Source organism: Brevibacterium sp. 2SA, from assembly GCF_005502845.1.
Lineage (GTDB): Bacteria > Actinomycetota > Actinomycetes > Actinomycetales > Brevibacteriaceae > Brevibacterium.
Genome location: NZ_SCMW01000014.1, coordinates 1 through 57337 on the forward strand (window position 1 = coordinate 1; position 57337 = coordinate 57337).

General features: G+C 65.6%; 50 protein-coding genes and 1 pseudogene (1 of these 51 cut by a window edge). 13 read left to right on the forward strand and 38 right to left on the reverse strand.

Annotation, left to right across the window (positions count from 1 at the left end):
- Positions 1-152: 152 nt before the first annotated feature.
- Both FFS20_RS07345 and FFS20_RS07350 read right to left on the reverse strand, forming a co-directional pair.
- Positions 153-1505 carry a TRAP transporter large permease subunit gene (locus FFS20_RS07345; protein WP_137825216.1) on the reverse strand — a complete coding sequence of 451 codons (1353 nt, stop codon included), beginning with the start codon at positions 1503-1505 and terminating at the stop codon, positions 153-155.
- Between the two features lie 39 nt (positions 1506-1544).
- Positions 1545-2894: an NAD(P)-binding domain-containing protein gene (locus tag FFS20_RS07350; protein ID WP_137825217.1), complete on the reverse strand. Its 1350-nt coding sequence runs from the start codon at positions 2892-2894 to the stop codon at positions 1545-1547.
- A gap of 184 nt (positions 2895-3078) precedes the next feature.
- Between FFS20_RS07350 and FFS20_RS07355 the strand changes: the two genes are divergently transcribed.
- Both FFS20_RS07355 and FFS20_RS07360 read left to right on the forward strand, forming a co-directional pair.
- A complete protein-coding gene (locus FFS20_RS07355; protein WP_137825218.1) occupies positions 3079-3828 on the forward strand; it encodes an IclR family transcriptional regulator in 750 nt (249 codons plus the stop codon).
- 149 nt (positions 3829-3977) lie between these two features.
- Entirely contained in the window at positions 3978-4820 is an 843-nt protein-coding gene (locus tag FFS20_RS07360) for a formate/nitrite transporter family protein (protein ID WP_137825219.1), read from the forward strand.
- Here FFS20_RS07360 and FFS20_RS07365 read toward each other — a convergent pair.
- The 10 genes from FFS20_RS07365 to argC all read right to left on the reverse strand — a co-directional run bounded on the left by FFS20_RS07365 (position 4817) and on the right by argC (position 15262).
- On the reverse strand, positions 4817-5224 hold the full coding sequence (locus FFS20_RS07365) for a YccF domain-containing protein (RefSeq protein ID WP_137825220.1): 408 nt from the start codon (positions 5222-5224) through the stop codon (positions 4817-4819). The two genes, FFS20_RS07360 and FFS20_RS07365, sit on opposite strands and share 4 nt — an antisense overlap.
- 161 nt (positions 5225-5385) lie before the next feature.
- Positions 5386-5934 (reverse strand): hypothetical protein, encoded by a 549-nt coding sequence (locus FFS20_RS07370; protein ID WP_137825221.1) that lies wholly within the window; start codon positions 5932-5934, stop codon positions 5386-5388.
- A gap of 240 nt (positions 5935-6174) precedes the next feature.
- Positions 6175-7461 carry a tyrosine--tRNA ligase gene (gene tyrS, locus FFS20_RS07375; protein WP_137825222.1) on the reverse strand — a complete coding sequence of 429 codons (1287 nt, stop codon included), beginning with the start codon at positions 7459-7461 and terminating at the stop codon, positions 6175-6177.
- A 143-nt stretch (positions 7462-7604) separates the two neighbouring features.
- Positions 7605-9026 (reverse strand): argininosuccinate lyase, encoded by a 1422-nt coding sequence (argH, locus tag FFS20_RS07380; RefSeq protein ID WP_249356716.1) that lies wholly within the window; start codon positions 9024-9026, stop codon positions 7605-7607.
- Positions 9027-9153: 127 nt separating this feature from the next.
- The gene (locus tag FFS20_RS07385) at positions 9154-9672 is read right to left on the reverse strand and encodes an arginine repressor (RefSeq protein WP_137825224.1); all 519 of its coding nucleotides are present in this window, start codon (positions 9670-9672) and stop codon (positions 9154-9156) included.
- A complete protein-coding gene (gene argF, locus FFS20_RS07390) occupies positions 9669-10604 on the reverse strand; it encodes an ornithine carbamoyltransferase (RefSeq protein ID WP_137825225.1) in 936 nt (311 codons plus the stop codon). Before argF ends, FFS20_RS07385 begins: the two co-directional genes overlap by 4 nt.
- An 80-nt stretch (positions 10605-10684) precedes the next feature.
- Positions 10685-11920, reverse strand: coding sequence for an acetylornithine transaminase (locus tag FFS20_RS07395; RefSeq protein ID WP_137825226.1), 1236 nt, complete (start codon positions 11918-11920; stop codon positions 10685-10687).
- The gene (gene argB / locus FFS20_RS07400; RefSeq protein ID WP_249356717.1) at positions 11917-12984 is read right to left on the reverse strand and encodes an acetylglutamate kinase; all 1068 of its coding nucleotides are present in this window, start codon (positions 12982-12984) and stop codon (positions 11917-11919) included. The genes FFS20_RS07395 and argB overlap by 4 nt, the downstream gene beginning before the upstream one ends.
- Entirely contained in the window at positions 12981-14156 is a 1176-nt protein-coding gene (gene argJ / locus FFS20_RS07405; protein WP_137825227.1) for a bifunctional glutamate N-acetyltransferase/amino-acid acetyltransferase ArgJ, read from the reverse strand. The genes argB and argJ overlap by 4 nt, the downstream gene beginning before the upstream one ends.
- The gene (argC, locus tag FFS20_RS07410) at positions 14153-15262 is read right to left on the reverse strand and encodes an N-acetyl-gamma-glutamyl-phosphate reductase (RefSeq protein WP_137825228.1); all 1110 of its coding nucleotides are present in this window, start codon (positions 15260-15262) and stop codon (positions 14153-14155) included. Before argC ends, argJ begins: the two co-directional genes overlap by 4 nt.
- A gap of 44 nt (positions 15263-15306) precedes the next feature.
- Here argC and FFS20_RS07415 point away from each other — a divergent pair, with 44 nt between their 5' ends.
- Entirely contained in the window at positions 15307-16281 is a 975-nt protein-coding gene (locus FFS20_RS07415) for a quinone oxidoreductase (RefSeq protein ID WP_137825229.1), read from the forward strand.
- A 1236-nt stretch (positions 16282-17517) separates the two neighbouring features.
- Here FFS20_RS07415 and FFS20_RS07425 read toward each other — a convergent pair.
- From FFS20_RS07425 to FFS20_RS07440, 4 genes are all read right to left on the reverse strand, one after another.
- Complete coding sequence (locus tag FFS20_RS07425) at positions 17518-18183, reverse strand: MAE_28990/MAE_18760 family HEPN-like nuclease (RefSeq protein WP_137825231.1); 666 nt, start codon at positions 18181-18183, stop codon at positions 17518-17520.
- A complete protein-coding gene (locus tag FFS20_RS07430; RefSeq protein ID WP_137825232.1) occupies positions 18180-19280 on the reverse strand; it encodes a DUF262 domain-containing protein in 1101 nt (366 codons plus the stop codon). The genes FFS20_RS07425 and FFS20_RS07430 overlap by 4 nt, the downstream gene beginning before the upstream one ends.
- A 295-nt stretch (positions 19281-19575) precedes the next feature.
- Positions 19576-21591: an AarF/UbiB family protein gene (locus tag FFS20_RS07435; RefSeq protein ID WP_137825233.1), complete on the reverse strand. Its 2016-nt coding sequence runs from the start codon at positions 21589-21591 to the stop codon at positions 19576-19578.
- A gap of 56 nt (positions 21592-21647) precedes the next feature.
- On the reverse strand, positions 21648-22607 hold the full coding sequence (locus FFS20_RS07440) for a LysR family transcriptional regulator (RefSeq protein ID WP_137825234.1): 960 nt from the start codon (positions 22605-22607) through the stop codon (positions 21648-21650).
- Between the two features lie 149 nt (positions 22608-22756).
- On the opposite strand from FFS20_RS07440, the gene FFS20_RS07445 reads away from it, so the two are divergent.
- Positions 22757-23464 carry an amino acid racemase gene (locus tag FFS20_RS07445; protein WP_137825235.1) on the forward strand — a complete coding sequence of 236 codons (708 nt, stop codon included), beginning with the start codon at positions 22757-22759 and terminating at the stop codon, positions 23462-23464.
- Between the two features lie 178 nt (positions 23465-23642).
- Positions 23643-25193 carry a sodium:solute symporter gene (locus FFS20_RS07450; protein ID WP_137825236.1) on the forward strand — a complete coding sequence of 517 codons (1551 nt, stop codon included), beginning with the start codon at positions 23643-23645 and terminating at the stop codon, positions 25191-25193.
- Between the two features lie 1062 nt (positions 25194-26255).
- On the opposite strand, the gene pabB is transcribed toward FFS20_RS07450, so the two are convergent.
- The 4 genes from pabB to pheS form a co-directional block, all read right to left on the reverse strand.
- On the reverse strand, positions 26256-28493 hold the full coding sequence (gene pabB / locus FFS20_RS07455) for an aminodeoxychorismate synthase component I (protein WP_249356718.1): 2238 nt from the start codon (positions 28491-28493) through the stop codon (positions 26256-26258).
- Positions 28494-28620: 127 nt separating this feature from the next.
- Positions 28621-29502: an SDR family oxidoreductase gene (locus FFS20_RS07460; RefSeq protein ID WP_137825238.1), complete on the reverse strand. Its 882-nt coding sequence runs from the start codon at positions 29500-29502 to the stop codon at positions 28621-28623.
- Between the two features lie 63 nt (positions 29503-29565).
- Complete coding sequence (gene pheT, locus FFS20_RS07465) at positions 29566-32142, reverse strand: phenylalanine--tRNA ligase subunit beta (RefSeq protein WP_137825239.1); 2577 nt, start codon at positions 32140-32142, stop codon at positions 29566-29568.
- Between the two features lie 3 nt (positions 32143-32145).
- Positions 32146-33189: a phenylalanine--tRNA ligase subunit alpha gene (pheS, locus tag FFS20_RS07470; protein WP_137825240.1), complete on the reverse strand. Its 1044-nt coding sequence runs from the start codon at positions 33187-33189 to the stop codon at positions 32146-32148.
- Between the two features lie 170 nt (positions 33190-33359).
- Between pheS and FFS20_RS07475 the strand changes: the two genes are divergently transcribed.
- Positions 33360-34997, forward strand: a complete 1638-nt coding sequence (locus FFS20_RS07475) for an acetolactate synthase large subunit (RefSeq protein WP_137825241.1) — start codon at positions 33360-33362, stop codon at positions 34995-34997.
- A 119-nt stretch (positions 34998-35116) separates the two neighbouring features.
- On the opposite strand, the gene FFS20_RS07480 is transcribed toward FFS20_RS07475, so the two are convergent.
- Complete coding sequence (locus FFS20_RS07480; RefSeq protein ID WP_137825242.1) at positions 35117-35776, reverse strand: pentapeptide repeat-containing protein; 660 nt, start codon at positions 35774-35776, stop codon at positions 35117-35119.
- A 63-nt stretch (positions 35777-35839) separates the two neighbouring features.
- On the opposite strand from FFS20_RS07480, the gene FFS20_RS07485 reads away from it, so the two are divergent.
- The gene (locus tag FFS20_RS07485; protein WP_137825243.1) at positions 35840-36259 is read left to right on the forward strand and encodes a VOC family protein; all 420 of its coding nucleotides are present in this window, start codon (positions 35840-35842) and stop codon (positions 36257-36259) included.
- A 449-nt stretch (positions 36260-36708) separates the two neighbouring features.
- Here the strand turns inward: FFS20_RS07485 and FFS20_RS07490 are convergent, their stop codons facing one another.
- The 6 genes from FFS20_RS07490 to infC form a co-directional block, all read right to left on the reverse strand.
- Positions 36709-36840 carry a hypothetical protein gene (locus FFS20_RS07490; protein WP_349290515.1) on the reverse strand — a complete coding sequence of 44 codons (132 nt, stop codon included), beginning with the start codon at positions 36838-36840 and terminating at the stop codon, positions 36709-36711.
- 208 nt (positions 36841-37048) lie between these two features.
- On the reverse strand, positions 37049-37702 hold the full coding sequence (locus FFS20_RS07495) for a hypothetical protein (RefSeq protein WP_137825244.1): 654 nt from the start codon (positions 37700-37702) through the stop codon (positions 37049-37051).
- A gap of 263 nt (positions 37703-37965) precedes the next feature.
- Positions 37966-38787: an RNA methyltransferase gene (locus FFS20_RS07500; RefSeq protein ID WP_137825245.1), complete on the reverse strand. Its 822-nt coding sequence runs from the start codon at positions 38785-38787 to the stop codon at positions 37966-37968.
- A 144-nt stretch (positions 38788-38931) separates the two neighbouring features.
- Entirely contained in the window at positions 38932-39321 is a 390-nt protein-coding gene (rplT, locus tag FFS20_RS07505; protein ID WP_137825246.1) for a 50S ribosomal protein L20, read from the reverse strand.
- A gap of 102 nt (positions 39322-39423) precedes the next feature.
- Positions 39424-39630 (reverse strand): 50S ribosomal protein L35, encoded by a 207-nt coding sequence (gene rpmI / locus FFS20_RS07510; protein WP_063250542.1) that lies wholly within the window; start codon positions 39628-39630, stop codon positions 39424-39426.
- A 96-nt stretch (positions 39631-39726) separates the two neighbouring features.
- A complete protein-coding gene (gene infC, locus FFS20_RS07515) occupies positions 39727-40413 on the reverse strand; it encodes a translation initiation factor IF-3 (RefSeq protein ID WP_249121075.1) in 687 nt (228 codons plus the stop codon).
- Between the two features lie 263 nt (positions 40414-40676).
- On the opposite strand from infC, the gene FFS20_RS07520 reads away from it, so the two are divergent.
- The gene (locus FFS20_RS07520) at positions 40677-41048 is read left to right on the forward strand and encodes a DUF1844 domain-containing protein (protein WP_137825247.1); all 372 of its coding nucleotides are present in this window, start codon (positions 40677-40679) and stop codon (positions 41046-41048) included.
- Between the two features lie 124 nt (positions 41049-41172).
- Here FFS20_RS07520 and FFS20_RS07525 read toward each other — a convergent pair whose 3' ends face one another.
- Entirely contained in the window at positions 41173-41943 is a 771-nt protein-coding gene (locus FFS20_RS07525; protein WP_137825248.1) for a TetR/AcrR family transcriptional regulator, read from the reverse strand.
- 147 nt (positions 41944-42090) lie between these two features.
- On the opposite strand from FFS20_RS07525, the pseudogene FFS20_RS18520 reads away from it, so the two are divergent.
- Positions 42091-42582, forward strand: a pseudogene (locus FFS20_RS18520) (2-dehydropantoate 2-reductase N-terminal domain-containing protein); the annotation flags it as partial.
- Between the two features lie 641 nt (positions 42583-43223).
- On the opposite strand, the gene FFS20_RS07535 reads toward FFS20_RS18520, so the two are convergent.
- Positions 43224-44867, reverse strand: coding sequence for an AbgT family transporter (locus FFS20_RS07535; RefSeq protein ID WP_137825250.1), 1644 nt, complete (start codon positions 44865-44867; stop codon positions 43224-43226).
- A gap of 233 nt (positions 44868-45100) precedes the next feature.
- Positions 45101-46384 (reverse strand): M20 family metallopeptidase, encoded by a 1284-nt coding sequence (locus FFS20_RS07540; RefSeq protein ID WP_137825251.1) that lies wholly within the window; start codon positions 46382-46384, stop codon positions 45101-45103.
- A 178-nt stretch (positions 46385-46562) separates the two neighbouring features.
- Here FFS20_RS07540 and FFS20_RS07545 point away from each other — a divergent pair, with 178 nt between their 5' ends.
- From FFS20_RS07545 to FFS20_RS07555, 3 genes are all read left to right on the forward strand, one after another.
- A complete protein-coding gene (locus FFS20_RS07545) occupies positions 46563-47885 on the forward strand; it encodes an MFS transporter (protein WP_171007024.1) in 1323 nt (440 codons plus the stop codon).
- A 46-nt stretch (positions 47886-47931) separates the two neighbouring features.
- Positions 47932-49161 (forward strand): PucR family transcriptional regulator, encoded by a 1230-nt coding sequence (locus FFS20_RS07550; protein ID WP_137825253.1) that lies wholly within the window; start codon positions 47932-47934, stop codon positions 49159-49161.
- Positions 49162-49229: 68 nt separating this feature from the next.
- Positions 49230-50489 carry an amidohydrolase family protein gene (locus FFS20_RS07555; protein WP_137825254.1) on the forward strand — a complete coding sequence of 420 codons (1260 nt, stop codon included), beginning with the start codon at positions 49230-49232 and terminating at the stop codon, positions 50487-50489.
- Positions 50490-50561: 72 nt separating this feature from the next.
- Here FFS20_RS07555 and FFS20_RS07560 read toward each other — a convergent pair whose 3' ends face one another.
- From FFS20_RS07560 to FFS20_RS07595, 8 genes are all read right to left on the reverse strand, one after another.
- Complete coding sequence (locus tag FFS20_RS07560) at positions 50562-51908, reverse strand: amidohydrolase (RefSeq protein ID WP_137825255.1); 1347 nt, start codon at positions 51906-51908, stop codon at positions 50562-50564.
- A gap of 33 nt (positions 51909-51941) precedes the next feature.
- Complete coding sequence (locus FFS20_RS07565; RefSeq protein ID WP_137825256.1) at positions 51942-52688, reverse strand: SseB family protein; 747 nt, start codon at positions 52686-52688, stop codon at positions 51942-51944.
- 4 nt (positions 52689-52692) lie between these two features.
- Positions 52693-53421 carry a bifunctional 1-(5-phosphoribosyl)-5-((5-phosphoribosylamino)methylideneamino)imidazole-4-carboxamide isomerase/phosphoribosylanthranilate isomerase PriA gene (gene priA / locus FFS20_RS07570; protein ID WP_137825257.1) on the reverse strand — a complete coding sequence of 243 codons (729 nt, stop codon included), beginning with the start codon at positions 53419-53421 and terminating at the stop codon, positions 52693-52695.
- A 93-nt stretch (positions 53422-53514) separates the two neighbouring features.
- On the reverse strand, positions 53515-54135 hold the full coding sequence (hisH, locus tag FFS20_RS07575) for an imidazole glycerol phosphate synthase subunit HisH (protein WP_137825258.1): 621 nt from the start codon (positions 54133-54135) through the stop codon (positions 53515-53517).
- A complete protein-coding gene (locus FFS20_RS07580; RefSeq protein ID WP_137825259.1) occupies positions 54135-54734 on the reverse strand; it encodes a hypothetical protein in 600 nt (199 codons plus the stop codon). Before FFS20_RS07580 ends, hisH begins: the two co-directional genes overlap by 1 nt.
- A complete protein-coding gene (gene hisB, locus FFS20_RS07585) occupies positions 54731-55327 on the reverse strand; it encodes an imidazoleglycerol-phosphate dehydratase HisB (protein ID WP_137825260.1) in 597 nt (198 codons plus the stop codon). Before hisB ends, FFS20_RS07580 begins: the two co-directional genes overlap by 4 nt.
- A 237-nt stretch (positions 55328-55564) precedes the next feature.
- Positions 55565-56698 (reverse strand): histidinol-phosphate transaminase, encoded by a 1134-nt coding sequence (locus FFS20_RS07590; RefSeq protein WP_137825261.1) that lies wholly within the window; start codon positions 56696-56698, stop codon positions 55565-55567.
- Positions 56699-56707: 9 nt separating this feature from the next.
- The gene (locus FFS20_RS07595) at positions 56708-57019 is read right to left on the reverse strand and encodes a LysM peptidoglycan-binding domain-containing protein (RefSeq protein ID WP_249356719.1); all 312 of its coding nucleotides are present in this window, start codon (positions 57017-57019) and stop codon (positions 56708-56710) included.
- Positions 57020-57262: 243 nt separating this feature from the next.
- Between FFS20_RS07595 and lexA the strand changes: the two genes are divergently transcribed.
- On the forward strand, positions 57263-57337 hold the 5' portion of the coding sequence (lexA, locus tag FFS20_RS07600) for a transcriptional repressor LexA (RefSeq protein WP_009378532.1). The gene runs 681 nt beyond the window's last position; only the first 75 of its 756 coding nucleotides appear in the window; it begins with the start codon at positions 57263-57265; its stop codon lies beyond the right edge, outside the window.

Below are 57337 nucleotides of genomic sequence, written 5' to 3' on the forward strand. Positions count from 1 at the left end.
CCAACTGGACCGCGTCGGCTTTGAACTCCGGCGTGAACGTCCTGCGATTCGTAGACATGATTCCCTGTCGTGCCTTCCTGGTAACGACTGTCTACGAGAAGTGTCACACCCCAAAGAGCGGAAGGAGAATCGGTTTCAGTGCTGATCGCATGTCAGCCTCCTAAGGGGACGGGGATGATGCCCAACGCAATGAGCACACCGAGGACGAAGATGGGCAGAACATAGTAGACGACAAGCGGAATGAAGGTCTTCTCCGGCTGTGCTTCCGTGAGGCCCGCCGCAACGAAGATCGATCCCGAGGCCGGGGGTGAGGCACCTTCGGTCGAGGCGAAGACCAGGATCGCCACGACGGCGAGGAGCGGATCGATTCCGGCTGCCACCATCGAGAAGAGCGCGACCTGTCCGACGGCACTGAGCGTTGCCGACGACGACAGGGGGCCGGCGACCACGACGACGAGGACGCCGATGAGGGTGACGAGCAGCCACAGCGGAAGGTTCAGCATCTCGAGCAGCGCGGTGACATCAGAGTCGAGTCCTAAGGCTGCGAGCACCTCGGAGGCCATGATGGCGAAGAAGAGAATCGCTCCGATCGTGTAGAACCGCGGCACCGAACCGGCAAGGAAGTCCCACCACTGCCGTGGAGTCTTCGGCAGCTCCTTCCACGCGATCACAGCGCTGATGGCGATGATCAGGATGGGAATCCACATGATGAGTGAGATGTTCTCCAGGGATTGTCCGATCGAGGGGACGGATGAGAGAAGGTCTGCCAGTGGTCCGACGGTGATGAGGATCGGGATGATCGCGCCCGCGAAGACGAGCACCGAGGTCCAACCTCGGCGCAGTGATGATGCCAGGGGAACGTGGTCCGCTCCGGTCTCTGCGCGGATTCCGTCGCGATGCACGAACCACGCGGTGAGACCGATGCGCAGGAGCACTTGGTACGAACCAGCGACGAGCAGTGCCAGGTAGACCTGGGAGGTCGTGACCAGGGTCCCCGCGAAGCCGATCATGATGATCATCGATGCGCTGGGCGGCAGGGCGGCACCGAGGCCGGCGTTTCCGGCGATGACAGTGGCGGCTCGTTCGCGCCTCCACCCGGTGCGCACCATCCAAGGGCCGGTGATCGAACCCGAGGCGGCGGCATTGCCGGTGTTCGAACCGCCGGCCAGGGCACCCATGGCAGCTGAGGCGACAGTGTCGACGTAGGCCGGGCCTCCGGGCAGTCGCCCGAGGAGCGATGACAGGATGGCGATGAGCTTGTTCATCACCCCGGTCCGCTCGACGAAGTAGGTCATGAAGACGAACGCGACGGCGGCGAAGAGCACTTCGTTCTCAGAGGCCTCGACGAAGGCGTCGGCTGCGTACTGAGGAGCGTTCGCCCCTGCGAAGAGCAGTGTGACGATGAAGCCGAGCAGCATCGCTTCGGCCATATTGCGCTTGACGACGACGTTCCAGATGACAATGACGGTGATGAAGACTGCGAGAGCGATAAGGGCGAGAGGCATCGTTGTCCTCCCCTTTCTGATCAGATGACGGGACGCTGACTACGACCGGCTGACGGCCGACGAGCGGATGTCCGACTGCCGGCGCTGTTCATCGGCGATGACAGCCCTGCCGGCCGCAAGCACCTGTTCGGCCGAGTCGGCCGGCACGACGAGGACTCCATCAGCATCGGCGACGATGTAGTCACCGTGTCGACAAACGGCACCGGCGACGGCGATCGTCGTGCGCAGGCGACCGGGCCCCGATTTGAACGGGCCGGCCGGTGAGACGCCCTTCGCCCACACGGGGAAGCCGAGCTGCGCGATCTCGTTGACGTCGCGGATCGCTCCGTCGATGATCATGCCTGCGATGCCGCGCAGCAGCGCGCGCTCGGCGATGAGCTCACCGATGAGCGCTCGATTCGTCTCTCCCCCACCGGCAATGACGAGGATGTCCCCGGGACGCGTGAGCGGAAGCGCGCGATGGATGGCCTGGTTGTCCCCGGGGCGGGTAAGGACGGTGAAGGCGGGTCCTGCGATGGGTGCACTGGTCCACATCGGCTTGATATCGGAGTCGAGGAATCCCAGACGGTCTCCACCGTCTCCGAGCGCCGAGGTGGGCACGGCCGCGAGTGCGTCCGCCAGGTGTCCCGTTCCCTCCCGCGTCAGCTCGAGGTGGACCGAACGGGCCGCCTCCGCCATCGGCCACGGCCGTTCGCGATCAGCGAGGAGGTCGAGGCTGTCGCCCAGCTCGGCAGCGCGCCGAAGGGCATGGGTCCGAGTTCCCTTGAGCAATCGGTCGAGCGTGTCCTCTCCCTGGGCCAGCTCGCCTGCGATCTGGGCACGCACCCATTCGACCTCCCCCGTCTCTTCACCGGCGCGCATCGCTTCGGTGATGAGAGCGCCGAGGCCCTTCATGAAGACACTGCGGAGGAGCTTCCGCTGGGAGGCGTCTCCGATCCGTCCCTGAATCGGCTCTGCGTGGGCGCCGATCGTCCGCAGGAGATCGGCGGCCTCGTCGGAGTGCGGCCCGGAGAGGAGAACGTGAACCTGGGCACCGTAGCGCGGGACTGAGCCGATGACCGCACCATCGGCGAATCGAGCCCGGCTGCCGACTGCCTCGGCGACGTCCCGTTTCCTCAGCGGCGATGCCGCATTGAGATCGAGGTAGACCGCGCCGTCCCGAATCGCCTCGGCGGCTTCTTCGGCGACGGCCACCGATGGCTTCGCTGTCGTGAGACTGAGGATGAGATCGGACTCCGCGACCGCCTCGGCGACACTGCCAGCCGTCGTCACGCCCGCGGGGACGTCCACCGTGCGCGGATCGAACCCGACGACGTCATTCCCCTCCTGGGCGAAGGCCTTCGCGTACAGGGATCCGGCTTCGCCGAGACCGAGAACTGCAACACGCATCTTTGCGCTCCTATCATTTGGTGATAGTATCTATCATTGTGTAGTAGGTGATGATCATTCTGCTCGGCCTCACGCGCCACGTCAAGACCCTTGGGCCGATGCGAGTGTTCTGATTCCCTCTGCGAAGATGGATCCGGCAGGGCCGGTCATCCGAAGAACGTCATCGACAAGGGGAGGACGCACCATGGCAGCGACGAACAATCAGGGGCGCACGCTTGATCGTGCGCTCGATGTTCTCGAGTGCGTGACGAGCACGCATGAGCCGATCACCCTCACGGAGATCTCGCGTGCAACCGGCCTACATCTCGCGACTGCGCAGCGTGTGATCGGGCAGCTCGTCAAGCGCGACTATCTCCGGAACACGCCTCGCGGCTACACCCTCGGCCCGCAGGTGCTGCCGATGTCGCACTCCTTCGTGCTGCAGGACCGGCTTGCTCTCGTCAGTCCGAGCGTGCTGTCGGCGCTGACCGACCACACCTCGCTGACGTCGTCAGTGTTCGTCCGCGTCGCCGATCGGCGCGTGCTCGTATCTCGCGTTGAGGCGCCCAACCCGTTGAGTTATCAGTTTCCCGTCGGACAGGTGCTCGGCCTTTTCGTCGGCGGCGGGAAGGTGATGCTCGCCCATGCCGATGAGGACGACCGCGAACGGCTCCTCGGCAGCTACGAACCTTTGACCTTGGCGAACGGTCGCGTGCAGGATCTCGGTGCGCTGCGTGCCGATCTCGAACAGGTACGCGAGGCAGGGTACTTCCTCGCGGAGTCCGAGCGCAGTCGCGACAGCCTCAGCTCCACCGCCCCCATCTGGTCTCCCGACGACCGACTGCTGGGGACGATCAACGTCGTCGCCAACTCCGGCGACGTCGGACGGGCCGAACTCGAAGAGCACACGTCCACTCTTCTCCAAGCGAGCCGACGGATCACCGCGCAGATGTGACCGAGCCGGCCGCATCGGCATACAAACCGGCGGCCTTGCGCACACAAGGATCACCTGCCCTCGCAACCCGACTCAGCGTCGACGAGTCATCAATTCAACTTGCCGTCAAAATACCACTGTGCAGCGATCCCAACTCATAGACTTGAGCCATGACCCAGAAGGAACAGCGCGAGCGCCTCGGCGATAACGACCTCGATCTCGAAGACGGTCTGGTCGAAGAAGCGGCTGCCACCGTCACCGAAGGGGCCGCGCGACTCAATCGGAAACTGCCCGAGCTGATCGTCACCGGCCTCTTCGGTGGTATCGACGTGGGCTTGGGGATCATGGCGATGATCCTCGTCAAGCAGGCCACAGGGTCGGACATCCTCGCCGGCATGGCCTTCGGCATCGGCCTGCTCGCACTCAAGCTGGCGCATTCCGAACTGTTCACCGAGGAGTTCCTGCTGCCGCTCAACGCTGTCCTCGCCGGGCAGGCGACCTGGCTTCAGATGGTGCGACTGTGGGTGGTCAGCCTGGCGACCAACCTCGTGGGCGGCGTGGCTTTCGCCTGGCTGATCGTCACCGGCCTGCCCGACTACCACTCTGTGCTCGTCGACACGGCGCTCGGCTACATCAATCAGTCCTCGCTCGTCGTCATGATCGCACTCTCACTGCTCGCGGGAGCGACGATCACTCTGGCCACGCGCATGCAGCAGGGAGCGACGAACCAGGTGGTCACGGCGATCGTCTGCATGGTCACCGGTCTCCTCGTCATCGGTCTGGGCATGCTTCACGGAGCGATCAATGTCATCATCATCGTCGCGGCCATGCTCGCCGGCGCGGACATCTCGCTCCTGCAGTTGGTGCAGTGGTTCGTCATCGTCATCGTCTTCAACATGCTCGGCGGGCTGCTCGTCATCGCACTGCCGAGGGTCGTGCGGACGCATCGGGTGCTCAGGGCAGTCCGGCGGGGCGAGATCAGCCTCGAAGAGCTCCAGGAGCAGGCCGCTTAGGAATGTGCTCCCCGGTAGACGGGAACGAGCGAGTTGCTATCGACGATCTGCTTGCCCAAGGGCATGAGCGAGACGGGGATGAGCTTGAGGTTCGCCCACCCCAAGGGGATGCCGATGATCGAGAGGAACAGCGGGATCGAGGTGACGACGTGCCCGATGGCCAGCCAGATGCCGGCGACGACGAGCCAGATGATGTTGCCGATGGTCGCGGCGATGCCGGCCGTACCGGTGTCGACGACCTCACGACCGAACGGCCACAGCGCGTAGTTGCCGATCCGGAATGACGCGATGCCCCACGGGATCGTGACGATGAGGATGCAGCAGATGATGCCGGCGATGTAGTAGCCGATGGCCAGCCACAGTCCGCTGAAGATCAGCCAGATGATGTTGAGCAGGGTCTTCATGGTGCACGTCTCCTCGGTCGCGAGTCTCCATCGTCGTTCACCGGTGCACGGCCGCGCAATACGGTTAGCCCCAATGCTCCCCGCCGGGCACGAAACCCTTCAGAACGCCAGGCCGGCGAACCAGCACCTCGTCGCCGGAGCGCACGTCGCGCCGCGTCAGTTCACAGGCGTTCGTCGCCCAGGCCGGCGAGGTCCCGGAACGACGGGAGGATGACGATCAGTGCGCCGAGCATCCCGGCGAAGAGCACCACGCCACCCCACCCTCCTTCATCACCGTCGGCGTTGAGCGCCAGCCCGGTGAGCAGCAGCGGCACCACCGCACCGACGACCCCGAGAATGACGACGATCCGCGAGAAGGTCAGCAGCCGCGCGCTCGACTGTCCCGTCACCGCTGTGGGGAGGACGACGAGCAGGATGAGAGCGATGACGATCCCCAGACCGATGAACCCCACGAGGAGGACGACCTCGACACCGGATGGGTTCTCGACGGGACCCTCAGAGGTGAACGGGAGCGACATCGCGTAGCCGACGGTGGTGGCCACGGACCACGAGAGGTCGGGGCCGTTGGTCTGGTCGTCGCGGTACATCGGCACAAACGTTCCGACGATGAGCAGCACAGCGGTGATCAGGCAGTGGCCGGTGACGATGATGCGCTCGATGCGCTCGACGCGCAGGCGAAGTTCGAACACCTCGGCGGATGACGACGACATCACCGGTCGACCGCGCGCATCGATCGGGCCACCGGTCCCAGAACCCTCGGTCACAGTCACATCACCCCTGACGGCAGTGTCATCGTGGGCTCAGCATAACCCCACCCTCGCCGAGGCGACCGCCACCTGACCGCTCCGACGCCGAGGTGGCATCGCGCCTCCCTTCCCGGGGTACGACAGCGCCGCACCGCGAACGGATTCGCGGTGCGGCGCTGTCGCTCGGTCAGGGCTGCCGGTCGATCAGCCGACGATGTCGACGGCTCCCAGGGTCTTCTTGCCGCGGCGGAGCAGGACGACTCCCCCACCGGCGGTGTCGAGGACGTCGTCGGAGGTCAGCGTCTGATCCTCACCGGTCACCTTGACGTTGTTGACGTAGGCGCCGCCGTCCTTGATCGCGCGGCGGGCCTCGCCCTTCGACTTGACGATGCCGGCGGTGACGAAGGCATCGGCGACGGGCAGCCCGGCGCCCAGGGCCGCCTCGGGAACCTCGCCGCGCGGCAGCTCGGCCGTCGCCGCACCCAAGGTCGCCGGGTCGAGAGCGGTGAGCTCTCCCCCACCGAAGAGTGCGGCGGCTGCGGCGATCGCCTGGTCGTACTGTTCACGCCCGTGGACGAGGGTGGTGACATCCTCGGCGAGGACCTTCTGCGCCAGACGGGTGTGCGGGGCTGCTTCGAACTCGGCACCGATGGCTTCGAGCTCCTCGAGGGGACGGAACGAGAACACCTTGAGGTACTTCATGACGTCGCGGTCGTCGGCGTTGAGCCAGAACTGGCTGAACGCGTACGGGCTGGTCAGCGACGCATCGAGCCACACCGTGCCCGATTCGGTCTTCCCGAACTTCGTGCCGTCGGCCTTCGTGATGAGCGGGGTCGCCATCGCGTGGACGTTGGCGGCCTCGACTCGTCGGATGAGGTCGACGCCCGAGGTGAGGTTGCCCCACTGGTCCGACCCGCCGGTCTGCAGGGTGCAGCCGTAGCGGCGGTAGAGCTCGAGGTAGTCGTTGCCCTGGAGGACCTGGTAGGAGAACTCGGTGAACGACAGACCGCTCTCGTTCTTCAGGCGCGCGGACACGGACTCCTTGGCGAGCATCCGGTTGACCGGGAAGTGCTTGCCGATGTCGCGGAGGAAGTCGATCGCTGAGATCTCCGAGGTCCAGTCGTAGTTGTTGACGACTTGGGCGGCGTTCGGTCCGGTGAAGTCGAGGAAGCGCTCGACCTGGGCGCGGATCTTGCCGACCCATTCCTCGACGATCTCGCGCGGGTTGAGGGTGCGCTCCCCCGACATCCGCGGATCGCCGATGAGGCCGGTGGCCCCGCCGACGAGAGCGAGCGGATTGTGGCCGGCCTGCTGGAGCCTGGAGGCGGTGATGAGCTGGACGAGGTTGCCCATGTGCAGGCTCGGCGCGGTCGGATCGAACCCGACGTAATAGGTCAGCGACTCCTGGTCCAGAGCTGTCTGGAGCACGGTCTCGTCGGTCGATACCGCCACGAGCCCGCGGGCTTTGAGGTCACTGAATACGTCGGTCACTTCGGTCCTTTCGCAACTGTTTGGACTTGCCGGCATCGAACCGGCAGGGTTAATTCTACGGCGTGCGCGACCTCGTTCAGTTCCTGTCCGGATCGCGATGACCTCGCCGAGGCGGTCCGCCGTGCCGTACGAGCCCCGCCCCTTCACACGCTCCGGGGCGAGTCCGCGAAGGTCCGCAGTCGGGCCACCTCGGCGCGGGCGTTCTCGAGCTGCGCGGCCACGGCCGAGCGTGCGGTCCCGCCCTTCGCATCCCGTGAGTCGATCGACCCGAGTGTCGTGAGGACCTCGCGGACCTCGGCGGTGAGGTGTTCGGAGATGCCGGCGTAGTCCTCATCGGTGAGATCCCAGAGCTCGAGGTCCCGGGATTCGGCGAGCTGCACGCACGCACCGGAGAGCTCATGGGCGACGCGGAACGGCACGCCGCGGCGGACGAGCCATTCGGCGATGTCGGTGGCGAGCGCGAACCCGCGTGGAGCGAGGTGGGCCATCCGTTCGGTGTCGAACGTCAGCGTCGCGACCATCCCGGTGAACGCCGGCAGCAGGAGCTCGAGCGTGTCCGTGGCATCGAATACCGGCTCCTTGTCCTCCTGCAGATCCCGGTTGTACGCGAGCGGCAGCGCCTTGAGCGTGGCGAGCAGTCCCGTGAGGTCGCCGATGAGGCGCCCGGCCTTGCCGCGGGTGAGCTCGGCGACGTCGGGGTTCTTCTTCTGCGGCATGATCGACGACCCCGTCGAATACGCGTCGTGGAGGGTGACGAACGAGAACTCCTTCGTCGCCCACGCGATGACCTCCTCACTCAGCCGCGAGAGGTCGATGCCGATCATCGCGGTGATGAAGAGGTATTCGGCGAACACGTCACGCGAGGCGGTGCCGTCGATCGAGTTCTCCACCGAATCGGCGAACCCGAGGTCCGCGGCCACCGCCTGCGGGTCGAGCCCCAGCGACGACCCGGCCAAGGCACCCGACCCGTACGCGGAGACACCGGCCCGATCATCGAAGTCGACGAGTCGCTCGACATCGCGCAGCAGCGGCCACGCATGCGCGAGCAAGTGGTGGGCCAGGAGCACCGGCTGCGCATGCTGGAGATGCGTGCGCCCGGGCATCGGCGCCTCGGGGTGCTCCTCCGCCTGGGCGATGAGGACGTCGACGGTGTCGAGAACGAGGCCGGCGATCTCACGAGCGTGATCGCGCAGGTACATCCGCCCCATCGTCGCGATCTGGTCATTGCGCGACCGTCCGGCCCGCAGCTTCCCGCCGAGCTCGGGTCCAGCGATCTCGATGAGCCCCCGCTCGAGCGAGGAGTGGACGTCCTCATCGGACTCCGCGGCGACGTACTCGCCCGACTCGACGCGGCGACCGAGTTCGTCCAGCGCTGCCAGCATCCCGGACAGTTCGTCCTCGGTGAGCAGTCCCGCACGGTGGAGGACGGCCGCATGCGCCTTCGACCCGGCGATGTCGTACTTCGCCAGGCGCCAGTCGAAGTCCGTCGACTTGCTCAGCGCCGCCAGCGCATCGGCCGGTCCATCGGAGAACCGTCCGCCCCACAGGCTCAGTCGTTCACTCACTCGCAGTCCTTTCATGCCGTCGTCGCGGCAGCTCGTCCTGTGCCGTCCAACGGCGTTTCGTCCCGCACGTCCGCAGGACACATCTTCGTTGTCATTGTCTCACCGCCGCCGAGGCGGTCAGTCGGTTCTACTCCCCCGCGCTGCCGGCGGCGAGTTCGAGGAACGTCTCGGCCAGTGCCTGCCCGCCGACGGCGGCATCGGCGATGACGAGGACAGTGTCGTCCCCGGCGATCGTGCCGAAGATCCCCGTCATCGACGACCGGTCGATCGCCGAGGCGAGATACTGCGCGGCCCCGGGCGGGGTCCGCAGCACGACCGCATTGTCCTGCGCCGCAGCAGACACGAGCAGCTCCTCGAGCAGCCTCGGCAGCTTCGCGTCGAGGCTGTCGCCCGTTGACTGCTGGAGGCTGCGGTCACCGCCCTCACCGGGAACGGCGTACACGGATCCCGAGGTCGATCGGATCTTCACGGCCCCCACCTCGGCGAGGTCGCGCGACAGCGTCGCCTGGGTCACGGAGATGCCCTGCGTCGCGAGCTCATCGGCGAGCTCGATCTGCGAGTGCACGGACCGGCGGGTGATGAGATCGATGATCTTCTGCTGCCGGGCGGTCTTCGTCAGCGGCGCCGCGGTCGGGTTCTCGCTCATCGGGACTCCGAACCGGATTCCAGGAGGAACGTCAGCAGGGCCTTCTGCGCGTGAAGGCGGTTCTCCGCTTCGTCGAAGACTGCCGAGGCGGGGCCGTCGATGACCTCGGCCGTGACCTCCTTGCCCCGGTAGGCGGGCAGGCAGTGGAGGAACAGCGCGTCGTTGCCGGCGTTCATGAGCTCCTGCGTGACCTGGTACTTGACGAACGGGGAGTCCTCGTCGTCGCGGCCGGTAGCATCCTGGCCCATCGACACCCACGTGTCGGTGATGAGGACATCGGTGCCATGGGCGGCGGCGACGGGGTCGTCGGTGACGGTGATCGATCCGCCGGTCTGTGCGGCCAGGGCGGTCGCCTCGGCGATGATCGCCTCATCGGGCTGGTGGCCGGTGGGGGCGGCGATGCGCACGTGCATGCCGGCGCTGACCCCGCCGAGGGCGTACGAGTTCGCCATGTTGTTCGCGCCGTCGCCGAAGTAGGCCATGGTCAGACCGGCGAGCTGACCCCGCCGTTCGCGGATGGTGAGGAGGTCGGCGAGGATCTGGCACGGGTGGAAGTCGTCGGAGAGGGCGTTGATGACCGGCACGCTCGAGTGTTCGGCCATCTCTTCGAGCCCGGCCTGGGCGTACGTGCGCCAGATGATCGCCGAGACCATCCGCGCCATGACCTGCGCGGTGTCGGCGATCGACTCCTTGTGTCCGAGCTGCGCCTCACCGGGGTTGATGATGAGCGGCTGCCCACCGAGCGCTGCGATGCCGGCGGCGAACGACACTCGGGTCCGCGTCGAGGTCTTGTCGAAGATCACCGCGGCCGTCTGGGGGCCTTCCAGCGGGGTGCGCGAGTAAGGTGCGGCCTTGAGCTCGGCGGCGAGGTCGAGGACCTGCGTGAGCTCTGCCGGGCTGAGGTCGGTGTCCTTGAGGAAATGGCGGGTCATCGTGGTCCTAGTCAGAGTCGGTGGGAGTCAGAGTCGGTGGGACGGGCAGGTGGCAAGAGCGCCGAGGTGGTGTCGCCTGCTCAGTCCTCGGGTCGGAGGAGGCCGGGCAGGGCGGCGAGGAACGGGGCGATCTCCTCGTGCGTGATCGTCAGCGGCGGGGCCAGGCGCAGACGCTCGGGCGTGACGGGGTTGACGATGAACCCGGCCTCGAGCGCGCGGGCGGCGACGGCCTTCGCGTCGGGGTGCTCGCCGGCGAGTTCGACGCCGAGGAGGAGCCCGGCACCGGACACCGCGCTGACCCCGGGAATCTCCTCGAGTTCCGTGGCCAGCTCATCGCCGAGGCGGCGGGCATGGTCGAGCAGTCCCTCGGTCTCGATCGTGGTGAGAACGGCGAGCGCGGCGGCGCACGCGATAGGGTTGCCGCCGAACGTCGTCCCGTGCTGGCCAGCACTGAGCAGCGAGGTGTTGGCCTCGCCGACGGTGATCGTCGCGCCGATCGGCATGCCGCCTCCCAAGCCCTTCGCCGAGGTGATGATGTCGGGGACGACGCCCTCGCCGATCTCCGGATCCTGGTGGGCGAACCACGACCCGGTCCGGCCGACGCCCGTCTGGACTTCGTCGAGGACGAGGAGCGCCCCGGCTGCCGTCGTCAGGTCCCGGGCCGCGCGCAGGTATCCGGCGGGGTGTCGGCGCACCCCGACCTCACCCTGGATCGGTTCGATGAACACGGCGGCGGTCGTGTCGTTGACTGCGGCGGCGAGCGCGTCGACATCACCGTAGGGCACGTGGACGACACCGGGGACGCCGGGGGCGAAGGGTTCACGGTAGGCGGCCTTCGCGGTGAGGGCGAGCGCACCCATCGTCCGACCGTGGAAGGCACCGTCGACGGCGATGATGATCGGCCGCCCTCCGCCGCCGGCCCGGCGGGCCATCTTCAGGGCCGCTTCGTTCGCCTCGGCGCCGGAGTTCGAGAGGAACACCGCGGACCCTTCGGGCAGGTCGAGGATCTCGTGGATCTTCTCAGCGAGCGCGATCTGCGGGGGTGAGGTGAAGAAGTTCGAGATGTGGCCGAGCGTCGCCGCCTGCTTGCTCACGGCCTTGACCCACGCGGGGTGGCAGTGGCCGAGGGCGTTGACGGCGATGCCGGCGAGCAGGTCGAGGTACTGCTTGCCGGCGGCGTCCCAGACGTAGGAGCCCTGCCCGCGGACGAGGTCGAGTTGCGGGGTTCCGAAGACGGGTGAGAGGACGCGGGAGAAGTCCTCGCGCCACGTGGCGGCGGAGTCGCTGGTGCCGGCTGCGGTTGTCGGTTCGGTCATGCGTCCGCTCCTTCGTCATCAGCCACCTCGGCGGCATTAGCGGCCCCACCGTCACCGTCGCCGTCGCCGTCACCGGCACCATCACCGTCAGCGTCGCCGGCGAATCCGCGGTGCCCGTCGCCGAGCGGGGCGGGTTCGACGACGCCGTTTTCGACCATCGTCCCGATGCCTTCGGAGGTGAAGACCTCGAGGAGGAGAGAGTGCGCCATCCGCCCGTCGATGATGTGGGCCTGCTTGACGCCGTGCTCGATCGCCTCGAGGGCGGCGGTCATCTTCGGGATCATCCCCGCGTCGAGGCTCGGCAGCAGCTCCCGGAGCCGGTCGGGGCCGATCCGGGAGATCAGACTCGACGTGTCGGGCCAGTTCGCGTAGAGGCCGGGCACGTCGGTGAGCATGATGAGCTTCTCCGCCCCGAGGGCCTTGGCCACCGAGGAGGCGGCGAGGTCGGCGTTGATGTTGAGCGGCTTGCCGGCCTCTCCCCCGATCTCGGAGGCGATCGAGCAGATGACGGGCACCCGTCCGGCGTCGAGGAGTTCCCCGAGCACGATCGTGTTGACCTGGGCGATCTCGCCCACCCGGCCGAGGTCGATGGTCTGTCCGTCCACCTCGGCGACGGTCTTGTGCGCAAGCAGGAGGTCGGCGTCCTCACCGGAGAGGCCGATCGCGGCGTTGCCGTTCATGTTGATGCGGGAGACGATCTCCCGGTTGACCTGGCCGGCGAGCACCATGCGGATGACCTCGGCGGCCTCCTCGCTCGTCACCCGCTGCCCGGCCTTGAACTCGCTCTCGATGCCGAGGCGGGCGAGCATCGAGGTGATCTGCGGGCCGCCGCCGTGGACGACGACGGGGCGGATCCCGGCGAAGCGGAGGAAGGCGATGTCGTCGGCGAAGGACTGCTGGAGCTCCGGGGAGACCATCGCATTGCCGCCGTACTTGATGACGATCGTCGCCCCGGCGAAGGTCTTGATCCACGGCAGCGCCTCGGTGAGCGCCTCGGCCTTGACCTGGGCGGCGGCGAGCCGGGCGGCGGTGGATTTCGTGGAGAAGTCGGGGTGGGTGCTCATGTGGAGTAGGCGCTGTTCTCTTCGACGTAGTCATGGGTGAGGTCGGAGGTCCAGATGGTGGCCTCGCTGTCACCGGCGTGGAGGTCGATGACGACGTCGACCTCACGGCCGAAGGTCACCTCGGAGGGGTCGGCGTAGGGTCCGGAGGCGCGGCAGACTTCCGTGCCGTTGATCGCCACGTCGATGGCGGTGGGGTCGAAGTCCGCCGAGGTGGTCCCCACCTGAGCGACGACGCGACCCCAGTTGGGGTCCTCCCCGAAGATCGCGGCCTTGAAGAGGTTCGATCGGCCCACCGCCCGGGAGACGGTGACGGCGTCGTCGGTGGAGGCGGCACCCCGGGTGGTGATCGCGATGTCGTGGTGGGCGCCTTCGGCGTCGACGTGGAGCTGGCGCATGAGGTCGAGGCAGAGCTCGCCGAGGAGGCCCCCGAACTCGGCCGTGTCGACGGTCGTGTCCGCGGCACCGGAGCTCATGAGGATGACGGTGTCGTTCGTCGACATGCACCCGTCGGTGTCGAGGCGGTCGAAGCTGACGTGCGTGGCGGTGCGCAGGGCCGCATCGAGGGCGGGCTGGTCGAGCGGGGCGTCGGTGGTGAGGACGACGAGCATCGTCGCCAGGCCCGGGGCGAGCATGCCCGCACCCTTGGCCATCCCGCCGATCGTGTAGCCCGAGCCTTCCCGGGTCGCGGTCTTCGCGACGGTGTCGGTCGTCATGATCGCCTCGGCGGCGTCCTGTCCTCCGGTCACGGAGTCCTCGGCGGCGGCGACGAGCTGCGGGAGGTGGTCGAGGATGCCGGCGCGGAACTCCTCTCCCCCGACGCCGATGAGCCCGGTCGAGCAGACGAGGATCTCATCGGCCTGCGTCGGGGTGCCGGCGTCGGTGAGGAGGGTCGCGGTCTCCTCGGCGGTGAGCTGGGTGGTCGCGAAGCCGTAGTCGCCGGTGTAGCAGTTCGCGCCTCCGGAGTTGAGGACGACGGCACGGGCGTGACCGGTGGCGGAGACCTGCCGGGACCAGATGACGGGGTTGGCCTGGCAGCGGTTCGACGTGTAGACGGCGGCGACGGTGGTCGCGGGGCCGTTGTTGACGACGAGCGCGAGGTCCTTCGTTCCGCTGGGTTTGAGTCCGGCGGTGAGGCCTGCGGCGGTGAAGCCGAGCGGTGCGGTCACACTCATGGGGCGCCTCCTTCGAGGGGCAGGTGGGTGGTCTCCTCGAGGCCAAGGGCGAGGTGGATCGATTGGAGGGCTTGGCCGGCGGTGCCGCGGACGAGATTGTCGAGCGCCACGACGACGAGGATCTTCTCGGCCCGAGTGTCATAGGTGAACTGGACCTGGGCGACGTTCGATCCGGTGGTCGCCGAGGTGCGCGGCCATTGGCCCTCGGGCAGGACGCGGACGAAGGGTTCGTCAGCGTAGGCCTCGGCGAAGGAGGTCGTCAGCTGGGCGGTCAGCGCCTCTGCGTCGATGGTGCCGTCGGCGGTCCGCGGGGCGTCGGCTGTCGGGTCGGCGGTGAGCGTTGCGAGGATTCCGCGGGACATCGGCACGAGGGTCGGGGTGAAGGAGATCCGCACCGGGCCGTCGGCGGGATCAGCTCCGAGGACGCCGTTGAGGTTCTGTTCGATCTCGGGGACGTGCCGGTGGGTGCCCCCGGTGCCGTAGGGGCTGGCGTCGCCGAGGATCTCGGCGGCGGTGAGGTGCGGCTTGAGGGCTTTGCCGGCGCCGGAGACCCCGTTGGCAAGGACCGCGTTCAGGCCCTGAGGTGCGATGAGTCCGGTGGCGAGCAGCGGCGCGAGGCCGAGGGTGACGGCGGTGACGTTGCAGCCGGGGACGGCGATGCGGTTGGTCTCGGTGAGCTGGGTGCGCTGCTTCGCTCCGTCGGTGAGCAGGAGTTCGGGCAGGCCGTAGGTCCAGGTGCCCTGGTGGGCGGAGTGGTAGAAGGTCTCCCACGCTTCGGGACTGATCAGACGGTGGTCGGCGGCAAGGTCTACGATCAGGGTATCGGGGCTGGTCTCGGCCAGTTCCGCGGCGATCGCCCCGGACTTGCCGTGAGGCAGAGCGAGGACGACGACATCGTGGCCGGCGAGCACCTCGGCGGTCGAGTCTTCGATGACGAAGTCCGCGTACCGGGGAAGGTGGGGCTGGTGTCGGCCGAGCAGCTCCCCGACCGAGGAGTGACCGCACACGGTGGTCACGGTGAGGTGGGGGTGGGTGCTGAGCAGACGGAGGACTTCCCCGCCGGCGTAGCCGGTGGCGCCGGAGACGGCGACCGTGAGAGCGTTCATATGAATAACCATACAGCATCAGTAAATAATATGCAGGAGGCGTGATGACCCAGGCAGTACGTGCGATGCAGGCCGGTGGACCCGAGGTGCTCGAGGTCGGTGAGATCGAGACGCCGAGGCCGGGGCCGGGTGAGGTGCTCGTCGACGTCGAGGCGGCGGGGGTGAACTTCATCGACACGTATCGCCGGTCGGGGGTCTATCCGATGGACTACCCGCATGTCGTCGGGGTCGAGGGCACGGGTCGCATCGCCGAGGTGGGCGATGGGGTCGAGACGTACAAGGTCGGCGATCGGGTGGCGTGGCATGAGGGGCCGGGGTCGTATGCGTCGCAGGTGGTCGTGAAGGCGGACAATCTGCTGACCGTTCCGGAGAGCGTGAGCGCCGAGGTGGCTGCGGCGATGCCGCTGCAGGGTCTGACGGCGCAGTATCTGGCGACGACGTCGCATGCGATCAAGCCGGGTGATACGGCGCTCGTCCACGCCGGGGCCGGCGGCGTCGGGCTCATCCTCACGCAGATCATCAAGCACCTGGGCGGCAATGTCATCTCGACGGTGAGCACCGAGGAGAAGGCGGAGCTCTCCCGCAAGGCCGGTGCCGACGAGGTGTTCCTCTACGGCCCGAATGTCGATGTCGCGGCGAAGGTGCGTTCACTCACCGAGGGTGAGGGCGTCGAGGTGGCCTACGACGGAGTCGGCAAGGACACGTTCGACGGGTCGTTGGCGTCGCTCAAACCCTTGGGCTCGATGGTGCTCTTCGGCGGGGCGTCCGGTCAGGTGCCGCCGTTCGACATCCAGCGCCTCAACTCCTCGGGCGGCATCTTCCTCTCCCGCCCGTCGCTGGCGTGGATGGTTGCGACGCCGGAGGCGCTGGCGAAGCGGTGGGCCATGGTCTCCAGCGGAGTCGAGAAGGGCTGGCTTGACTTCCGCATCGGCGAGACGTTCCCGCTGGCCGAAGCCGCTGAGGCGCACCGAGCGCTGGAAGGGCGGAAGACGACGGGGAAGGTTGTGTTGAAGGCGTGACCAGGCAACAGACCGCAATTGCAACCTGTTGTGAAATCTTCGGGTCGGTGGCCACATACCGCAAAACAACTGCATATGAGACCTTCGTTAGCCGCTAACCTGCCGAGCCCCCGCTCGAGCTACATATCTACCCAGCCGTTCAATTTGCGCAATCGGAGGATACATTGAGTCAGCGTTAATGGTCGACCCGTCAGATACTCGTACGGGCGAGGCTAACCGTTTGCGTAATTCAGGTTTCCAAGCAGCATGAATACGCACTGACCATCCGCTCGCCTTCCAGGATTGAGAGAGCTTCTTTCCTTCAGTGTGTCGCGAAAAGTTAACGGCGACTGAGCTAATGTCGGGCCTCTCCGTGTTAGAAACAGAAGGCATATTAAGCCCAGCATGAGCGCGATGAACCCCACCGACCAAGAACTTTCCAGCTTGAGCTCGCATCCGAGGATCAAGTGGCTCTTCGTCGATGAGCGCGACGTCAGCTGACCAACTACCGTGAGACTGCTTCTTACCTCTGACGGAATCCGCCCACGGTAATCTTATGGTTTCATGATTTTCTCCAGAACCATCCGGGCGAGATAGTTTAATTTTATCGCGACTGCCCGGCAGATTACTTCCCACTTGATGTGGTGCAACCACAAAAAGGCGCCCATCAACACCATCCTCAGTCTCTACAGCGAAAAACAGAGCCTCTAACGGCCGCGTAGAAATGTCGATAAGCCGGGTTGGCACCGAATGGTGTTGGCAAACCATTAAAAGCTCCCCGTCAGTCATCCGCCTACCCATACCTTCTTGTCGAAGTGCACCGATCACTGCACTCTCAGCTCTTGAAAGGTGTGCCTCGTCAACTCGCCCTTGTCCTACCTCCGTTTTGCACAAGCGATACAGACTGGAGGTGAACCCGTACCAGGATTTGGACTGGCCGCGAAAATACTTTAAGGACCTTTTGAGAAGATCAGGGCCAGCCACATCTACCCCCTCCGAATTAGTAATCCATTTCCAGAATCGGTCCAGACCAGCTAAAGTATTATCAAAATTCAATCGCTTATTAAGTTCCCTCGAGGCATACCAGTCTTCCACGAACTGATACTCCGCGGGCGCATCGGATATTTCGCGAACATCCATCATCTCCGAAGATTGCCACATACTCGCAAATTCACACCTTCCACAACCCCCACGCCCTTAAACATTTTACTAAACTCGCATTTAAAATTCCGAAAGTTGGATCGCACAGAAACTCTACTATTTGAAAGCATGACCTGACACCAAATACCGTTGACCCGAAAGTAGATTAAGTTGAAGATCCCGCAGATTTTCAATCATCCCAATAACTCGGTCCGCGGACCGGATTACGCTTTCCGAATCGAAAACCGCATCCTTCCCATGCGCAACAACATTTCTGCGGTCGCACAACTGCGAATCGACAAAGGTTCGTGAAAGTTCAAAACCTTCAGCTGGCAGTCCAAAACCCACTAGAATATTTTCGAAGTACTCGAATCGAAGGTTATCATGCGTGCGCACAAGCTCATCGCGCCGAAGTCGCAATCTTTGATCACTTTGCCCGCGAGCAAATTTTAGTAAATCATCACGGGCCTGCAAGTCGCCAGAAGAAAGACGCTGAAACAAATGCTTCATGTGAGAAATAACAAACTCGTCGGCTGCCCTTTCCACCGAGGGCTTTCGTTTAATAATAATTTCAGCTAATTTGTCAAAAGTAGACTTCACATAGCCTTCCCAATGGGCGTAGGCCATAACAGATAGTGCGCGGGCGGTAGCACGCGCTCGCGGGGAGTACGGCTTCGAAGAAGCCTCACGCACATCAGATTTTAGAGTTTGCAGCTCAGTTCGACGCCAACCTATTTCCTCGTCTAAGTAGCTCTGGAACTCTGCATCGGTATTGATCCTCATGAGGATGCAAAGAACTTTCGAGCATTGACGACCAGTTGAGGAAAACGCTTACGGGAACTAACACCGGTGCCAGAGTTGGAGCTGAAATTTTTGTTTTTCCAAATTTTCTGAACGCGTTCGGTAAGTTCGTCAGAAGTCTGATTCTCCCAGAATTCGAGATTGCTCGCCACCCCTGACGTTATGAATTCGTAGCTTGATATCGAGAACGGTCCGACATGGCGTGACCCGTCAAACCGCCTAAAAGTGTCGGGCCCAGTCGCATCATTTAGTAAATCGAAGGTCCGTCGAAACTTGTCCCCAGAGAGGAATCCCGCATCGGATTCAGCGCTTTTCTTCATCCAGTCAGTCAGATATGAACCGAATTCTGTCGTAAGTTGCGCAGTGCCGCCCTCATAGGCACCTTCGCAGAAGAACCTCAAAACCAGCTCTGATTTATAGGCCGCGTTTTCCTTTTGCTCCGATACTGAAATGCAATTACTGAATTGCGGGTAGCGAGATAGCTCCGAAAGTCGATGGAACGCGTCTCTATTGATCATGATAAGAAGGCAGTTTCTTGCCTCTTGCAGAGAAAGAGTTGACCCCGCATTCAGGCGCTGAAAGAGATCGAACTTCGCATTAGGATCCGATTCTCTCTTGATGATCGAAAAGGAGAGTTTTGCTCGCTTAAAATCACGTTGCAAGCGTTCGTCGAGTGTTTCACGCGCGTCCGTTGCAGATTCATTCCATCCGACCCCCTCGAGCTCTTGGAGATACTCTCCTCCTCTTAGGACTGAAGGCGGCTGGCGCTCACCTTCTTCATTTTGATACTCCCCAACAAACTCCAAGATCGTAGAAAGTCTCTGAACGCCATCAATTACATCCCACACTCCGTCTTCACGCTGCGCCACGAATATTGTAGGGATGGGGATGCCGAGAAGAATAGATTCAATGAGTCGAGAACGCTGACTTACTTCCCATCGAAAAATTCTCTGAAATTCGGGGTGAATTTCTATGTCGCCGTCCCGATAAAGAGAAATTACTTCGCCAATCGACATACTATACGCATCGGTGCGTATTTCCCGTGCCCGGTCGACTACCCGGTCATAAAGTTCTGTCATCGTTTACCTATTACTTTCTAGTTGAGCATGCCAGAACCACGCAGTTGTCGTGCAGAACATGCATCTTCTGATTACGCTCTCAGGGTTCGTATTCCTATTGGCTAATACTATCATAGTTTTCACTTGCAAAGTAGTGAAAGATCCACCTAATTTTGCTCCGACTCCAGGTACCGTTCCGCCAGCGCAATGTAAAATATTGCCTCCCGTATCGAAACTGGGCGATACCTCGGTCACCGATCGACTTTACTGGGGCGGAGTGTCGCAACGACTCCTCAGTACCGATTGTCACAGAGACCTACCCCAACGAGTCCCAGGCCATCCGCTGGCGCAGCGCCGGCGCCAACACGAGCGCCGCGAGCACACTGCCGGCCAGCAGCACCCATGCTCCGAAGTACGTGAAGAGCTTGAGCTCCGGCGCCAACTGTGGCCCGAAATCGGCGGCCATGAGGATCACTCCGCCGAGGATGAGCGCCGTCGAGACGATCACCTGGATGAACTGCTCGACCGTCGACTTGAGGAGGTTCTTGATCATCGAGATGTTCAGCCCGCTCGTGCCGACATCCAGAGTTCCGTCCTGCAGGTGCCCGGCGATCCGAGCAACCTGTGCGGGCAGCTCCGCCATCTGCGGCACCGTCGCCGCGAAGTAGAGCGTCATCTCACTGCGATCGACTCCGAGGCCCCCGACTTCGCGGAGCAGATCCTTCCCGTTCCTCTTGACCAGCGTCAGCAGGTTCATCTGCGGATCGAGCTTCATCAGCGACCCCTCAAGCGTGCTGATCGCCCGGAACGCCGTCGCCACCGATGTCGGCATCGGGAACCCGTAATCGACGACGAAGTCGATGAGCTCACCGAAGAGCGCCGCCGAGGTTGACCCGGGCCGGCCGTCGCCGTACTTGAGCATGATCTGCCCGATCTCCCGCTGCAGCTCACGCAGGTCGACATCACTCGGTGTGCCGAGCAGCTCAAGGATCGCCGCCGTCGCCGCATGCGAATTCTGCGAATCGAACGCCATGAGCAGCAGCGCAATCGCCCGCCGGTCCCGCTTGTCGATGAGCCCGACGGCACCGAAGTCGACAAGCCCGGCCCGCCCGGCGGAGGAGACGACGATGTTGCCGGGGTGGAGGTCGGCGTGGAAGATCCCCTTGCCGAGCACCTGCCGGACGACCATGAGGAAGAGGTCCTGGGCGATCTCTGCCCGCGCGATCTGCGACAGCTCGGAGACCACCTCGGTGGCATGGGAGAGCGGCACGCCCTCGACGAGATCCATGACGATGACGTACTCCCCCGACAGCTCGGGGTAGACATTGGGAATGTGGACGACCGAGGGCCGTGACGAGTTCTGCCGCCCCGCCTCGTCGGCTTCCCGCAGCGCTTCGATGTGGGCGAGCTCGCCCCGGTAGTCGAGCTCCCCCATGAGCGAATCGACGAAGCTGTTGGCAAGCTTGACGACTCCGACCTTCTTCGCCCAGTCCGTCGACCGCTCGAGTCGCACGGCCAGGGTGAGGACGATGTCGGCATCGGCCTTGACCTGCTTGCGGATCTTCGGCCGCTGCACCTTGACCGCGACGACCTGACCCTCCCACGTCACGGCACGGTGGACCTGGGCGACCGACGCGGCCGCGAAGGGGACCTCGTCGAACTCAGCGAACACCTCGGCGACGGGACGGCCCCACAGGGTCTCCAGCTGTCCTTTCACCTCGGCGAAGGGAACCGGGGGCACACCGGCCTGGAGTTTGGAGAACTCCTCGACGAACTCGTGCGGGATCATGTCACCGCGGGTCGCGATGAACTGTCCGAGCTTGACGAACGTCACCCCGGCCGCTGCCAGGGCGTCACGGGTCGTCGCCGCGATCTCGCGCAGGGACACCCGCAACGTCGGGATGCGCGGTTTGAGGTACCGGCCGAGGCCAAAGCGGATGAGGATCTTCTGGACCTGGGCGAGCCGGTTGACGCGGCGATACCAGGTGGGCACCTTCGGCACGGAGCGCAGCACCGATGACATCGTGCCGGTCGGCATGACGAGTTCGATGGCGAGCAGGACGAACATCTGGATGACGATGAACCACGCGAAGAGGAGGAGGAAGACCATGATCGCGGGGAAGCTCATGTCGAGGCTGGGGTAGGTGTTGTCCTCGGAGATGCCGAGCAGGCGGTACGACTGCAGGGTGATCGGCCAGATCGAGAGGCCCATGACGAGGGAGACGACGATGTTGCGGGCGGCGCCGGTGCCGACCGGCATCATCCGCCTGACGAGGAATCCGACGATGACAGCGTTGATGAGACCCAATCCGATGGAGTAGAGGATCGTCATCCGCACTCCCCTTTCGTCGCCCTAATCCTCATTGCCGTCGCCACCAGCCTAATTGATCACCTCTGGTGAACCTGTGGATCGTCATTGAGAGTTCGCAGTGCATCGAGGAGGTCGGTGATCTCGCCGGCGGTGGCCAGTTCGGTGGGGACAAGGGCACTGATGCGGCGGGTGCCGACCTCGGGGATCGAGATCGCTGCGATGCCCTCGACCGCGGTGGTCCGCCGGGCGCTCTGCGGGAGCAGGGCCACGCCGAGGCTGTTCGACACGAGCGCTTGGATCGCTCCGGGATTGTCGGTGATGTGCCGGGTGCGGGGTTCGAAGCCGGCCCGACGGCACAGGCGTTCGGCAGTCGAGCGGCAGCGTTCGCACCCCATGATCCACGGCAGCTCGGCGACGTCGCTGAGCGCGTGGATCTGTCCGGCCCGGTTCCAGCGTTCCGGGACGAGGAGGTCGAGTCGATCCTCGCCGAGGTCGACGACCGTGGCGTTCTCAAGCTGAGGTGGCTCTTCGTCCTCGTGGTGGAAGACGAAGGCGACGTCGATCGCGCCGTTCTCGAGCAGGGTGAGCGCCTCGGGCGGTTCGGCTTCGACGACTTCGTAGGAGTGGCGGGTGACGTTGTCCGGGCGGGAGTCGTCGCTGGTCTCCAGCGTGCCGAGGGCGGCGGCCAGTGGTCCGATGACGAAGCTCGGGAAGCCGGCGAGGCGGACGTTGCGTCCGCCGAGGCCGAACGCCGTGGCGAGGTCGCGGCGCAGTCCCGTCACCGAGGCGGCGACCTCGGTGGCGCGGATGAGGGCGAGTTGGCCGGCCGTGGTGAGCACGATGCCGCGCGGGGTCCGGTCGAACAGGGAGACGCCGAGGTCCTTCTCGAGGGCGCTCATGTGCTGGGAGAGCGCCGGCTGCGACCACCCGATCTCCCGTGCCGCGGCACCGAGGCTGCCGGCCTGGGCGACAGCGCCGAAGAGGAGGAGGCGTTTGGGGTCGCCGGTGGCGAGCGCGTGGTCGAACTGCTGAGACATAAGTTCAGCTTATGCCAAGTCAGCGCGAACTGGGTCTACTCGGGATGTTCGTGGTGCGGGAGACTGGAAGACATAAGGAATGCGGATCATGCGGCTGGACAATTCGGGCCGAGATCGCGTGCGAGAACGGGTATCGAAGGAGACTGACGATGCGGAGAATCGGACTGCTCGGCGGAATGAGCTGGCACTCGAGCATTGAGTACTACACGAAGATCAATGCGGCGGTCGCCGAGCGCCTCGGCGGTCATCATTCGGCGCAGATCCTCCTCGACTCGTGCGATTTCTCCGGTATCCGCGACCTCCAGATCTCCGAGGACTGGGATGGCGCCTCAGCTGCTTTGGCTGCGACCGGTCAGCGTCTTGTCGACGGCGGCGCCGAGGCGGTGGCCATCGCGACGAACCTCATGCACAAGACGGCACCGACGGTCGAGGCGTCCGTCGACGTCCCGCTCATCCACATCGTCGATTCGATCGCGGCGATGGCGAAGGATCGCGGGTATGCGACGCTGGCGGTGCTCGGCACGAAGTGGACGATGCTCGACGGCTTCTACACCGAGCGCCTCGAGGCGCAGGGCATTGCCACGCTCATTCCCGAGGTGGAGACATGCCTCAAGGTCGATCAGATCATCTGGGACGAGCTCACTCAGGGCCGGTTCACCGAGGCCTCCCGTGCCCGTTACATCGAGATCATGCAGTCGCTGGCCGATCGCGGTGCCGATGCCGTGGCCCTCTCCTGCACGGAGATCGGTCTCCTCGTCCCGCCGGACGTCGCTCCCCTGCCGGCGATCGATTCCGTCGATGCCCATGTCGCGGCGATCGTCGAGTGGATGATGGCGGACGAACTCGTCTCGGCGTGAGATCGGCGCTGGTTCGCTGAGGGCTGCGGTCGTTGGGCGGCCGTTGCGCATAGAGCAATCCAGCTTGTATCCAAAGATTCATTCCGGTAGGTTTCCCGCGTAGGACATCCCACGTTTTATGTTCACTTCGGGACCCGAGGTTTGAGGCGTCCCGATCGACCTTCATCGGAGGAGGAGCATGGACGCTCCAGGTCTTGGCGGGCTCAATTGGGCCGTGATCATCATCTATCTCTTGGCGACGTTGGCCATCGGCGTGTGGTTCACTCGCAAGGCCGGGGAGAGCACGGATGCGTTCTTCAGAGCCGATGGGCGCATCCCCGCGTGGGCGGCCGGATTCAGCATCTATGCGACGACGCTGTCGGCGATCACGTTCATGTCGACTCCTGAGCAGTCGTTCCTCAATGACTGGTCGTATGCGGCGGGCAACATCGCGATCTTCCTCCTCGTTCCAGTGCTTGTCGCGTTCTACATTCCGTTCTTCCGCAAGCTCGACGTCACGACGGCGTACGAGTACCTTGAGGCGCGTTTCGGGCCGAGCATCCGAGTTCTCGGATCGGTGCTCTTCGTGCTCTTCCACATCGGGCGGGTGGCGATCGTCGTCTATCTGCCGACGTTGGCGATCAGTTCGGTCACCGATATCAGCCCGGCACTCATTGCCACGGCGGTCGGTGTGCTCTCGGTGATCTACACGTTCCTCGGCGGGATGGAGGGTGTCATCTGGTCCGACGTCGCTCAGGCCATCATCCTTCTCGTCGGAGCCGCGGTCATCCTCATCTTCGGCATCGCTGCCATCGACGGGGGTATGGCAACGGTTGCCTCGGATGCGGCGAATGACGGCAAGTTCATCACGGCCGACAATTGGACGATCGGTGGAGCGGCAGCGGCAATTCCGATCATCTTCCTCGGGTCGGTGTTCAACAACCTGCATCAGTACACGGCAAGCCAGGATGTCGTGCAGCGTTATCAGACCACGGATTCTCCGAAGGCGGCGGCGCGGTCGCTCATGGTCAACGGGTTCCTCGCGCTGCTGACGATTCCGCTCTTCTATGGGATCGGCACGGTTCTCTACAGCTACTACCGGCATGCAGGGTCGCTTCCCGAGGACTTCAACACCTCGGCGCTCGTCCCGTACTTTGCGGTCAACGTGTTGCCGGCGGGAATCTCGGGACTGCTCATCGCGGCGATCTTCGCGGCCGCGCAGTCGACGATCTCGTCGAGCCTCAACTCGATCTCGGCGTGCGTCACTGTCGATCTGCGCGATCGTTTCTTCCCGCCGCGAGATGGTGTTGCCCGCTCAGGTGTGGGGTTCTCTCGGATGGTCATCGTCGTGGTCGGTGCTGCGTCGGTCGCCGTGGCGCTCTACCTGGTCGCCACTGATCAGGCCGAGACGTGGGATCTGTTCCTCAGCATCACCGGGCTCTTCGGCGTTCCTCTTGCCGGAGTCTTCGCGCTCGGGATCTTCACCACGCGCGCCAACACGTTCGGGGTGCTCAGCGGCTTGCTGCTCGGAGCCGGGCTGGCCTGGTACGTCCAGAACATCGTCGGTCTCAACCCGTTCGCAATCTCGATCGTCGCGTTCGTGGCGTCGGTGGTGCTGGGGTATGTGATCTCGCTGTTGACGGGTTCGCTCGCAGGCCGCACGGATCGAGACGTCCTGCCGTTGACGATCTACGGGAAGCGGGAGGCTTATGTGCCGCGGACTAGCGAAGTCGTGGTTAGACAAGATTGACGCTGGGAAACATGTCGAGCCGTAAATATCAATGAACTCTAGATCGAGTATAAGCGCCACAATTATTTCGAGACAAAATAACACTGTTAACACAACAATCATTTGACCGGTCGTTTAGAATCAGGAAACGATCCAAAGCGTTCAGCAATGCTAAACCATCCGATATACTTCGTATGATAATACTCGTTGCTCAACGAGCCCGTACGCCAGCCAGGCAGAACCTTCCATAGATTTCAACGAGCGTCGAGTATACTCTCGATCTTGCGATATACTTCAAAGTATGATTATGGAATTGATGCCTTTATCAAGCTTAATCGTTTCAATCGTAGCATTGGTCGTCGCCGGACTAGCGCTCTTCCAGGAACGATCTTTTTCTCAGAACCCGACCATTGTTTCCGAGTTTCATGCGCTACACGGCGACCTGGAAGATTCTATTACGGAAAATATCAATCGATCAACACGCGGACCGCGTGACTATGTCGTAAAATTTAGAGTTGATGGCCCAGGCGCTGTCTATAATCCACGAATTGAAATAGAAGATACGAGAGAGAGCGATGTGCCGGTAAGATGGACGTATTGCCAAAAAGATCCCGTGCTTCGGGCTGACCACGGAGAGGTGAAAATTTTCATCAAAGGACGCATCGGGAAGCCAGGAATATCTGTCATATTGTCATACGATCAGCCTAGGCGATTTCGCAAAGGATCGGAAACTAAGCATTATCGCCACAGCGTCCCTCCTCACATCCCGCCTCAAGTCCGATCGAAGACTGAAGTGCTCCGAAGAGGAAAGTGGAGGCCGATACGGATGAAACAGATTACAACCCCCGCTAAAAACCCACTGCCACCCGATGGCAAACTTGCAGACGACTGCTAACACAAGAGGGTAAAGAATTTTATTCGAACCTCCAGAGAGTATTCAAAATTTCTCGAGTCGAAATCAGCTCGCGTAATATTGATACGGTTTCGCCAGTCAGGAATCACTCCAGTATATTCGAGCAACAGTAGATGCAGGAGACTGAAACTCGATCCGGAATTGCATTGCCTGAAGATCGCTTTTTTATACTATTTAATCAGCATTCCAGGACCGTCGAAATTAGTAAGAAGCCGATCCACTGGTTGCAGTTTGACGCGTGACTCAAGAAGTTCTTCGTAATCGACCGAAAGCGCCACTATGGCTCCTCCGACTCCATATGTCATTCCATTGTCAGCTATAGTCGCTGTGCGAATGGGGACGCTGAGGTCGACGGCGCCGTTGAGGGAGAAGTAACCGATGGCTCCGCTGTAGACGCCACGAGGCCCGCTCTCGAGGTCGTCGATGATCGACATCGTGCGATGCTTCGGTGCTCCCGTCATCGAGCCAGGCGGGAAGGCTGCTCGAACACAGTCGACAGGGGTCGATCCACGGCCCAGCTGCGAACGCACCGTGGACACCAACTGGTGGACTGTCGCATAGGTCTCGACGTCGAACAGCTTGGGTACCTCGACCGTGCCAAGTTCGGCAGTAATGCCGAGATCGTGACGGACCAGATCGACGATCATGAGATTCTCGGAGCGGTCCTTGACCGACGACCGCAGATCATCCTTGAGAGCCTCATCTTCCTCAGGGCTGCTCCCCCGCGGTCGAGTCCCCTTGATCGGCTTCGACTCCGCCTCGCCACCTGCCGAGATCCGCAGGAAGCGCTCCGGCGACGTGCTCAGGACGCTCACCTCGGGCGATCGCAGGAACGCACCGAACGGCGTCGGATTGTCCCGCCTCAGGTTGCCATACGTCTCCAACGAGTCACGCGTCCACGGCGTCTCGAGCATGTTCGTCAGACAGACCTCATATGTCTCCCCATCATTGATGAGTCGCTGCGCGTCGGCAATGAGCTCGAGATACTCCGCCTTCGAATGCCGCGCGCTGAGTCCAGGGACGCCGGCGAAGTCCTCCTCGGACACGTTTCGGTGCTCGTGTACTTGTGGAGCAGCGGCCTGCTTCTCGACGACGGCGTGTTCGACCGCTGATCTCACAGCAGTTACTGATTCATCATCGAGTAACGAGGTGCCGATCACTTCGGCAACCGCATCGAACCACGCATCGCATTCGCTGCCACCTACGCCGTCTCCGCTGAGAGCCAGCAGATAGACCGTGCTCGTCTCGTTGTCGATGACGAAGGCACGATCAAGGAACATCATGAGAGCGTCTGGGGTGTCGGCCTCATGCTTGAGCGGCGAACCGACTTCAGCCTTGAGCTCATACCCCAGATAACCAACCCACCCGAGGCGAAACGCGAACGGCAGATCACTTTCGTCACCGGAGTAGGTGAGGTCGACTGCGCCGAGATCGTTCTTGAGCCAATCGAAGAATCCCGATTCGATGGTTTCAGTGCCGCGTCCTGATCGCACCTCGAGCGTCCCCGTGGGGACGTCGGCTCTCACCGACCGGCTCAAAGGCCCGGCGGGGGCACCCATGATCGAGAACCTCGAGTCGGGATGACCCGGCATGTTGCCGTCGAGCCACACGGCCTCTGGCTCGTCGCCGAAGAGCGCGATGAACACGTTTAATGCGGTGCCGCGAAGTGGCAGCTGACGCACATGCACGGCGAGTTCCCGACGCGACACGTCCTCACTAGCGAGCTGATCACCTTCGACCGCTTCATTGCGGAGGAAACGCTCAGGCGACGTCCCTTCGCCGGCCACCGTGGTAGCCACCGGCCGAGACGCCTCACGCCCAGTCTGCGCCCACCATTCCTCCGTCATCCGCCGGAAGTTCCGCAACAGGTCAGCCGCGTGTTCCGTGACGATCGACTCCGGGTGGAACTGCACACCCCACTGCGGTCGCGTCGCGTGCGCCAACCCCATGAGCACACCGTCATCCGACCACGCCGTGGGCACCAGGCTCGACGGCAACTCGGTCACTGCGAGCGAGTGATATCGCGCCGCCTCAAACGGCGACGGCAACCCGGCAATCAGATCCGTGCCCGAATGCTGAATCTCGGACACTCGCCCATGCTGCGGCTCCGGCGCATGCTCCACCGTTCCACCGTGAATGTAGGCGATTCCCTGATGCCCGAGGCACACCCCGAGCAAGGGAATCTCCGCATGAGCAATGACATCCGCACAGATCCCGAAGTCAGCCTGCTCAACTGGCGTCCCCGGCCCCGGCGAGATGACGACATTGTCGAAACCTTCAAGCGCGGCCAGCGAATACTCGGCCCAATCATTGGGCACGACAACCGGCTCACAGCCGTTAACCTCGGCGAGGAGATGGAAGAGATTGAACGTGAACGAGTCGGCATTGTCGATGAGCAGCGTCCGCACCGAATCCGAGCCACCTGCCGGGCGCCGAGCTACATGGCGCTGGGTGGTCGAGCGACCGGAGGGTGGCTGAGACGCACCCCGAGAAGCCGGCCCTGACGCGGGCACTGCGGTCACGAATGGGGCCAGGTCACCCGAGCACCAGGCGACGCGCCGAGTCGGAGAGACCACCGGCCGCCTCGGCGAGCAGGGACTGCTCCGTATCGGCACCCGCACGGACATACCGCCCGGTGAACGCATCGAGCGAGCCCGAGGCCAGGGCCAGCGCGAGGTCGGTGACCTGCTGCGGCGTCGTCCAGTCACCGGCGGTGCGGCGATCGTGGACGGGCATCGACTTCGTCATCGACGTCTCGACGACACCGGGCGCCATCTCGAAGATCCGCAGACCCTTCTCATGCCCGAAGTGGACGACCGAATCGGCGATCCGGAACAGCGACGCCTTCGACGCCGAGTACACCGAATACGCCGGCGTCCCGTTGGCTCCTGATCCCGAGTTGAGGTCGATGATCGCACTCGTCCGACCGGTTGCCTCGGCGGCGGCGCTGAGCACCGGCGCGAACGCGTTGACCATGAGCGCGACCCCGAGGACGTTCGCCCCGACGACGCCGGCCAGGCTCTGCGGATCGGCATCCCAGAGCGGACCTTCCGTCGACTCGATGCGCCCGGCATTGTTGATGAGCACCTGCAGACGCTGACCGGTCTCCTTCTCCAGGCTCGTCACCTGGGACTTGAGCTCGGCGACCGAATCGACGTCGTCGACCGTGAGTCCGAAGCCGGTGACCTCTCCCCCGGTCACCAGCGCCACCTCGGCGGCAGCTTCCCGGGCCTTCGTCGCCGAGGTGGCCGTGAGGACGACACGGTAGCCGGCCCTCGCGAACGCCTCGGAGAGGTGACGTCCGATGCCGCGGGCACCCCCGGTGATGAGGGCGATCGTCTCACTCGGCACCGCGGTGGCCCCGCCGCCGGCCTGGTGGCCGGGCAGCTTCGTCCCGTACGGAAGGTTCTCACTCATCGGTCGGTCTCCTCACTCGTCGACTGGTGATCAGACGGATCTACTGCGCAGGTGCGCACCGCGTCAGCCGCGCACCTGCGCACCGTGGCGCTCGGTCGCGAGCGCCGTCGCGGCCTCCCGCATCGCCGAGGCCTCATCAGCTTTGAGCGTGCGATCCGGAGCCCGGAACGTCAGCCGGAACGCCAGCGACTTCTTGCCCTCGGGCAGCTGGTCACCGGTGTAGAGGTCGAAGATCTCGAGCGCCTCGAGGTCGTCGCCGGCCCCTTCGGTCAGCGTCGCCGCCAGTGTCTGCGCGGGCAGATCGGCATCGACGACGAGCGCGACGTCCTGCCGGGACACCGGGTACGTCGAGAGCGCACCGCCCCACGTCCGCAGGTCCGACTGCGCCAGCAGCGCATCGAGGTCGATCTCGAAGGCGACCGTGCGCGCCGGCAGGCCGAGGTTTTCGATGACCTTCGGATGGAGCTCACCGGCGTATCCGAGCACGCCGCCATCGGCGAGAGTGAACTTCGCGGCCCGGCCCGGGTGCCAGGGCGCTCCGCGTTCGGCCTCGACGCTGACCTCGTCACCGCTGACCGCGGCGATCCGGCGGACGATGTCGATGACATCGGCGGCGTCGGCCCGCCGGCCCTTCCCCCACACTCCGGGGAACTCTGCATGCCCGGCCACGACGCCCGCAAAGTGGTACGGCTGTGCCGGCACCGAGGCGTAGATCTCCTCGAGCTGCTCAGCCGTCGGGTGGTAGCCGGGCAGGTAGCGCGGTCCCGGCGTGGTCGGCAGGCCTTCTGCCGAGGAGACGAGTCCGGCTTCGAAGAGCGCGACGTCCTTGGCCCCGCGACCGAAGTTGCGGGCCGCGACGTCGAGCAGCGTCGAGAGCAGGGTGGTGCGCAGCAGCGGCAGGTCCTCGGACATCGGGTTGGCCAACCGGATGTGGAGACGTCGGGAATCGTCGGCCTCGAGCCGCATCTCGTCATCGCGCTTCGCCGAGGTGAACGGGTAGCTCAGCACCTCCGTGAATCCGTCCGCGGTGAGCAGATTGGAGATCCGGCGGCGTGCCCGCTGGGCGTCGGTCAGTCCCGCACCCGCGCGTGCGGCGGGCTGGACCGAGGGAATCCGGTCGTAGCCGCCGGTGCGCGCGACTTCCTCGACGAGGTCGATGTCGGCGGTGATGTCGGGACGCCAGCTCGGCACGGTCACCCGCAGCAGCCCGTCGCCGCGATCCTCGACACCGGCGCCGATGCCCTCGAGCAGGGAGATCGCCTCGGCGGCGGAGTAGTCGACGCCGACGACGGAGGAGACCCGGTCGACGACGAGGTCGATGACAGTCGGCTCCGGTGCCTCGCCGATCTGCGTCGTCGCGGCACTGAGCGTGCCCCCGGCGAGCTCGACGAGGAGGTCGGCGCAGCGACGCGCGGCCACCGGTCCCAGCCGCGGGTCGACGCCGCGTTCGAAGCGACGTGAGGCCTCGGAGGACAGCTTGTGCCGCCGCGAGGTTCGGGCGATCGAGATCGGGTCGAAGTGCGCGGCCTCGATGACGACGTCGGTCGTCGCGTCATTCACCTCAACGGCTGCGCCGCCCATGACCCCGGCGAGGCCGATGATCTTCGACGAACCGTCGGCGCTGCGGTCGGTGATGAGGAGATCCTCGGCATCGAGGGTGCGTTCGACGTCGTCGAGCGTCGTGAACTTCTCCCCCGCCTCGGCGCGCCGGACGACGATCTCCTCGCCGAGCAGCGCGGTGTCGTACGCGTGGAGGGGCTGCCCGAGTTCGAGCATGACGTAGTTCGTGATGTCGACGACGAGGCTGATCGGGCGCATGCCCGCCTCGATGAGGCGCCGGCGCATCCAGTACGGCGTCGTCTTCGTCGGGTCGATGCCCGTGACCTGCAGGGCGGTGAAGACATCGGATCCGGGCACGCCGTCGATCGGGCGGGCGTCGTCGATGACGACAGGGAAGCCGTCAGCGGTGGGGGCGTTGACCGCGGCGACCTCAGGGCTGCCGATGTCGGTGAACGACTGCCCCTTCATCTGCGCGTACTCCCTGGCGATGCCGCGCATCGACAGCTGGTACCCGCGGTCGGGGGTGACGTTGACGTCGAGGGTGACATCGTCGAGACCGAGGAGGGCGATCGCGTCATCACCCGGTTCGCCGGTGAGTCCGAGATCGGTGAGCACGATGATGCCGTCATGATCCTCGCCAAGGCCGAGCTCGGCGGCCGAGCAGATCATCCCGTCCGAGGTGTGACCATAGGTCTTGCGGGCCGCGATCTGGAAATCACCGGGAAGGACGACGCCGGGCAGGCTGACGACGACGAGGTCGCCGGGCACGAAGTTGTGGGCACCGCAGATGATGCCGCGGCTCGGACGCTCCGCGCCGGGCTGCGGGTCCTTCGGATCGTCGGCGGCCTCGTTGTGCTCGGGACCGACGTCGACACGGCACCAGTTCACGGTCTTGCCGTTCTTGTGCTCCTCTTTGACGAGGTCGAGGACACGTCCGACGACGAGGGGTCCGGTCACCTCGGCGCCGAAGTAGTCCTCTTCTTCGAGCCCGATCGCGGCGAAGTCCGCGGCGAGGGCGTGGGCATCAGTGTCGGCCGGGTAGTCGACGTAGTCGGCCAGCCAGGAAAGGGGGACGCGCATCTCTCAAGCCTTCATTCCGAAACGGGCCGAGAAGCGCACATCGCCTTCGACCATGTCGTGCATATCGTTGATTCCCTCGCGGAGCATGAGCGTGCGCTCGATGCCCATGCCGAACGCGAAGCCCTGGTAGACCTCGGGGTCGATGCCGGCGGCGCGGAGCACATTGGGGTGGACCATGCCGCAGCCGCCCCATTCGATCCAGCCGGGACCGCCGACTTTGTTGGGGAACCAGAAGTCCATCTCCGCGCTCGGTTCGGTGAACGGGAAGAAGCTCGGGCGCAGGCGGGTCGTCGACTCCGGGCCGAACATCTCCCGGGCGAAGCCGTCGAGGGTGCCCTTGAGGTTCGCCATCGTCAGACCCTTGTCGATCGCGATGCCCTCGATCTGGTGGAAGACCGGGGTGTGGGTGGCGTCGAGCTCATCGGTGCGGAACGTCTTGCCCGGGCACACGACGTAGAGCGGGACTCCGCGTTCGAGCAGGGACCGCGACTGCACCGGCGAGGTGTGGGTGCGCAGGACGAGACCGGCCTCGGGCGGGTCGACGAAGAACGTGTCCTGCATCTGGCGGGCCGGGTGGTCAGGGCCGAAGTTGAGGGCGTCGAAGTTGAGCCATTCCGCTTCGATCTCAGGGCCCTCGGCGACCTCCCAGCCGAGGCCGATGAAGTAGTCCGCAGCCTGTTCCTGGATGAGGGAGAGCGGATGGCGAGCGCCGAGTCCGCGCCGATCGCTCGGCAGAGTGACATCGATGGCCTCGTCGACGAGGACCGCGGCGTCGCGTTCGGCCTCGAGCTCGGCGAGGCGATCGTCGTGGGCCTTCTTCACCCGTCCGCGGGACTGGCCGACGACCTTGCCGGCGGTGGCCTTGTCGGCCTTGTCGAGTCCGCCGATCGCGCGGTTCGCCAGTGCCAAGGGAGACTTGTCGCCCATGAAGTCGATCTTCGCCTGCTTGAGGTCATCAAGGGTGGCGGCGTCAGCGAATGCGGTCAGTGCCGTGTCCACGGCAGCCTGCACGGCTGACTCGTCCAAGGGGTCCAAGTGGTCTGTCATCGATGTCCTTTGCGCGTGTGCCTATGCCGCAGAACAGTCTATCCCTTCGCACCCTCCCCCGACGGTCGGCGTCCGGGTGCTGACCACGTCATCCGGCGCCGAGGCGGTCCTCCGTGTCCGATTCGTCACCCACCCGTGCTCTGCGGGTTCAGTCGCGCTAGTGTCGAGTCATGACGACGAATCCAGTCAAAGCCTCCGATGTCATGGTCAAGGCCCTCGAGAACGAAGGCGTCGAGAGGATCTTCGGGATCCCCGGGGAGGAGAACCTCGACTTCGTCGAGTCCCTGCGCGAGTCCTCGATCGAACTCATCATCACCCGTCATGAGCAGGCTGCCGCCTTCATGGCCGCGACCTACGGCCGGCTCACCGGCAAGCCGGGCGTGTGTCTGACGACGCTCGGGCCCGGGGCACTCAACCTCGCGACCGGGGCCGCGTACGCCAACCTCGGCGGGATGCCCGTCGTCATGATCACCGGTCAGAAGGGCATCCGAACCGCGGAGCAGGCGCGCTTCCAGATCGTCAACACGGTCGCCGCGATGGGCCCGCTGACGAAGTCGACGCATCAGATCACCTCGGCGACGATGATCCCCACCATGGTCAGGGAGGCATTCCGGGTCGCGCAGGACGAACGTCCGGGGCCCGTCCATCTCGAACTGCCCGAGGACATCGCCGCGACCCCGGTCTACAACTTTGAGCTCATCCCGCCGCACCGGATGATCCAGCCGGTCGCCCCGGACGCCTCACTCGAAGCGGCCGCGAAGATCATCCGGGAAGCCGAGCGTCCCCTGCTCATGCTCGGTGCCGACGCCTCCCGCGCCGGCTGCCGACTCCCCCTGGCCGAGTTCGTGCCCCGCGTCGGGATCCCCTACTTCACGACGCAGATGGGCAAGGGATCGGTGTCGGGGTCGAGTGAGCTCTACATGGGCACGGCGGCGCTGACCGATCGCGACTACGTCCACGACGCGATCGAAAGCGCCGATGTCATCGTCACGATCGGCCACGACACGACGGAGAAGCCGCCGTTCACGATGGACGAGGACGGACCGACCGTCGTCCACCTCAACTTCCGCGCCGCCGTCGTCGAACAGGTGTACTTCCCGCAGCTCGAGGTCGTCGGGGACCTCGGTCCCACGCTCAACCGGCTCGCCGACCTGCTCGAGGGTCAGGTGCCCAATGCGCAGGCGCTGCTGCCGATGCGGGCGGGGATCCTCGCGAAGATCGAGGAGGGGGCAACCGAGCACCGGTTCACTCCGCAGCGGATCATCCACGATGTCCGCGCTGTCATGCCCGTCGACGGCATCGTCGCCCTCGACAACGGGATGTACAAGATCTGGTTCGCCCGCAACTACCGCACCACCAGGGCGAACACTCTGCTGCTCGACAATGCGCTGGCGACGATGGGAGCCGGGCTGCCCTCGGCGATCGCCGCGAAGCTCACGCATCCCGAGTGCCGGGTCATGGCGGTTGCCGGTGACGGTGGTTTCATGATGAACAGCCAGGAGATGGAGACTGCGGTGCGCCTCGGCCTCGATCTCGTCGTCCTCATCCTCGAGGACAGCGGCTACGGGATGATCCAGTGGAAGCAGGCCGTCGACGGGTTCCCGGACTTCGGGCTGCAGTTCGGCAACCCCGACTTCGTCACCTATGCCGAATCGTACGGGGCGAAGGGGCGTCGCCTCGACGACGTCGACGACCTCCAGGGGGCGCTCGAGACGGCGTTCGAGGAGGGCGGTGTCCAGCTCATCGTCATCCCCATCGACTACTCGGAGAACCAGCGGGTGCTCACCGAGGAGCTGCGGAACCGGTGATCACCGGCGGGTGAGCGGTGTGGGCTCGGGCACCGGGATGGGCTGGGGTGCTTAAGTAGTCGTGGGTGCCGGGGTGTTGATGTCCCTCGCCGAGGCGGTTCGTTCGTCGGCGTGCACGCTCACTCGACGATGATCCCGAGTTCGCGGGCGAAGAGCTCGGCGAAGACCATGAGCTGCTGGTCGTCGATCGTCGCTCCGCGCAGCGCCTGGATGCCGGTGATCTTATGTGGGGCGAGTCCCCGAAGGTCGACGCTGCGCAGGGTCGAGCCGGCGAGCTGGAGGCTGCCGACCGTCGAGCCCGGGAACGCGACCCGGGTCGCCGTCGCCATGTCGAGGTCGAGTTCGTCGATCGCGCAGCCGCGGAACTCGACGTCGGTGAGCTTCGCCGAGCGCAGGTTGAGGTAGGAGATCCGGCAGTTGTCGATGACGACCTTCTCCCACACGCTGTCGTAGCAGACACCGGCACCGATCCTGCATCCGGAGACCTCCGTATGGACGAGGTTCGCCCGCGGCATCATCAGAGTGTCCGCACGGGAATCCGTGAGCCGCACCCCGGACAACCGAGCGCCCGTGAGGTCGGCATGCCCGTCCGACCCGCCGAACGTCACCCGGGTCAGCGCGGAGTCGAGGAATGTCGCGCCCTTGGCGTCCGCCTCGGCGAGGTCGAGGTCGGTGAAGTCGAGCCCTTCGAGGAACTCGTCGGACCCGATATCGCCGAGGAGGCCCTCAGCGAGTTGTCCGTGGGTGATCGTCGGGGGTTTCGGTGCGGCAGTCGTCATGGGTGCAGACTATCGGCGGGCGGTGACACGGCTGCCCGTTGCCCAACCCACTAGACTGCAGGCATGAAGCCACTGACGACGATCCTGTCATTGCCCGTCGCCGACCCGCAGGCCACCGCGAACTTCTACGTCGATGGACTCGGACTCGAAACCGACGGAGTCGAGGACGGTATCGTCGCATTCGAACTGCCCAATCTTTCGATCTTCTTCATCGCCGCAGACGAATACGGCCAGTACCTCGAGCTCTCAGGCCAGCCCGGTTCGAAGAACCCCGTCCCGGGCGCCAGCATCATCTCCTGTGCTTTCGCCGCCCGAGCTGAGATCGATGAGGTGCTCGACCGTGCTGTCGCCGCTGGCGGGTCAGCCGATGGGGGTCAGGACGTCGATGGTTCGTACATGGGCTACTTCGCTGACATCGACGGCTACATCTGGGAACTCGTCGCCAACAATCAGACCGCCAAGGCCGCAGACGCGGCGGAATAGTTTCGTCACTGGCGACCGGTCTCGGAGGGCTTTCGACTCCCCCGTCCGAGCGCTGCAGGAGATCGCCGCCCCGCACAGGTGAGCCGCTCATTCAACAGTTGGCGTGAATATCGACGGTTCGCCGACGGCAGTGGCCGCTCGTTCAACACTTGGCGTGAAAAAGTCGTCTCCAAAGACCACATTCTCACGCTAAGTGTTGAACGAGTGAGAACTCGCCACGAGCGCGCGTGAGACACCAGCCCAGGACGCTGAAGTTGCGGACCAGAAGGCTGAGGCCGCGGCCTGCTCGCCCCGCCGCGGCCCGCTCGCCCGGCCGCGGTCGCCGAAGCGCCTCAGCCGCGGTCCAGTTGGCGGAAGCCATAGCCCGCCCGCTCAGCCGCGGTCCAGTAGGCGGAAGCCACTGACCACTCGCCCAGCCTCAGCCGCCGAAGCGCCCCGGCGGCCCCGCCTCACATCCGCTGGTTGCGGGCAGACTCGAAGATGCAGATGCCGGCGGCGGTCGCAAGGTTGAGGCTCTCGGCCTGACCGTAGATCGGCACGGCCACAGCGGCGTCGGTGACCGCGAGGTCCTCGGGCCTCATCCCCACGCCTCGTTGCCGAAAATACTTACGAACAAATTAGAGAAGTCGGAGAACGGTGACTCTTATGCGGCAGAAAAAAGGTCGGAACTATAGTTGCGCCAACTGGTGGTTCAGGGAGGGGTTGCCCAGAGTCAACGCTGCTCGTAGGTGAGGCTACCTTCCGGAACCGAACTCCCACCTGTCTCACCACCGCATCTTTGCCATTACCTTACGGCGCCTTGTCTCCTCTATCCTTCACGGATTGCACGTCAATATGCCTGAGCACGTTGCCCGCGTTAAACCAAATATCCTTTGGCAACACAAACCGTCCAAACTTATTCAATCCAGTACTTTCCTGAATCTCCTCCGGCTTGTAAGTCGGGTTCAATTTCGAAAGTAGAGTTGATCGGATTTGTCGAGTGTAATTATCAATCACTATGCCGAAGATCAACATCAATAATCCGAGAATCGCCAAAACGATTGCGTAATAGTACGATTCACCTCTGGGTTCTGCTGTGCTCGCATTAATCAGCGCGATCAGAGATCCTGTCACTAAAGTTCCGAAACCGACTGTCAGCAAAACTATTATGGTCACCATGTTGGACGGAATTAGCTGAAGCGCCAGCTTTCGATTCAGATCCGAACGCACAGCCGCACTAAAAGCTATCCTCATATTATTGCGCGCGTAGCTTTGACCGATTTTGTCGCCATCTAACGCAACTCGCTCCAACTCTTCAGCAATTTTCAGTTCATCTTTCCATGCTTGAAGTACCTGGGCTCTACGGTCGAAACGAAATCTATTTGCGACCAGCTGAATGATGGCTGTTACCACACTAGATCCCAGGACTGCCCCGGCAATTGCAATCAAAACTTCAGCGCTCATGGATTAAATGTATCACAACAGTTTTCGCACCAGCGGATTTAGTGAAGGCACGTCCTACTTCGCGCGAATCTACACGACTCATGAAGTCGCCTCCGCGATACAATGTTCCCATCTCCCTGCTCCTCCGTGGAGCGGGCGGCTATCTCAGGCGACGTCATACCCCAGATCAAGAAAATTGAAATCGGATCTTGCTTGCCGCTGTTGCCCGGTCGCCCAGCCGGGTCGCCGAAACCCCGAGCCTCAACCGCCCCGGCGGCCCAACCTCACATCCGCTGGTTGCGGGCGGACTCGAAGATGCAGATGCCGGCGGCGGTCGCGAGGTTGAGGCTCTCGGCCTGACCGTAGATCGGCACGGCCACGGCGGCGTCGGTGACCTCGAGGTCCTCGGGCCGCATCCCCCACGCCTCGTTGCCGAAGACCCACGCGGTGCGCGCTGAGAGGTCGAGACCCGACTCCCACGGGTGATGGAGGTCGTGCGCGGCATCGTTGCCGTCGGCGGCGAGGACCTGCAGGCCGCGGGCACGGGCGAGTTCGGTCACCTCGGGGAGACCGACACCCGTGACGACGGGAACATGGAAGATCGACCCGGCGGTGGCGCGGACGGTCTTGTCGTTGTAGACGTCGACGCTCGAGGACGTGAGCACGACGGCGTCGGCCCCGGCGGCATCGGCGAGCCGGATGATCGTGCCCGCATTGCCCGGGTCGCGCACCTGGGAGAGGACGACGATGAGCTGCGCATCCTTGTCGACGACGGAGGTGAGTTCGACGTCGAGTGCCCGGCACACGGCGACGACGCCCTGCGAGTTCACGGTCGAGGCGAGCTCAGTGAGGACCTCCTCGGTGACGGTGGAGAGGAAGATCCTCGACCCGGCCGCCGCCTCGACGAACTCCGGATGGCGCTCAGCGGCCGCCTCGGTGATGAAGAGCTCATCGACGGCACCCTCTGTGGCCAGGGCTTCGCGGACGGCCTGCGGACCTTCGGCGAGGAATCGGCCGGCGGCCTTGCGCCCACGGCGGCCGAGCAGCTTCGCGGCGTTCTTGATCCGCTTCGACTGCGGCGAGGAGATGACATCGGGCAGCTTCATGGCGCACCTTCGTGATCGGAGTGGGAGAACAGGGTGGGCGAACAGACCAACGGCCCCGAACGCAGCGGTTCGGGGCCGTTGGGACAGCGTCAGTGCGCATTCACTGCGTCAGCGGGCTGTCCAAGCGTCTGTCCGGGCGGGACGTCAGGCTGCCGGGGTCTTCGCGGCGTTGACGTCGGCCGGGAGGGCGTCCTTGGCCACCTTGACGAGGTGGGCGAAGGTCGGTGCGTCGTTGACGGCGAGCTCGGCGAGCATGCGGCGGTCGACCTCGACTCCAGCGGCCTTGAGGCCCTGGATGAAGCGGTTGTACGTCATGCCGTTGGCGCGGGCGCCGGCGTTGATGCGCTGGATCCAGAGGCGACGGAAGTCACCCTTGCGAGCGCGGCGGTCACGGTAGCTGTAGACCAGCGAGTGGATGACCTGTTCCTTGGCCTTGCGGTACAGGCGCGAGCGCTGTCCGCGGTAGCCGCTTGCCCGGTCGAGGATGACCCGGCGCTTCTTGTGGGCGTTGACTGCCCTCTTCACACGTGCCACGTGTTACTCCTTTGATTCGTTGCGTCCGGATCTCAGTCCGGAGTCTGGTTCAAGCTGTGGGGATCGGTCCGCAGCGGACCGGTCGGCCTCAGAGAGGCCGGGTCACTTGCCCTTGAGCTTGCCCAGAAGCTTGCGGGCCTTGGCGCGATCGCCGCCGGTGAGGACCTGGTCCGTACCGACACGGCGCTTGCGGCTCGAGGACTTGCCCTCGAACTTGTGCTGGTTGTTCACGCCTTCGCGCATGATCTTGCCACTGCCAGTCACGCGCATGCGCTTCTTGGCGCCGCTGTTCGTCTTCTGCTTCGGCATCGTGCCGTTCTCCTTTGCATTTCGTTGTGGGCACGGGGGTGCCCACAACTACTTCACCCACCGGACACAGGTGTCCGGCAATTCGTTACCTGTTGCTCACGCCTCGGGCGCTGCGTTCTTCTCCGCAGCGACCCGATCGCGTCGGGACTTGACCTCGGCGTTGCGGCCCTTGGCATCAGACGATGCCTTGCGGGCTTCGGCCTTGGCGTCGGATTTGGACTTGTGAGGAGCGATGACCATCACCATGTTGCGTCCGTCGACCCGCGGGGCGGATTCGACGGTGCCGAGTTCCGACACATCTTCGGCCAACCGGTTGAGCAGCTTGATGCCCATCTCGGGACGGGACTGCTCGCGCCCGCGGAACATGATCATGACCTTGACCTTGTCGCCGCCGGACAGGAACCGCGTCACGTGACCCTTCTTCGTCTCGTAATCGTGTTCGTCGATCTTGAGACGGAAGCGGATCTCCTTCAGCGCGGTGTTCGCCTGGTTCTTCCGGGCTTCCCTGGCCTTCTGGGCAGATTCGTACTTGTACTTCCCGTAGTCCATGAGTTTGGCCACGGGGGGCTTCGCCTGCGGGGCGACCTCGACGAGATCGAGATCTGCCTCTCGGGCGAGATCGAGTGCCTTGCGAATGGCAACGATACCGACCTGTTCACCATTGGGTCCGACCAACCGGACCTCGGGAACCCGAATCCGGTCATTGATGCGCGTCTCGCTGATGTGTTCACTCCTTTTTAGCTCAAATGGTGTCGTGGCAATGAAAAAGGCTCCCATCGACACGAATGCCAAGGGAGCCTGCACACACGATCACCGGGGCTTAAGACCACAGGATCTTTCCGTGAATACACCTCGACCCGCTGCCTTCATCCCCGATTTCCAACGAGGGGAAGAACATCAGATCTTCGGACCCGATCGCTCGTCGCGATCCAGGTGGGAGTCAGACTCCGCTTCGCACCGTATCCAGTGTACTACGGTTCATGACTCTTCGCACATCGTGACCCCTCCCGGCCACCCGGGTCAACGGAATGTGCCAAGCTTGTCCCATGACCTCTCAAGACCCCAATACCGCCGAGGCGGTCGGCGACGTCACCCGCGACATCGCCGAGGTTCCCGCCGTCGAGATCATCACGTCCACGGCCGTCCACCTCATGTCCGCTGCCGCCGTGAAGACCGGCCTGGCCGAGGACACCCCCGGCCAGTCCGCCGCCGACCTCATCGACCTCGACGAGGCGCGCAAGCTCATCACCGCACTCGCCGGTCTCGTCACCGGTGCCGCGACCGTCATCGGCGACCACCACGCTCGCCCGCTGCGCGACGGCCTGCGCAGCCTGCAGCTGGCCTTCCGCGAAGCCTCGACGATTCCCGACGAGCCCGGCCAGGGCCCCGGAGAGAAGTTCACCGGCCCCGTCCGCTGATCGCTTCGAGGCTCGCCCCTGTGCGCCGCACCCCTTCGCGGCTCGTCGACTGAGGCTTTCGCGCCCCTGACGGCCCCCGTTCACTGAGCGGGGGCCGTCAGTGCATCTCCACACCGAGGCGGTCTCACCACCCGAGGTCGGCGATGACCGAGATCATGAGGTCGTCTTCGACGTCATCGAAGCCGGGGCCGAACTGCCCGAAGCGCAGTGAGCTGATGAGTCCGACGATCGTCACCCACGTGCTGATCGCCCGCAGCACCGTAGCGGCATCGACGTCGATGCCGAGGGTCGCGAGTTCGGCAGCGACGCGCTCGACACCCGGGGTCGGCTGGGAACCCGCAATCTGCTCGCGCGTGATGCCCGCATCTGCGACGTCCGCGGCAGCTGCCTCGGCAACGCCCACATCGGCGACGTCCGCGGCACCCGTCCCTGGGGCGCCCGCCGTGCCCACCCCCACAGCATCTGCAACACCAGCCTCGGCGACGAGGGTGACCAACGTGGCCATGACGCGGGTGCCCGGCTCGACCGTCACCTCGCGCGGTGCCGCGTACGCCGCGATCGGCGTGCCGTAGATGAGCGCCCAGCGCCGGGGGAACCTCCGCGACCAGGCGAGCATCGCCAGCCCCAGCGCCGTCACCGACCTGTCGCGGTCGAGGGCGGCATCGACCGCCTCGGCGATCGAGGCGAAGGCGTCGGCGATGAGGATCGTCAGCAGTTCGTCGCGGGTCGTCACATAGCGGTAGACGGCACTCGAGACGATCCCGAGCTCACGCGCGATCGCCCGCAGCGAGAGCGCCTCCGCGCCTTCGGCGTCGAGCATCCGATTGCCGATCTCGACGATGCGCGCTTCGGTCTCCGCGCGCGCCTTCTCTCGCGGAGTCCGCTTCTTCTCCATCCCCTCACCCTACGGTGAGAGAGCACCGGATTTGAATGTGAGCACTGCTCTTGTTTTATCTCAGCGACGGGTCTACGCTCGGATCGTCACCAACAGAGAGCAGTGCTCACCTTTTGCGGCTGCTCGGCAGACGAAGGGAACACCGCCATGCGCTCAGCACTCGTCCTCGGCCTCGGCCAGATCGGCACCCAGATCGCCCGCGACCTCACCGCCGCCGGCACCGATGTCCGCGTCATGACCCGCTCGAGGCCGCCCGCCGAGGCGCTTGCCGCGACCGCCGGCGCGCCGGGGTCGATCACGTGGGCGCAGGGCGATGCGTCGAATTCCGCAGTCGTCCGTTCTGCCGCCGAGGAGGCGAATGCCGAAGCGATCTTCGCGTGTGTCCACGCCGCGTACGACTCGCGCGTATGGGCGACGACCCTGCCCGGCCTCGAGGCGGCGATCATGGATGCCGCAGCTGACCTCGGCATCCCCGTCGTCTTCCCCGAATCGGTCTACGCATTCGCCGGGCTGGACACCCCGATTACCGCCGACTCTCCGTTCTCCCCGGTCGATGACAAGGGCCGCATCCGCCGCCAGCTCATCGATGCTCGCGCGGCTCACCCGGCGCGGGTCGCGAGCGTGCTCGCCGGCGACCTCATCGGAGCGACGGCCACGCCGACGAGTTCGGTCGTGCGCCTGTGCATCACCGACCGCATCGCCGCCGGCCGTCGGGCAGTCGTGCTCGCGCACACCGACGTTTCCCACGGGATCACCGTCATCGGCGACATGACTCGGACGATGCTCGACGCGGCTGCCGATCTCGCCGACAGCGCCGCCGAGGTGGTCGCCGGCCAGATCGACGCGGTGGCTGAGATCGCCGATCCCGGGACCGCCGTTGCCAGTCCCACGACCACCGTCGCCGGTCCCGCCGATCAGGCAACCATCGCCGACACGGGCCGACAGCGCCCAGCCACCGCCGACGCGGGCCGCCAGCGCCCAGCCACAACAGGGGCAGACACACACCGTCTCGTCATCGCTCCGAGCGCCAATCCCACGCTCGCCGACATCGCCGCGTACACGCACGAGATTCTCGGCTCACACCCCAGGAAATCCGTCGCCGTCCCCCCACGCCGTCGTCCGGGCCGCGGGCTGGTTCGACCGGACGATGTTCGAACTCGCCGAACTCGCCCCGATCTGGCGCCGCCCCTGCCTCATCGAGGCGGGCACGGCCGCCGACTGGCGCCGCGGGATCGACGAGATGCTGCCCTGAGGACGCCCCACCTCGGCGAGGGTCGGCCTCAGCTCTGCCCGAGGAAGATCCCGTTGCCGGGGCCGAGCGGCAGGTCGAAGAAGTACCAGATCGCGAGCAGGCCCGCCCACGCGAGCCAGAACGGGATGACGAACGGGAACATCCGGGAGATCACGGTGCCGAGGCCCGCGTTCGGCTCGTAACGGCGGACGAGGCCGAGAAGGACGATCATGTACGGGTTGAGCGGGGTGATGACCTGCGTGGCGGAGTCGCCGACGCGGAACGCGGCCTGGATGAACGCGGGCTCGTAGCCGAGCAGGGCGAAGAGCGGGACGAAGACCGCGGCCATGAGCGTCCACATCGACGATCCGGAGACGATGAAGAGGTTGAGCAGGCTCGCCAGCAGCATGAACCCGATGATCGCGGCGAACCCGGTCAGGCCGATCGATTCGAGGCCGGACGCGCCGGCCACGGCGATCCACGACCCGATGCCCGACCAGTTGAAGAGGGCGATGAACTGGCCGAGGATGAACGCGAGGATGAGGAACGACATCATGTCGACGAACGACTGTCCCATCATCCTGACGATGTCGTTCATCGACCGGATCGTGCCGACGACGAGGCCGTAGACGACGCCCATGAGCATGAAGTACGCGAAGACGATGAAGACGATCGAGGACAGCAGCGGGGACTTCGGCAGGAAGCCGCCGTCCTCGTTGCGCCACGGGGAGTCGGGGATGAGGACCGCGAAGAGGATGACCGCGGTGAGGGCGAGCGCGGCGAGAACGGCCCAGCGCAGCCCCCGCTTCTCCGCCGGCTCGAGGGTCGGGCTCATCGCCGTCTGTGCGGCCTCCATCTCCTGCGCCGACACGGCGTTCTCCGCGTACTCCGAGCCCGTGGCCTGGTACTTCTTGTCGAGTCCCTGGCTCGTCGCGTCGACGTAGTCGCGCGGTACGCCCTTGCGGACCATGTTCGGTTCGATGAGCTTGTCGATGATGAGTCCGGCGATGAGGGCGAGGACGATCGAGGCGACGATGTTGAAGTAGTAGTTCGAGACCGGGTTGACCGCTTGGTACTCGACCCCGGGCAACGTCTCCATCACCGAGGTGGTGATGCCGGCGAAGAGCGCGTCGAGGCTCGTCGGGACGATCGACGTCGAATACCCGGCGCCGGTCGCGGCGAACCCGCCGATGAGACCGGCCATCGGATGCCGTCCCGCGGCCTTGAACACGAGCGCGGCGAGCGGCGGGATGATGATGAACGCCGAGTCGGCCATGATCGACCCGACGACGCCGACGAACCCGACGGCGTAAGGGAGCAACCAGCGCGGGCTCTTGCCGAAGGCGACGCGCACGGCCGCGGCGAGCATCCCCGACTTCTCGGCGACGCCGACGGCGAGCAGGATCGGCAGCACCGTCGCGAGCGGCGGGAACCCGATGTAGTTCTCGCCCATCGTCGTCGTCAGCCACGCCAGGCCCTCACCGGTGAAGAGGCCCCTGATCGCGACGACCTCGTCACTGCCGGGAATCGAGACCGACACCCCGGCGAGCGCCATCGCCGTCGAGATCGCCCCGGTGAGGAGGAAGAGTCCGAGGAAGAGGGTGAAGGGCTCGGGCAGTCTGTTGCCGATCCGCTCGATCCCGTCGAGCATCCGCTGCCCGATTCCGACTTTCCCTGACGCCTGCGTTGACATGGCTCTCTCCTATGAACGCGCTGAGTTCGGGAGGAAACCGGTGAAGGGCCCGAACCGCCGAGGTGGTGCTCACTGAACTCGCAACTGCCCTGGCCGCCCGCATTGTCCGACGATCGCAGTGCTGTCGTGGAACAGTCTGACACACCTCGGTGTCCGAGCTCACATAGGCCGATGCGGGTGCAGGGTAGTGCGCGGATGCGCGGGCTCCGCGCACGGCCCGCGCGCAGATCTGCTCAGGCGCGGTTGATCCGGCGCACCGCGAGTTCGGCGAGCAGCGCGGCCCCGTCGGGGAGGACGGAGTCGTCGAAGCGGGCGAGCGGCGAATGATTGCTCGGCGCCGTCGCCGGATCCCCCGTCGCACACGCACCGAGGAAGAGGTACGTGCCGGGCACTTCGTCGAGGACGAAGGAGAAGTCCTCGGCCCCGGCGTCGGGGGTGGGCTTGAGGGCGAAGCGGTCCTCACCGAAGAGCTCGGCCACGGTCTCGGCCATGAACGCGTGCTCATCGGGGTTGTTGACCGTGAGCGGGTAGACGTTCGTCATCGACACCTCGGATTCGAGTCCGTGCGCCGAGGCGATGCCCTCCATGAGCGGCACGACGAGTTCGGCGAGCAGGGCCCGGGACTCCCGGCTGAAGGACCGGATCGTCGCATTGAACTCCGCGGAGTCGGGGATGATGTTCTCCTTCGCACCACCGGCGATCCGCCCGACCGTGACGACGACGGGGTCCCAGATGTTGAAGCGCCTCGTCACCATCGTCTGCAGCGCGGTCACCGCTTCGCACAGCGCCGGAATCGGATCCATCGTCGTGTGCGGCGCCGACCCGTGGCCGCCGGCCCCGTTGAACCGCACCTTGAGCGAATCGGGGGCGGACATGAGCGTGCCGGGGCGGCCGGTGAAGACCCCGCGGGGAATCTCATGGGCGAGCACGTGGAGTCCGTAGGCGGCATCGGCGCGCTTGCCCGCAGCATCGAGAACACCCTCGGCGATCATCTGCTCGGCCCCGCCGTCCATCTCCTCCGCCGGCTGGAACATGAAGACGACATCGCCGTCGAGGTCCTCGCGCATCGCGTGGAGGATCCGCGCGGCCCCGACGAGCCCGGCGGTGTGGAGGTCGTGTCCGCACGCGTGCATCGTCTCCCCCGTCGTCGAGGCGAAGTCCTCTCCGCTCTCCTCGACGACGGGCAGCCCGTCCATGTCCCCGCGCAGGAGCACCACCGGCCGGTCCTCACCGGTGCGGCCACCGGGCTTCGTGCCGCGCAGCACCGCGGTGATGCTCGTCAGCTCCGTGCCCAGGGTGATCTCGAGGTCGAGGTCGGCGAGGGCATCGAGGACGCGCTGCTGGGTCTGCGGCAGCTGACGCCCGAGCTCGGGCTGCCGGTGCAGATCCCGGCGCAGGGCGACGAGGTCGTCGGCGAAGCGTCGGGCCAGCTCCCGGGTCCGAGACTCCGGGGCCTCGGCGGTCGGCTGTGCGGGGGTCGTCGACTGGGTGTCCGTGGGCGATTCTGTGGGTGTCATGGGCAATAACGTAGGGTCGGCCGGGCCGGCCGGGCAACGGTTCGCAGAGCCCGGGCGCAAGGTCTGGACAACTGTCGTCTCCGCGTCCGCCAACACGCGACAATCCGTCATTGTCGAGGTCAGCGGCGAGGCGCAAGGATTGAGACACTCATCACACATCAGGTCGCACAGGGAGGCAATGATGCAGACCAAGGCCACAGACTCACCGGATTCGCCGCCGAAGAAATCGTCGCCGGTCCCGCTCATCGCGGGCACGACGGTCGGCAACTTCGTCGAGTGGTTCGACTTCGCCCTCTACGGGTTCGCGGCGACGATCATCGCCGCGACGTTCTTCCCGCCCGACGGCGGTGCCGGGGCGCTGGCCGCGACCTTCGCCGTCTACGCCGCGGCGTTCGTCATCCGCCCCGTCGGCGGGTACGTCCTCGGTCGCATCGGCGACCGCTACGGCCGGCGCCGCGCCCTGTCGATCTCCGTCATCATGATGGGCCTGGCCACCGCCGCGATCGGACTCATCCCCGGTTTCGCAGCGATCGGCTGGTGGGCGCCGGCGCTGCTGCTGATCTTCCGCTGCCTCCAGGGCTTCTCCGCCGCCGGTGAGTTCGTCGGCGCGACGACGTTCCTCATGGAGCACGCCCCGCAGGGCCGCCGCGGACTGTGGTGCAGCTTCGTCACCACCTCGACGTGGCTGGGCACGGTGGGAGCCACGGTGCTCATCCTCGTCCTCCAGGCGAGCTTCGGCCCCGTCTACCAGGAATGGGTGTGGCGCGTCCCGTTCGTCTTCGGCGGGCTCATCGCCATGGTCGGCCTCTACGTCCGTCTCCGCCTGGCCGAGACCCCCGTGTTCATCAAGACCGAGGAGAAGATCGACAACGCCCCGCGCCTGCGCGACCTCTGGGCCAAGCACAAGGGCATCATCATGATCGTCTTCGTCTACAACGTCTTCCTCGGCATCCTCACCTCCTCGGTCGTCGGCTACCTGCCGAGCTATCTCATCTCCGAACTCAAGTTCGCTCCGCTGTCGGCGACGATCACCGTGACGATCATGCTCATCGTCGCCGCGATCACCAGCCCGATGATCGGGGCCCTGGCCGACCGGTACGGTCGCCGTCGGCTCCTCATCCCCAGCGTCGCGATCGCCGCCGTCGCCGTCGTCCCCGCCTACGGTCTCCTCGGCGTCGCCGCCCTGGCATGGCTCGGCATGATCGTCATGGTCATCGCGACGAACTTCGTCGGCGTCGTCGGCAACATCAGCGTCCCCGAGCTCCTGCCCCCGCAGTTCCGCTTCGTCGGCCTCGCCCTGCCCACCGCGATCGCCTACGCGATCTTCAGCGGCACCGCTCCCCTCGTCAACTCGAGCCTCATCTCCGCATTCGGCACCGCCCTGGCCCCGGGGTTCTACACGCTGGCCATCGGCGCCATCGCCTTCCTCGTCCTCGCCCGCTGGCTGCCGGAGACGAGGGACTCCTCGATCGCCCAGGGCGCGCAGCTGCGCACCCGCTGAACCGGCGATGGGCTGGGCCGCCACCGTGTCCTCTACCCTTGGAGGCATGCAAGATGAGGTCCAGTCCATCGTCGATGCCCTGAGCACGGCGCTGGGGCGCACCGTCTCGGTCAGCGACTACTCGATCCGCCACATCGCCCATTCCAAGCAGATGGGAGCGGTCGACCAGGCTCGCATCGATTCGGTGCTCCGGCGCCGCGTCTCACCCCAACTCCAGGAATTCATCTACTCCCAGGGCGCCCGCAGCGCGACCCGGCTCTTCGAGGTCGGGGCCAATGAGAGCCTCGATGCGTACATCGCCCGCTTCGGCTACCCCGTCACCGCCGAGGGCCGGACGATGGGCTTCATCTGGCTCCTGCAGACCGAGGGTCCCATCGGAGCCGACGAGGAGAAGACCGTCGCCGAGGCGGCCGCTTCCATCAGCCGGGAGCTGCGCCGTCAGGCCCACGCCGGACGAGCCCGGGACTCCGCCCTCAAACAGCACCTCGCCGATGCCCTCTCCCCCGACCCGGACCAGCGGACCAAAGGCGCCGAGGCCCTCGCCCAGGAGCGCCTCTTCGGCGCCCAGGCCTCGACCCTCCTCGTCCTCGAGTTCACCGGGACCACCGGCGCGAGCCCGGCGCAGCTCGGGATGAGCGCCTCCCTCCTGCTCGAGCGCTTCACCGACTGGTTCTCCCTGGCCCCGGGCCTCTTCCACGAATCCGCCGACCACAGCGTCGTCCTCCTCGGCGCGGACTTCCCCGACGACTCGGTGAGGCAGTGGTGGCAGGGCGAACTCGGCGATCAGGACGTGATCGACCGGGTCGGCATCGGCCTCGGCAGCGCCCTCGAGGACCTCAGGGACACCGAGACGACGATCGCCTCCTACCGGCACGCGCTCACCGCCGCCCGCATCGCCCTGACCACGGACACCGCCCCGGTCGCGCTCCGCCGCTGGAGCGAACTCGGGTACTACGGACTGTTGCCCGAGGCGAACGCGGAGACCCTGGCGACGCCGATCGCCACGGTCATCGCCTCACTCGTCACCGACCATCCCGACCTCGCGGAGACCCTCGAGCGCTACCTCGACGCGGCCGGCGACGTCCGGGCCACCGCCTCGGCGATGTACCTCCACCGGGGAAGCCTCTACAACCGGCTCAAGCGGATCGAACAGCTCACCGGCCTCGACCTCGGCAGCGGCGGAGACCGGCTCGCCGCGCACATGGGACTCAAACTGCTCCGCACGACTGGACAGCTGTCGTGGCCGGAGACCGTCGAACACGACAGTCAGCGATAGTCCGCGCGCCGCCGGACCGAGATAATCGGAAGACGACCACAGTTTCAACGACGAGATCAGAGGTAACAATGGCGATCTGGCTGGCCAACCCCACCGTGATTCCCTGCACCGGCGACGAGACCGACAAGGGCCCGGGCACCGCCCCCCGGGATGTCACGGGAATCCGCATCGACGATGGTCTCATCGATCGCATCGGCGGGGACGCCGAGGCGGGCGACGAGATCATCGACGCCCGTGGGCTGACGATCACCCCGGGTCTCATCGACGGCCACACCCATGCCGGCATGGCCAGCCCCGTCGATGCCAGCCTGCGCCACGACCTGCCCGTCGCCGTCCTCGCCGGCGACATCTTCTACGTCTGCGGGCAGGCCCTCGACGCCGGTTTCACGACGCTGCGCGACTGCGGCGGTCTCGATCTCGGGGTCCCGCAGGCGATCGCGAGCGGTCGGGTGCGCGGCCCGCGGATCGTCCAGTCCGGGCCCATCCAGGCCCAGACCGGCGGGCACGGGCACTACTCGAGCGAATGGGAGCCCACCGAGTACTTCGACACGCACGCGATCCCGGGGCTGCGGACGATCGCGCTGCTCGCCGACAGTCCCGATGAGATCCGCAGGAACGTCCGCGAGTCCTTCCGCCGCGGGGCCGACTTCATCAAGATGTGCGTGACCGGTGGCGTGCTCGGGTTCCGCAACAACGTCGAGGCCACCCAGTTCACGTTCGATGAGATCTCCGCGGCCGTCCACGAGGCGAACGCGAGGGGCACGTACGTCACCGTCCACGCCCACAATGCCACGGGCATCCGCACGGCCATCGAAGCCGGCGTCAAGTGCATCGAACACGGCACCGGCATCGACGGGGAGACCGCGCAGCTCATGGTCGAGAACGGCGTCTCCCTCGTCCCGACGTTCGCCACCGCCTACGTCTACCTCACCGGGTCGTCCGCCTCCGGCGTCGAACACGACTTCTCCGCCCAGATCGACGACGTCATCGCCGGGATGGAGTCCTCCCTGCGCGAAGCCCGGAAGGCCGGGGTGCGCATCGGTCTCGGCTCCGACCTCACGGGCCTCAATCAGGTCAATCGGGCCGAGGAGATGAAGCTGCGCTCGCAGCTCGAGTCCCCGGAGGCCGCGCTCATCGCCGCGACCCGGATCAATGCCGAGCTCTGCGACCTCGGCGAGGTCACCGGCACGATCGAGGAGGGCAAGCGCGCCGACCTCGTCGCTTGGACGGCCTCCCCGCTCGAGGATCCCACCCGCTTCACCGACCGGTCGACGATCGCGCATGTCTTCCTCGACGGCAAGCGCGTGGCGGGATCCGCCGCGGTGTGATCGCCGGCCGGCGGCCGTCGCACGTGCCGGCCGGCGGCCGTCGCACGTGCCGGCCGGCGGCGCTCAACCCGTTCAGTCGAAGTAGTGCTCGACGTCGATCGCGCCGCCGGCGCGGGTGAACTCGTCGTCCACCTCGGCGGCCAGGGCATCGTCGACGAGGTAGTCGAGCGCCGTGCACGCGAGCCCGTAGGCGGCGTCGCGGGCCGCGGTCTCGGCGGCCGGGGTGATCGCGGCGGCGGCGAACTCGCGGGTGTGCAGGGCCACCTCGGCGTCGGCGGTCCTGATGAGCGGATGGATGCCGGGGATCCGGTAGGAGACGTTGCCGAAGTCCGTCGACGCGGCGATCGACTCGTCGAGAACCCCGGCCGGCAGCGGTGAGCGTCCCCGCTCCTCCTCATGGAGGGCCCAGCGCGTCGTCAGGGCCGCATTGCCGCGCACCGGCAGCGACGGCGGGTGCTCATCCCACGTCACCTCGACCCCGGTGCCGGTCATCAGCGCCGCCCCCATCGCCGCGTCCTCGACCCGCTGCGAAAGCTCCTTGAGCGTCTCCGGATACTTCGAGCGGACGTAGCACTGGACAGTCGCGGACTCCGTGATGATCGACGGCCTGGTCCCGCCGTCGGCGATGACGGCGTGGAGGCGGGAGATCGGCGGCATCTGCTGCCGCAGGAGACAGAGACCCTGGTAGAAGAGGGATGCGGCGTCGAGCGCGTTGCGTCCCATGAATGGCTGCGCCGAGGCGTGCGCGGCGACGCCGGAGTACGTGACCTCGAGGAGGCGACGGCCGAGCCACACCTGGTCGGCGCAGTCGTAGCCGTACCCGTGGACCATGATCGCCGCATCGATGTCCGCGAAGGCACCGGCCCGGGCCATGATCTCCTTGCCCGAGTGCCCCTCCTCGGCGGGGGTGCCGAGGAGGACGACGGTGCCGGGCACCGCGGCCGGATCCTCCTCGAAGAGCGCGTGGAGGGCGAGGAACGCCCCGACCCCGGCGGCGGCGATGAGATTGTGGCCGCACGCGTGACCGATCTCCGGCAGCGCATCGTATTCGGCGAGGATCGCGATCGTCCGGCCCTCACCGCTGCCCGTCGTCGCGCGCAGGGTCGTGTCGACGCCGTAGAGGCCGGTCTCGACGGCGATGCCGCGGGATTCGAGGACGGCGGCGATCGCGGCGACGGATTCGTGCTCCTCGAAGGCCGTCTCGGCGAGGCCGTGGATGGTGTGGAGCAGCTCGGTGATCTTGGGACCGACGGTCTCGACGGCGTCAGCGATCGCCTCGATGCTCGCGGTCGGGGCGCCGGTGTGATCGTCGGTCCACTCCCCTGCCGCTGTCGCACGGGCCTGCGTCTCGACGGCGATGTGGTCGAGGTAGGACTCGTCGGGGACGGTGGGACGGCTGAGGTCGCGCATCGGGCTCATGTCACTCAAGCATAGGAGACCCGCGGCCCGGCACTACGCCGCGGTGAGTTGGAGGGCGAGGGAATCGACACGGTCGATGATGAGGGCATCGCCGGCCAGCGCTTGCTGGAACCGGTCGAGTTCGGCCCGGTCGACATCACCGCGGACGCCGAGGCGGATGCCGAGTTCCGGTCCTTCGACGTGGACGCGGGCGCTGCCGGGGCTGAGACTGAGCGTCGCCAGCCACGGGAAGGCCTCAGCGATCGTCGCGATCGCCTGCCCCACCTCGGTGTCGGCCCATGACGGCGTCCACGGCCGGCCCTGCGCGAACGCGAACAGCGCGGGACGCCGCAGGAGGAACGACCGCTCCGAGCCGGGGTCGAGGACGACGAGCTGGGATTCGGCTTCGACGGCGCCGAGGACGAGGCGTTCGGCTTCGATGGGCACCGGCCGGGCCTCGGGGTGCCACGTGGTCAGCGGGGGGATCGCGGAGAACCCGGGCGTGCATTCGCGGCCGTCGGCGGCCTGGAGGCGGACCATCGCCATCTCCGAGGAGTTGTCGACCATGAGCCCGTTCTCCCCGACTCCGTGGTCGACGGCCATGGGGACGATCGGCGCGTAGAGCCGGGTGCCGGACAGGGCAGAGACGACGCCGCGGTGGGCCTCGGCATCGAGCGGTGCCGCGGCCGCGGTCTCGAGGGCCGTGAGCAGGGCCGCATCGGCCTCACCGGTGTCCCCGGAGAACGGGTTCGGGGCGAGGTTGCGACCCTCCCACGGCTGGCCGGCCGAATCGGTCGACACGGTCTCAGCGTCCCGCGACGTCGAGGGCCTCTTCGAGCGTGAACTGCCCGGCGTAGAGGGCCTTGCCGACGATCGCGGAGTCGACGCCGGCAGGCACCAGGCTGCGGAGACTGCGGAGGTCATCGAGGCTCGAGACGCCGCCGGAGGCGGTGATCGGCTTGTCGGTGCGCGTCGACATCGATTCGAGGAGGTCGAGGTTGGGGCCCTGCAGGGTGCCGTCCTTGCGGACGTCGGTGACGACGTAGCGGGCGCAGCCGGCCTCCTCGAGGCCGGTGAGCACCTCGAAGAGGTCGCCGCCGTCCTTCGTCCAGCCCCTGGCCGCGAGCGTCTGGCCGCGGACGTCGAGGCCGATGGCCACGAGGTCGCCGAAGCGGGCGATCATCTCGGCGGTCCACTCGGGGTTCTCGAGCGCTGCGGTGCCGATGTTGACGCGTTCGGCTCCGGTATCGAGGGCCCTCTCGAGGCTCTCGGTGTCGCGGATGCCGCCGGAGAGTTCGACCTTGATGCCCACGGCCTTGACGACCTGGTTGAGGAGATCGGAGTTCGATCCCCGACCGAAGGCCGCGTCGAGGTCGACGAGGTGGATCCATTCGGCGCCGCGCTCCTCGAAGTCGTGGGCGGCGTCGATCGGTGAGCCGTAGTCGGTTTCCGTGCCCGCTTCGCCCTGGACGAGGCGGACGGCTTTGCCGTCGGCGACGTCGACGGCGGGGAGGAGAACGAGCTTGTCAGTCATGATGGCCTTTCCTGGGTCGCAGTCGTTGGTGCTGTGGTGGATGCGACGCTGAGTCAGTGATTCCGGGACCGCGCCGGTCCCGGTGCGTGCGGGTCAGTCGTGCGGCGCGGAGAACGATGCGATCCAGTTGCGCAGGAGTCCGGCGCCTGCGGTCGCGGATTTCTCCGGATGGAACTGGGCGGCCCACGTCGTGCCGTCTTCGACGGCGGCGACGAAGTCTCCGCCATGGGTCGCTGTCGTCACGAGCGTCCCGGTCGGGTGCTCGGTCGCGGCGTACGAGTGGACGAAGTAGAACTTCTCATCCTCGATGCCGGCGAACATCTGCGACCCGGGGGCAGCGGTCACGCCCGTCCATCCCATGTGGGGCACGACGGGGGCGTCGAGCGCGGTGACCTCACCGGGCCACAGGCCGATGCCCTCGGTCTCCTCCCCGTGTTCGCGTCCGCGGGAGAAGAAGACCTGGAGGCCGACGCAGATGCCGAGCAGAGGACGACCGGCCGCATGCCGGTCGCGGATGAGGTCGACGGCGCCGACGGACTCGAGCCCGCGCATCACCGCGGAGTACGCTCCGACCCCGGGCACGAGCAGACCGTCGGCGGCGTCGATGACCGCGTGGTCGGCGGTGAGGGTGACATCGGCTCCGGCAGCCTCGGCGGCGCGCACCGCGGAGCGGACGTTGCCGGCACCGTAGTCGAGGACGGCGATCGTCGTCATCAGCGTTGCCCTCCTGAGAGGACGCGGGAGATCCGCCACAGCGAGAACCCGAGGACGATCGCCCCGACGACGGCGACGATCCAGGCGACGGCGTTGCCGCCGAGTCCGACGGTGACGCCGAAGGCGAGGACGAGACCGGCGAGGACGGCGACGACGATCCACATGAGCGCGGTGCGTGCGAGTGCTGCCCGTCCCGGGGTCATCGTCGCCGCGCTCGCCTGGAGCTTCGACATCGACGAGGTCGGGATGTTGCCTTCGACCTCCTCGGGGGTGACGGTCTCGAGGAGGATCTGCTCGGTGACGTCGGGCAGGTTGCGCAGGGCGAGTCCGGCGGGGACATCGGACTCACGGGCCCCGTGGCGGAAGTGCCCGGCGTCGATCTGCTCGTCGCTGCGGACGAGGAGAAGGACCTCGTGCTTGCCGGCGAGCTTCGAAATCGCGGCGGCCGCCTCGTTGCCGGCTTCGACCCCGGTGTCGGTGAGGACGATGCCGGTGAAGTCGCCGATGGGCACGATCGTGCCGGAGATGTTCGACAGCACGCACGCGGCGGCGAGCTGGTCGGGGACGCCGAACGGAGTGACGACGACGGTGGTGCTCACAGGACTCCCTTGGTGCTCGGCACTGCGGTGGTGCGTCCGTCGGGTTCGACGGCTTCGCGCAGGGCGCGGGCGAATGCTTTGAATTGGGCTTCGACGATGTGGTGCGGGTCGCGGCCGCGCAGCAGGTCGAGGTGGACGGTCAGTCCCGCGTGGAACGCGATCGACTCGAGGGCGTGCGAGGTCATCGAGCCCGTGAAGTGTCCGCCGATGAGGTGGTACTGCTGACCGTCGGGCTCGCCCTCGTGGACGAAGTAGGGCCGGCCGGAGATGTCGATGACGCAGCGGGCCAGCGCTTCGTCGAGCGGGACGAAGGCGGCACCGTAGCGGCGGATGCCGGCCTTGTCGCCGAGCGCCTCGGCGAGGGTCTGACCGATGACGATCGCGGTGTCCTCGACGGTGTGATGCACGTCGATGTCGGTGTCGCCGGAGGAGGTGATGTCGAAGTCGATGAGCGAATGCTTCGCCAGTGCGGTGAGCATATGGTCGAAGAACGGCACGGTCGTCGAGATGTCCGCTCTGCCGGTGCCGTCGAGGTCGAGGGCGACGGACACGGTCGACTCGGAGGTCGATCGGTCGCGTTGGGCCTTCCGCATAGTGAGCCTTTCTTCGCTCTGGTCATCAGCCGGCGCACTCACGCGCCGACCTCTATTGTCTCAGTCCCGGTCCGCATCCTGCACAGGGGTCTCGCACCTGGACATCGACGGTCTCGCTGAGGCGGTTGTGTGATGGTCTCGCCGAGGCGGTGGAACCGAGGTGGTGGAGCGTCGCAGTCGCCGAGGCGGTGGTTCGGCGCACCAGGGCGGTGGTTCGGGTCGCGACGGCGGTCGGGCTCAGCGAGCGCTGAGCAGAGTGTCCGGGTCGGTCGCGACGATGTCGTCGAGGGCCGCGAGGAACGCCGTCGTCTCGGCTTCCGTGCCGGCGTTGACGCGGGCATGATGCGGAATGCCGATGTCGCGGATGAGGATCCCGCGATCGAGGAGCTTCTGCCACAGGTCGGCCGGTGAGGCGATGTTGCCGAAGAGGACGAAGTTCGAATCGCTCGGGTAGACGGTGAAGCCGAGGGCGGCGAGGCGGTCGGCGATCGCCGTGCGCGAGTCGATGAGCCGGTCGACGTTGCCGAGCAGGAGGTCGGCGTGGTCGAGGGCCGTGCACGCGAGCACCTGGGTGATGTCGGAGAGGTGGTACGGCAGCCGGACGAGGCGGAGGGCGTCGATGAGTTCGGGGGCCGCGATCGCGTAGCCGAGCCGCAGTCCGGCGCACGCGAAGGCCTTGCTCATCGTCCGGGAGACGACGAGGCGCGGTCGGCCCTGAAGCAGGGTCATCGCCGAGGGCAGGGCGGGACGGGAGAACTCGGCGTACGCCTCGTCGACGATGACGATTCCACGGCAGTTCTCGTAGGCGGCGGCGATGACGTCGAGGCCGATCGAGGTGCCGGTCGGATTGTTCGGGGTGCAGAGGAAGACGATGTCGGGATCGACGCGGGCCACCTCGGCGGCCACGGTTGCGGCGTCGAGTTCGAATTTCTCGTCCCGGGAGGCCGCCACCCAGGTCGCGCCGGTGCCGGTCGTGATGAGCGGGTGCATCGAATAGCTCGGGGTGAAGCCGAGTGCGGTGCGTCCGGGGCCGCCGAAGGCCTGGACGATGTGGGAGAGGACCTCGTTCGAGCCGTTGCCCGCCCAGATCATCTCCGGGAGGAGGTCGACCGAGCCGCCCGCCCGCTCGTTGACGCCGTCGAGATAGGTGACGAGGTGTTCACGCAACGCCGTGAATTCCCGGTCGGGGTAGCGGTTGAGTCCGGCGAGGTGGCCGTCGACGGCCCGGCGCATCGCCTCGGTGACGACCTCGGGGATCGGATAGGCGTTCTCATTGACGTTGAGCTGTACCGGAACGTTGAGGTGCGGAGCGCCGTAGGGCTGCTGACCGACGAGGTCGGACCGGACCGGCAGAGAGTCGATGTTTCCCACACACCGATTTTAGCGCTGGGGAACGTTGAGGCTCTGGCCGGGGTGGACGACGGGGCTGTCGAGGTGGTTGAGCTCGACGATGTCGGCGACGACCTCACGGGTGTCGCGGTCGAGGCCGAGGTTCGAGGCCACGGTCCACAGCGACTCGCCCTCGCCGACGACGACGGCGTCAGCGGCGACTCCGACGACTTCTCCCTCAGCGACCGCCTCGGCGGTGAACGTCTGGGTGGAGATGAAGAGCGTGCCGCCGATGATGGCGAGAGCGCACAGGGCAGTCCGGAGCAGGCGCACGGCGCGGCGGCCGCGGACGGTCAGACGCATTTCGTGATTCTTCTCAGACATCGCTTTACCTCTTTCTTCGTACGATTCCACCCGCAATGAGTAGAACGTCTGTTCTATTCAACATGCCAATCGAACAAATGTCCAGTCCACCTCGAACATTTATGAGACAATGAGCGAGAACCAGCGTTGTTGATCGATCTCGAACAACCATCCCAGGCGGCACTGACACGAGATCTCTCGAAGCGCTTCGACCGGTGGGATTAGAACGAAGGGGAAGAGGCAATGGTGCAGAGCAAACGAGGCAGAGGAAGGCCGCGCAACGAGGATGTGGCCAGCGAGATCGCGGCTGCGCGCAGC

What these genes read in the sequence shown, in the direction of transcription:
- FFS20_RS07345 (WP_137825216.1), bottom strand. Translation starts at nt 1,505, where the DNA reads ATGCCTCTCGCCCTTATCGCTCTCGCAGTCTTCATCACCGTCATTGTC.
- FFS20_RS07350 (WP_137825217.1), bottom strand. Translation starts at nt 2,894, where the DNA reads ATGCGTGTTGCAGTTCTCGGTCTCGGCGAAGCCGGATCCCTGTACGCG.
- FFS20_RS07355 (WP_137825218.1), top strand. Translation starts at nt 3,079, where the DNA reads ATGGCAGCGACGAACAATCAGGGGCGCACGCTTGATCGTGCGCTCGAT.
- FFS20_RS07360 (WP_137825219.1), top strand. Translation starts at nt 3,978, where the DNA reads ATGACCCAGAAGGAACAGCGCGAGCGCCTCGGCGATAACGACCTCGAT.
- FFS20_RS07365 (WP_137825220.1), bottom strand. Translation starts at nt 5,224, where the DNA reads ATGAAGACCCTGCTCAACATCATCTGGCTGATCTTCAGCGGACTGTGG.
- FFS20_RS07370 (WP_137825221.1), bottom strand. Translation starts at nt 5,934, where the DNA reads ATGTCGTCGTCATCCGCCGAGGTGTTCGAACTTCGCCTGCGCGTCGAG.
- FFS20_RS07385 (WP_137825224.1), bottom strand. Translation starts at nt 9,672, where the DNA reads ATGAGCGAGAACCCGACCGCGGCGCCGCTGACGAAGACCGCCCGGCAG.
- argF (WP_137825225.1), bottom strand. Translation starts at nt 10,604, where the DNA reads ATGACCCGCCATTTCCTCAAGGACACCGACCTCAGCCCGGCAGAGCTC.
- FFS20_RS07395 (WP_137825226.1), bottom strand. Translation starts at nt 11,920, where the DNA reads ATGACCGAACCGACAACCGCAGCCGGCACCAGCGACTCCGCCGCCACG.
- argB (WP_249356717.1), bottom strand. Translation starts at nt 12,984, where the DNA reads ATGAGCACCCACCCCGACTTCTCCACGAAATCCACCGCCGCCCGGCTC.
- argJ (WP_137825227.1), bottom strand. Translation starts at nt 14,156, where the DNA reads ATGAGTGTGACCGCACCGCTCGGCTTCACCGCCGCAGGCCTCACCGCC.
- argC (WP_137825228.1), bottom strand. Translation starts at nt 15,262, where the DNA reads ATGAACGCTCTCACGGTCGCCGTCTCCGGCGCCACCGGCTACGCCGGC.
- FFS20_RS07415 (WP_137825229.1), top strand. Translation starts at nt 15,307, where the DNA reads ATGACCCAGGCAGTACGTGCGATGCAGGCCGGTGGACCCGAGGTGCTC.
- FFS20_RS07425 (WP_137825231.1), bottom strand. Translation starts at nt 18,183, where the DNA reads ATGAGGATCAATACCGATGCAGAGTTCCAGAGCTACTTAGACGAGGAA.
- FFS20_RS07430 (WP_137825232.1), bottom strand. Translation starts at nt 19,280, where the DNA reads ATGACAGAACTTTATGACCGGGTAGTCGACCGGGCACGGGAAATACGC.
- FFS20_RS07435 (WP_137825233.1), bottom strand. Translation starts at nt 21,591, where the DNA reads ATGACGATCCTCTACTCCATCGGATTGGGTCTCATCAACGCTGTCATC.
- FFS20_RS07440 (WP_137825234.1), bottom strand. Translation starts at nt 22,607, where the DNA reads ATGTCTCAGCAGTTCGACCACGCGCTCGCCACCGGCGACCCCAAACGC.
- FFS20_RS07445 (WP_137825235.1), top strand. Translation starts at nt 22,757, where the DNA reads ATGCGGAGAATCGGACTGCTCGGCGGAATGAGCTGGCACTCGAGCATT.
- FFS20_RS07450 (WP_137825236.1), top strand. Translation starts at nt 23,643, where the DNA reads ATGGACGCTCCAGGTCTTGGCGGGCTCAATTGGGCCGTGATCATCATC.
- FFS20_RS07460 (WP_137825238.1), bottom strand. Translation starts at nt 29,502, where the DNA reads ATGAGTGAGAACCTTCCGTACGGGACGAAGCTGCCCGGCCACCAGGCC.
- pheT (WP_137825239.1), bottom strand. Translation starts at nt 32,142, where the DNA reads ATGCGCGTCCCCCTTTCCTGGCTGGCCGACTACGTCGACTACCCGGCC.
- pheS (WP_137825240.1), bottom strand. Translation starts at nt 33,189, where the DNA reads ATGACAGACCACTTGGACCCCTTGGACGAGTCAGCCGTGCAGGCTGCC.
- FFS20_RS07475 (WP_137825241.1), top strand. Translation starts at nt 33,360, where the DNA reads ATGACGACGAATCCAGTCAAAGCCTCCGATGTCATGGTCAAGGCCCTC.
- FFS20_RS07480 (WP_137825242.1), bottom strand. Translation starts at nt 35,776, where the DNA reads ATGACGACTGCCGCACCGAAACCCCCGACGATCACCCACGGACAACTC.
- FFS20_RS07485 (WP_137825243.1), top strand. Translation starts at nt 35,840, where the DNA reads ATGAAGCCACTGACGACGATCCTGTCATTGCCCGTCGCCGACCCGCAG.
- FFS20_RS07490 (WP_349290515.1), bottom strand. Translation starts at nt 36,840, where the DNA reads ATGAGGCCCGAGGACCTCGCGGTCACCGACGCCGCTGTGGCCGTGCCG.
- FFS20_RS07495 (WP_137825244.1), bottom strand. Translation starts at nt 37,702, where the DNA reads ATGAGCGCTGAAGTTTTGATTGCAATTGCCGGGGCAGTCCTGGGATCT.
- FFS20_RS07500 (WP_137825245.1), bottom strand. Translation starts at nt 38,787, where the DNA reads ATGAAGCTGCCCGATGTCATCTCCTCGCCGCAGTCGAAGCGGATCAAG.
- rpmI (WP_063250542.1), bottom strand. Translation starts at nt 39,630, where the DNA reads ATGCCGAAGCAGAAGACGAACAGCGGCGCCAAGAAGCGCATGCGCGTG.
- FFS20_RS07520 (WP_137825247.1), top strand. Translation starts at nt 40,677, where the DNA reads ATGACCTCTCAAGACCCCAATACCGCCGAGGCGGTCGGCGACGTCACC.
- FFS20_RS07525 (WP_137825248.1), bottom strand. Translation starts at nt 41,943, where the DNA reads ATGGAGAAGAAGCGGACTCCGCGAGAGAAGGCGCGCGCGGAGACCGAA.
- FFS20_RS07535 (WP_137825250.1), bottom strand. Translation starts at nt 44,867, where the DNA reads ATGTCAACGCAGGCGTCAGGGAAAGTCGGAATCGGGCAGCGGATGCTC.
- FFS20_RS07540 (WP_137825251.1), bottom strand. Translation starts at nt 46,384, where the DNA reads ATGACACCCACAGAATCGCCCACGGACACCCAGTCGACGACCCCCGCA.
- FFS20_RS07545 (WP_171007024.1), top strand. Translation starts at nt 46,563, where the DNA reads ATGATGCAGACCAAGGCCACAGACTCACCGGATTCGCCGCCGAAGAAA.
- FFS20_RS07550 (WP_137825253.1), top strand. Translation starts at nt 47,932, where the DNA reads ATGCAAGATGAGGTCCAGTCCATCGTCGATGCCCTGAGCACGGCGCTG.
- FFS20_RS07555 (WP_137825254.1), top strand. Translation starts at nt 49,230, where the DNA reads ATGGCGATCTGGCTGGCCAACCCCACCGTGATTCCCTGCACCGGCGAC.
- FFS20_RS07560 (WP_137825255.1), bottom strand. Translation starts at nt 51,908, where the DNA reads ATGAGCCCGATGCGCGACCTCAGCCGTCCCACCGTCCCCGACGAGTCC.
- priA (WP_137825257.1), bottom strand. Translation starts at nt 53,421, where the DNA reads ATGACTGACAAGCTCGTTCTCCTCCCCGCCGTCGACGTCGCCGACGGC.
- hisH (WP_137825258.1), bottom strand. Translation starts at nt 54,135, where the DNA reads ATGACGACGATCGCCGTCCTCGACTACGGTGCCGGCAACGTCCGCTCC.
- hisB (WP_137825260.1), bottom strand. Translation starts at nt 55,327, where the DNA reads ATGCGGAAGGCCCAACGCGACCGATCGACCTCCGAGTCGACCGTGTCC.
- FFS20_RS07595 (WP_249356719.1), bottom strand. Translation starts at nt 57,019, where the DNA reads ATGCGTCTGACCGTCCGCGGCCGCCGCGCCGTGCGCCTGCTCCGGACT.